A 56,455-nucleotide genomic window follows, 5' to 3' on the forward strand; every position below is an offset into this window, starting at 1 on the left:
CGTTCATGCCTCTAATATCCCCTCGTCGAAACGATTACACGGTTAGGTACTGTACTATAGCGGTTTTTAGTCAATAGCGCCCAGACGGTTGAGCGGCCAGTAACGCACGAGCGCCACGGCGATCAGGTCCGAACGGTCGACCGGACCAAAGTAGCGTGAGTCGGCTGAGTTCTCGCGGTTGTCGCCCATCACCCACACGCACCCATCAGGGACGGTGTAGGGATAGCTCACCTGAGCACCAGGCGCCTGGACCGACAGTGGCCAGCTCATGCCTGTCGTATAGTCCTCGTCGAGCGCTTGGCCGTCAACGACCACCTTGCCGTCCTGCAGGTTGACCGTCTGGCCGGCCGTAGCGATAACGCGCTTAACGAGCACATCATGCTCAGAGGTGCCATCGGGGTTGTGGAACACCACAATATCGCCCTGTTTGACAGGCTGGCCGAGCTCAAGCGTCACCTTTTGCGCCAGGATCTGGTCGCCAATCTCAATCGTGGGCTCCATGGAACCGGTGGGAACCACAAAGGGCTCGACCACAAAGGTGCGAATCAAGAAGGTGGCCACGAGCGCGATTGCGACGACCACGACCCACTCAAACGCGCCCTTTAGCATGGAATGCTGCGACGGAACCATTCTCACTCCTCGCTCTGCGAATACGAAGCGTCCAAAATCTCCTGCGCATACGCGCGTTCCTTAGGCGTAAGCCGCGCCGTCTCAATTAAGTCGGGACGCCAGCGACAGGTGCGCTCGATGGCGTTCTTGCGGCGCCAAGCGTCAACCTTGGCGTGGTCACCACTTACAAGCACGGGAGGCACGCCCTCGCCGTTAAACTCGGCGGGGCGGGTGTACTGCGCGTACTCGAGCAGGCCTCCGTCCTCGGCGGTCGAGAATGATTCGTCAACGTTGCTCATCTCGTCACCAAGCGCGCCGGGAATCAGACGCACGACGGCGTCAGCAACGACCATAGCAGGCAGCTCGCCGCCCGTGAGCACATAGTCGCCGATCGACAGGCGCTCGTCGGCATAGGCATACGCGCGCTCATCGACACCCTCGTAGCGGCTGCACACAAACAGCAGGCGCTCGCTTTGGAGCAGGCGCTCGGCTACATGCTGCGTAAAAGGCTCACCGCAGGGCGTAAAGAACACCACGGTGGGCTTGGGACCCTCAGAGCTAATGGCCTCGATTGCCTCGGCAATAGGCTCGACCTTCATGAGCATGCCCTGCCCGCCGCCGTACGGCTCGTCATCGACGGTACGGTGGCGATCGTGCGTCCAGTCGCGCAGGTTATACGCCTTAAAATCAAAAAGGCCGGCCTTGCGGGCACGGCCCAAGATCGATGTGGACATGACGGGTTCAAACATCTCGGGAAAGACCGAAAGGGTCTCGATCAGCATGTTGTCCTCCCTACTTGTCCATATCGATCAAGCCGTCCATAACGTGGACGGATATCGCTCCCCGATCGGGAAGATCGAGCACAACTTGCTCGATCACGGGAATCAGCACCTCGCCGTACCGATCACCCTCGACAACCCAAACGTCGTTGGCGGGCGTCGACATAATCTCAACGATCATTCCGAGCGACCCAAAGCGCTCGTCAACCACCTCGCGACCCATAAGGTCGGTATAGGCGGCATCGAGTGAATCGAGCTCAAAGTCATCACGGTTCGCCAGAACGAAACAACCCGTGATGCCCTCGGCGGCCGTCAAGTCGTCAATGCCCTCAAACGAAACCAGATCGCCATCGCCCGTATCGGTAACGGATGTAACCGTGCAAAAGCGGTCACGCTTGAGCGCCGGTGGCGTCAGGGCGACACGCATACCCGGCTCCAATACAGAAGGAAGCCCCCGCAGCGGCTGCGCGAGGACCTCCCCCTTCCTTCCATGCGGCTTAACCACACGGGCGATGTTTTTGTACTGGGACCTCAAGGTCCTAGCCCAGAACCTCTACCTCGACGGAAGTGTCGAGGCGAGCGGCCAGTGCACGGGCGAGCGTGCGAATGGCCTTGATGGTACGGCCGCGACGGCCAATGACCTTAGCTACGTCATCCTCGGCGACCGAAACCTCAATAGTTGAGGCATCGTCGCCATCGATAACTTCCAGGCTCACGGAATCCGGGTCGTCGACGATCTGAACAACGAGATATTCGACGAGATCGGCGATGCGATCTGAGAGCATTGCCTCACCCTCGAGCTGTGCAGCGTCAACCTCAGGCACGATTTACTCCTCGGCGCCCTCAGCGGCCTCAGCGGCCTCAGCGGCAGCCTTAGCGGCCTCGGCCTCTTTGGCGAGCTGCTTCTTGGACTTCTTGACGACGGTCTCGGTCTTCTCGCCCTCGTTGGCGGCCTTGACCAGGGCGGCGACAGCGTCGGTGAGCTGAGCGCCCTTGGACTGCCAGTCAGCAATCTTCTCGAGATCGAGGTTGATGGTCTTGGGGGCGGTCATCGGATTGTAGCGGCCAACCTCCTCGATGATACGACCGTCACGCGGGGCGCGGGAATCGGCGACGACGACACGGTAGTACGGACGCTTCTTAGCGCCGTGACGAGCAAGGCGAATCTTGACTGCCAAAGGAAACTCCTCCAACCAAGCAGCTTTAGGCTGCAACTACAAACAAACAGTTGAACATAATACGCCATCGACGCGGGCAGGTGAAGTCCGTGAGACCAACTTCTTCGGTGTAGTCGAAGGCAAATCCATATCTTAGACAAGAATTCGCGATTTGCAAGCACATCCACGCACCCCACATGAGCTGCGCGGTATACTCATGCCATGAAAAGATGCGAACATACATACGGTTATGAGGATACTGCGGGCGTCACGCCGCCGCCCTGGACGGGTCCGGCGGTGGGTCTGATGGATCTCGATGCGTTTTTTGCGAGTGTGGAGATGCTCGATCATCCCGAGTGGCGCGGCAAGCCGCTTATCGTGGGCGGAGACGCCGAATCTCGCGGCGTCGTCTCCACCTGCTCATACGAGGCACGTCGCTTTGGCGTGCACTCCGCCATGCCCTCGGCCGAGGCACGCCGCCTATGTCCGCAGGCCATTTGGACACACGGGCATTTCGATCGCTACCACGAGGTCAGCGCACAGGTCATGAATATTCTTGCCGACGAGACACCGCGCGTAGAGCGCGTGTCCATCGACGAGGCCTTTATCGACATCACGCCGGGCCGCTTTGCGCCCGAGGACCCACTGCTCGTCGTACGACGCATCAGCGATCGCGTGGCGGCACTGGGGGTGACCTGCTCCATCGGCGTCGGTTGCAACAAAACGGTAGCCAAGATTGCAAGCGAGCGAGACAAGCCGTTTGGGCTTACGGTCGTACGCCCGGGAACTGAGCAGCGTTTTCTGGCACCGTTACCTGTTTCTGCCATGAGCGGTATCGGGCGCTCGGCCGAGGAGCGGCTGCGCCGCATGCGGATTTACACGCTGGGCGAGCTGTCTCGCGCACCGGAATCCACACTGTCTGCGATTTTTGGCGTTAACGGCGAGCGCATGCGCCAGCGTGCGTTGGGGCTCGAGGTTTCCGAAGTCACGAGCCTCGATGAAGAGCGTGAGGTCAAGTCGGTAAGCAATGAGCGCACCTTTGCGAAAGATTTGACCGAGCGCGGGGACATCGAAGCGGCGATTGCACTATTGGGCGAATCCGTCGGACGTCGCCTGCGCCGCCAGGGGCTTACCGGCACCACGGTGACGCTCAAACTTAAGTACTCGTACGGCAGCGGTCGCTCGGCACAGCGACGACTCCCCCATCCCACCGACGACGAGAACATCTTTGTGGCGGTAGCGATCGAGTTGCTCGACAACATCTGGCAGGAAGGAATGCATGTACGCCTTGCCGGCATAGGCATGAGTGACTTCAATCATCAAGGCGGCATACAGACCGACCTGTTTTGCGAAGTCGACGACCGCGGAGCCCAATCCAGCGACCGCCGTGACCTCTCCGTCGCCATCGACGCGGTCCGAGACAAATTCGGCGACACCGCCCTATCCTTCGGCCGCCAATCACGCTTCTCCTCCCACTAAGTAGTCAATTTGGGACGGGGCTTTTTTAGCTACCCTTCAGCTGGCAGCGAATCACCCGGGGCCGGAATGAAACTCAACCGATTTGTAGGGTTAGCTAAAATAGCCCCGTCCCAAATTAGCTGCCCAACCCATACCTGACGCGGTCACAACACAGACCTCGTCCAAAATGAGCTATTTTTTGACTTTGACCTTTTGTATGGTGCAGCGTCCAATGCCCGTAAGGCGGACGATCTGTTTAATCGAAAAGCCCTCGCTCTTCAAAGTACGAATGCAGGCATCGCGCGCCCCCTTTGGCAAAGCCTTAAGGTGATGAGGCTCGTACGGCTTAAGAAGAGCCTGCGCAAACTCCAGCGCATCTGTGTCGCTCACATGAGCGCCGTCACGGAAGCAATAGCGATTGGGCTCACCCGAGGTGCTGAAGGCAAAAAATCTCTGAGAGTCACCAAGCAACCCGAGAACACAATCCGTTTTGCAGATACCCGGATATCCCATATACTCGCGAAAGCTGCTCCATCGATACAGCGAAGCGGTCCCAATCCTCGCCTTCGCGGGGTTGTCGTGAATGTATCTCACGCAGTTGAGCAGCTGATCATCATCGAGGATCGGCACACTCTTAAATCGATCCTGGAAAACAGGCCCCTTCCTGCCTGTCTTTGAGTTGAAATACATGGCATACGCCGTCGTAATCGAATGCATGCAATCGCTCAGATGAACATGCTCGTCGTCAAGCAGAAGATGAATATGGTTATCCATAAGGCACCACGCGATGACATCCACTTTAAACTTCTGGCATTTCGAAGCAATCAGCCGAATCAGATAGAGCCGATCTTCGTCATCCTCAAATATGAGTTGGTCGGCACATCCCTTTTGGACGACATGGTAAAAACCATATACAGAGATTTCTCGCGCAGTCCGAGTCATACGCATCCCCTCCTCTACAGATAACAATTACGTTACCCGAGCCAGAGTAGAAAAAAAACGTACTGGGAGCTATAAATCGCGATGTTCGGCGAACGGTAGGTAGTAGCTAAAAAAGCCCCGTCCCAAATTAGCTACTTTTGGGCAAAAAGAAAGCCGGGCGGCCGCGGAAAAACGCGACTGCCCGGCGAAACACTTGAGGGTAGCTAAAAAAGCCCCGTCCCAAATGAGCTACTAGAGGAGGTCCAGGGAGAGCTGGGGAGCATCGCCCCAGAGCTTTTCGAGGCGGTAGAACTCACGCGCCTCGGGAGTGAAGACGTGGACGACAACCGAACCGTAGTCCATGAGCATCCAGGTCTTCTGCTCGCGGCCCTCAATGGAAAACGGGTGCTCGCCGCAAGCCTCGGCGACCTTCTCCTCAATCTCGTCGACGATGGAATCAACCTGGCGGTTGTTGGTGCCGGTAGCAAGGACAAAGTAGTCACACACATCGGAAAGCTCAGTCAGGTCGAGCACCTGAACGTCCTCGCCTTTCTTGTCGTAGGCGGCCTGCGCGGCAGCGCGGGCGACATCCTCGGCGGCGACACCGCTGGCGGAGAGCGTCGCGGCAGTGCGGTCGGACGTGGCCACGAAACTCTTGTGCTCCGCACCTTCAAGAATCTGCTCGTCGGTCATGGTCTCATCGGCCATGGAATACCTCTTTCTAGACGCACCCGAGCTAGCGCAGCTGGGCGTAATGGTTGTAAATCGTAATAGCCGTGGGATAAAGATAGCGCCCGGACTGGATCACATAGACCAGACCCTGCGCAAAACAGGAGAAGAACAACTCGTCGAGCGAGGACTTCCCCACCATCTTGCGCAGCGCATGGGCATAATCGCCGTGGCGGTTGGGTTCGACGGCATCGGCCACAAAGACCACCATATCGAGTGGCGTCATGTCGCAAGCGCCCACGGTGTGACGGTCGACAGCCTGAAAGACCGCCGGCGACAGCTCGGGAAAAAGCTGCGGAAGCTCATAGGCGGCAACCGGGCCATGCAAAAGCGGCGTCGCGGCAGACGGAGAGCCTGCAATCTTAATGCCATAATGCAGAGCGCGCGTGACCAGCTCGTCGTCGGAGAGCACTTTGTCCCAGTCATGGATCAGGCCGGCGGCAGCGGCATCAAAGCGGTCGACACCGTATACCTCGGCTAGGTGCAGTGCAGTCTCGGCAACCCCGAGCGAATGCACGTAGCGCTTACGCTTGTCCTTCATGCGCACATCGAGCAACTCGTGGATACGCGTCAAGAGCGCGCGCTCGTCGCCCTCAAACTGATCTTCTACCGACAACGTTTCCCCCCGTCAATCAAAATCGTCTTGCCCAAGATCGGCATACAGGCCGCGTTTACGGATATAGCCGAGCACGGACTCGCTCGTAAGATAGCGCACGCTCATGCCGCGGGCAACCCGCTTGCGGATGTTTGTCGAGCTAATCGCCAGCGCCGGAATCTGAATATAGCGCACATCGAATGGCAGCCCCGATTCCTTAATCCTCGCCCGGGCCGTATCGATGTCAAAGCCGGGGCGTGTCGCAGCGATAAAGGTTGCCAGTTCGGCAATCTCATGAGCATTGTGCCAGGTCACAATATCGATAATCGCATCGGCACCCGTAATAAAGTAAAGCTTCACCTGTGGCGGGTAAAACTCGCGAAGGGCACGCAGCGTATCGGCTGTATAGGTGACACCGGCACGATCGATCTCGAAGCGGCTTGCCAAAAAGGCCGGGTTCGCGGCAGTCGCGAGGACCGTCATGGCATAACGGTCCTCAGCAGGCGTCACCGGTTTGTCGAGCTTAAAGGCAGGAGAGCCGGCCGGCATAAAAAGCACGGCGTCCAAGTCGAGCGACTCGCGAGCCTGCTCGGCGGTAACCAAGTGCCCGTAATGAATCGGGTCAAAGGTGCCGCCCATAATGCCAAGCCGAAACTCGTGCCCATCCTTGATGGGCAGCTCTGGCAATCCGATTCCACCGCGCAGCGACATGGCTTACTCGCCCTCCGGGGTCTCAATAACGTCGACTTCGGTAGCGCCTTCGGAGCCCTCGGCGACATGAGCCACGTCCGCACCCTCGGCCGCTACGTCAATAACCTCAACGCCTGCATCCTCGAGGTCGTCCTCGTATTCCGAGAAGTCCTCGGCGCCCTCAAAGTCAAAGGCGCGCTGGCAAATGCGAACCTCGTCGCCCGCACGGCAGCCGGCCTTCTCGAGCGCGTCGTCAACGCCCATGCGCGCAAACTTATGCTGCAGGTAGATGACAGCTTCCTCGTTTTCCCAGTCGGTCTGGATAACCATGCGCTCGATCGCGCGACCAACCACGCGGAAAGCACCGGGCTCTTCCTCAACAATGCGGAAGCGCTTCTCGCGCTGCAGGCGGCGACGCTCCCACTCCTCATCGCGCAAATCGACCGGCTCATCGGAAACCGCAAGCTCCGCGCGAAGCTTAGCCACCTGCTCGCCCACGGCAAGCATCAGCGTGTTGAGGCCGGCACCCGTAACGGCGGAAACGGCAAAAAACATGTGGCCGTCGTCGAGCGCCGCACGCTTAAGGTCGGCAATCTTGTCGGCCGTACCCGGCGCATCGCACTTGTTGGCGACGACGATCTGCGGACGCTCCGAGAGCTCGGCACCATACTGCTCGAGCTCACGGTTAATGATGCGATAGTCCTCGACCGGATCGCGATCCTCAAAACCGCCCGTCATATCGACAACGTGCATGATCAAAGCAGTGCGCTCAATATGGCGCAGGAACTGGTGACCCAGGCCCTTGCCTTCACTCGCACCCTCGATGAGACCGGGGACGTCGGCAACGACGTAAGAATATTCACCGGCACGCACCATGCCCAGATTGGGCACGAGCGTGGTAAACGGGTAGTCGGCGATCTTAGGACGGGCGGCGCTCATACGCGCGATGAGCGAGGACTTGCCCACCGAGGGAAAGCCCACGAGCGCGGCATCGGCCATAAGTTTCATCTCGAGCTCGATCCAGTGCTCCTCGGCAGGCTCACCCAGCTGGGCAAACGCGGGCGCGCGGCGCACCGACGTCACAAAGTGGGTATTGCCCAGACCGCCGGCCCCACCGGGCGCCACGACAACGCGCTCGCCATCGTGCACCAGGTCGGCAATCTCGAACATCGGGGTCTGCGTCTCGGGATCGAGCTCGCGGACTACGGTGCCCATGGGAACTTTCAAAATCAGGTCCTCGCCGCTCTTGCCATTGCGACGGGCGCCCTGGCCGTGCGTGCCGCGCTCGGCACGGAAGTGATGCTTAAAGCGGTAATCGATCAGCGAAGACAGCTGAGCATCGGCCTGGATGACGACATTGCCGCCACGACCGCCGTCGCCGCCATCGGGGCCGCCCTTGGGAACAAATGCCTCGCGCCTAAACGACATGCATCCGGCTCCGCCGTCGCCGCCGCAAACGTTAATGCGGCTGATATCGGTGAACTGTGACAACAGAATCGCCTCCTACAAAAAAGAGGGAGACCCTTGAATCCTAAAACTCAAGTGCCTCCCACATATGTGCTCTATGAAGGGTGAATTACGCGTTCGCGAGCGGGCGTACGCTGACCCTGTGCTTGATACCCTTGTGGAACTCAACGGTACCGTCGACCAGCGCGAACAGCGTGTCGTCCTTGCCACGGCCAACGTTCGCACCCGGGTGGATGTGCGTGCCATGCTGACGGACGAGAATCGTGCCCGTGGTTACCGTCTGGCCGGCGAAGCGCTTCGTGCCAAGGCGCTGACCGCGGGAGTCACGGCCATTACGGGAGGAACCGAGTCCTTTTTTGTGTGCCATTGTGTATACCTACTCTTTCGTTACGAGTGTAATCTACTCGGCGACGGGAGCCTCGGCAACAGCCTCAGCCTCTGCCTTGACAGCCTTCTTGGCGCGGGAGGTAGCCTGAACCTTCACGATCTTCAGCTTGGTGAGCTGCTGACGGTGACCCTTCAGACGACGATAGCGCTTACGCTTGTGGAACTTGAAGACCAGCTGCTTCTCGCCCTTGAACTGCTCAACGATCTGAGCGGTAACCTTGGCCTTGGCCAGCTTGTCGGGATCGGTGACGATCTTCTTACCATCGTTGAGGAAGATGACCGGCAGGGTGACCTTGTCGCCCTCATTGCCCTCGATCTTCTCGACGGTGATGACATCGTCGGTGGCGACCTTGTACTGCTTGCCGCCCGTGTTAACGATTGCGTACATGTTTACTTGCCCTTCATGCATCAGTTAGTGCAACAGCCGAATATAGTAGCAGGCGATAATACCCCCGTCAACGAGTATGTGGAGCAAATCCACAAGTTCGCACAGGTATGGGGCTGACGAGTCGGCCCTCGTCGTCTTCGCATGCTTGATTCTGACGCTCGACATCGTAGGAGCAGATGGTCACGAGGTCTTGCATACCGGTGGAAACAATAGGTGCATCGACGCCCGGGGTCAAGCCCTGCAACAAAACATCAGCAGCAGAAAGCAAAATTTCCGGACGCATGGAGCCCTCGTTGTCGGCATGGGTGTCGAGTATGAGCACCAGATGGTCCGGGCGCTCCCCCGCCTTAAGCTCGTAGCCCACGAGCGTATGGTCCAAGTCCAGGCGCTTGCTCTTTTTGCCGCGCGTATAATCGATGCCGTGGGCCGCGCGCAACGTGTCAATCGCGGCGCGCACCTCATCGGCGCTCACGGGTGACTCAGGGTCCAGGTGCAGGTCGATGCGGTACGACAGGCGCGTGAGCTGGGCCGTGAGCGCCGGCGTGCGCACGTCAATGTAGGCGGCCTCGATGGGCGCCAAATCGGCCGGAGATGCCGCGGCCAGGCGCCCAAAGGCCTCGTCGAGCGCGACGAACTCGGTCATAAACAGGTCATACCACTCGCAGGTCGACGACGTGCCCACGGGCAACGCCGACGAAAAGCCCACACGCATATGTGGCGAGAAACCCTGCGTGACAGCATAAGGCAGCCCCGCGCGACGCACGATACGCTCAATGGTATGGATTAGTTCCAGGTGGCCCAGGTACTTGAGACGATCGCGCTTGCCGTAGCGAACGCGAAGCCTAAAGAGCGTGGGGTTGTCGGTCAAGCGTTCACTCATGCGCGATCACCCACCAATACGTTCTTGGCGTGGAGCGTGGGGCAGATTCCGCAGCCGGTGCACGACGTGCGGGTGCAGTCGGGCGTCGTGACACCCTCCAGCGAGCGACGGTACTCGCGCTCGAGGAAGCCACGCGAGCAGCCGGGGCTCACGTGCTCCCAGGGCAGGTGCCAGTCCAGCTCGTAGGGCAGGTGCACGAGCTCGTTGAGGTCGATGCCGTTTTTGGCCGCGGCCTCCTTCCAGTTATCGAGCGAGAAATGCTCCACCCAGGCGTCAAAACGCGAACCGGCACGCCAGGCATCGATGATGACAGGCGTCATGTCGCGACCGGCGCGGGACAGCGCGGCCTCGACGAGCGAGGTCTCGGCATCGTGGTAGTGCACGCGGACCGCACGGTTGCGAACACTCGTAATGAGGAGCTTCTGACGGCGTTTAACGTCGTCGTAATCGAGCTGCGGGCACCATTGGAAAGGCGTGGCGGCCTTGGGAATAAACACCGACACCGAGATGGACACCGAGATGGAGCCGCGGCGCGCCTTGGGTACCACGGAGCGGCCGAGCTCCAGCACGTGATCGGCCAGGTTGGCGATGGCCACGATATCCTCGTCGCGCTCGCCGGGAAGACCCATCATAAAGTAGAGCTTCATGCGGTTCCAGCCGGCCTCGAAGGCCGCCTTGGCCGCGCGGTCCACGTCCTCCTCGGTCACGTTCTTGTTGATGATGTCGCGCATACGCTGGCTACCGGCCTCGGGGGCAAACGTCAGGCCACCCTTCTTTTCTCCGGCGACCGACTCGGCCATATCCACGCCAAACGAATCCAGGCGCTGCGAGGGAATGGACACGCGAATGCCCCTATCCTCCAAGCGGCGGTTGAGCCTGCCAAGCACGTCGCGGATGCAGGAGTGGTCGGTGGTCGAAAGCGAGGTAAGCGACACCTCGTCATAGCCGGTCTTTTCCAGGCCCTGGATCACCGAGGACACGATCTGGTCGGCCGAGCGCTCGCGCACCGGGCGATACGTCATGCCGGCCTGGCAAAAACGGCAGCCGCGAGCGCAGCCGCGCAGGATCTCGATAGACAGGCGATCGTGAACGAGCTGTGCGTAGGGCACGCACGACTGCGACAACGGATTGGTAGCGCCAAAGTCCTCAACGACGCGCTTGTAGACCACCGGCGGCACGTCCTTACCCTCGCGCGGCACGGTGTAGCCGTGCGGTGAGCAGGGTTCGTCATAGCGCACCTCGTACAGCGACGGCACGTAGGTACCGGAGACGGTCGCGAGCCGCTCGACAATCTGGGCGCGCGGGACGCCCTCGTCACGCAGGCGGCGATGCAACTGGCAGATCTCGAGCAGCGACTCCTCACCCTCGCCAATCAGGATGGCATCGAAGAAGGCCGCATACGGCTCGGGGTTATAAACCGAAGGTCCGCCGGCGACGATGATGGGATCGTCCTCGGTGCGGTCAGCAGCCAGCAGCGGAATGCCGGCGAGATCGAGCGCCTCGAGAAAGTTTGTCACGGCCATCTCGTGCGGCACGTGCATACCGACGATATCAAACGAGGCCACGGGCGCTGCGCCCTCGAGCGACAGCAGCGGGATACCGGCCTCGCGCATGGCATCGCCCATATCGGGCCACGGCACATAACCGCGCTCGCAGGAGATGCCCTCGGCCTGGTTAAGGATGTTGTACAGGATGGCGATACCCTGGTTGGGCAGGCCGACCTCGTACACGTCCGGGTAAATCATGCAGCAACGATAGTCGGCATCGGCCTTGGAGAGCGTACCCCACTCGTGGTCGATATAGCGACTCGGCTTTTCGACCTTCGCGAGCAGCGGCTCGATCAAATGAAAACAGTCTTGGTATGGAACGCGCAAAAGAAACCCCTAAGCAGCGAGATCGGATGCATCCTCAAAAGGATTCATGGGACGGGTAGCGCCGGCAACCGTGGTCACCAGGTCGCGGACACGCGAGAACGTGGCGGCAACCACCTCGTTGGCACGGCTGTAGTCGATATCGCGCTCGTAGAGAGACACGAGCGCACGACCCATGCCATAGGTGCCGACGGCGGCGGAGAGCGCCTTGACGGCAAAGCCGATATGCGGCGTCTGCTTTACCAGGGCGCGAGTGACGGCGCGCATTACCAAGCCGCCGGCAAGCACGCCCGCGACCTCGTAGCCACGCTCGGGCTTAATGCCGCGCCCAAAGATAGCCGCAAGCTCAAAGAGCATGCCAACCTGCGCCAGCGCCATAACGGGATAATCGGCCCCCGGCAAAAACACCAGGGCGCCCGTCGCCATATTGGTAAGCGCGCACGAGGTGATGATGCGGTTGGCGGCGGCGATGCGCATAAAGGCAAAGTTCGCCGCAAAGGCCGTCTCCTTTTCCGTACGGTCCAGGATCCAGCGGGCGAGTGTCTCGAGCAGATACGTCTTATCGGTGGCCGCTACCACGCCGAGCATGGGCGTGGACTCCTGGATAAAAGGTACCTCGACAGCGGACTCGGCCAGCACGCACACGGGCGCACCGGCAATGACGAGCTCCTGTACAGCACTCTCAAGGCGCTCAGATCCGCACGAAAGCACCAGCACCACGTCGGTATCGGTCTTGGGGACGATACGCTCCTCACCCAGGCGCTCAACGCGGACAATACCCGACGTCGTCTGCGGCACAAAGGCATCGCGCACCGTCTCGACCAAAAAACGCGAGGCAGTCGAATCCAGGTAGACCGAAACGCGCACCGGCGTATCGGAATCCCTCTTGGTGGTCGCGCCCATTTTAAAAGCGCGGGTCAGCTTTTCCACGGGAATCTTCATGGCAAACCCCTCCAGCGGTTACGCGGCGCCCGAACGATGCCGCCATATGGATTGTACGATACCCACCGTCAACAACTGGATCATCATCGACGACGAACCAAAGCTAATGAACGGCAGCGGAATACCGGTAATCGGCATCATGCCAATGCACATGCCGATGTTCTCGAACGTCTGAAATGCCCACATGCCGACAATACCCACGCATGACAAGCGTAGAAACAGAGACTCGCACTTAAAGGCGACGCGGATCGTCGAGAAGATGAGCAGCACGTACAAGCACAGCAACAAAAAGGAACCGCAAAAGCCGAACGTCTCTGACAAAAAGGCGAAGACGAAGTCGGTATGGAACTCGGGCAGAAAGCCGCCGGCCGACTGCGTCGCATGCCCCAGGCCCTTACCAAAGAAACCGCCCGAGCCGACCGCGATCAACGACTGCTGCAGGTTGTACGCATCGTCCGAATCGGCGTTGTCGGGGTCGATAAAGACCGTCAGACGATTCATCTGGTACTGCTTAATGAGCACATCGTGGCCGAGCAGCGAATCGAAGACCGAATCGAGCGCCAGGACGAGCGCCACCAAACCCACGAGCAGAGCCAAAGTCGACAGCACCCATTCGCGGCGCGCACCGCTCATGCAGATGACGATGGCGCCCGACACCAGCACGACCAGACCCGAGCCCAGGTCGCCCATGGCGACGACGGCCAAAAACGGAACGGACAGCATGCCGCAGAGCTTAATGTAGTCGCGAGCGGTATCGATGCGCCCGTTGTACTGCGAGCCAAGCGTGGCCATAAAGAAGATGGTGATGAGCTTGGCAAGCTCAACGGGCTGGAATGTTAAACCGATACCGGGAATCTTGATCCAACCCGTCATTCCCAAGCCGCCCGTGTAGGACAGGCCCGGAATCTTAGGCGAGAAGATCACGATGAGATCGATGACGAGCAGGGCCGTCGAAAAGTTGGAAATGCCGCGCAGGTCGGTGCGCCAGACGAGCACCGCCAGCACCGCGCCAATACCGATACCCAGCAGGTGACGCGAGAACGAGGCGTCGGCTTTAAACTGCGAGGCGGACCAGATAATAATGGCGCCATAGGTGACGAGCGCCACAGTCGCCAACAGCACGCCGACGTGCACCTTTTGGCGAAACGTTCCGCGCGATGCGGAAATCTGCTTGTTGACGCGGTCCAGGCTGCTGCGAGAGCCGGTTTTGGTTGAGCGGAACAGGTCCGCCGGCGAAAAGTCCATCGCAACCTCCTATCGAACCGAGGAATCGCCCGTGGCCGTCGACGTGTCGGGCTCGTCATAAATCGCACCGAGGACATCGCGCACAACGTGCAGCGCGGTATCGGAGCCGCCACCGCCCTGTTCCAAGACAGTGGCGATCACGTACTTGGGGTCATCGGCCGGCGCGTAGGCGCAAAACCACGCGTAATCGTCCTCGCCGCTCTTCTCGCCCGTGCCGGACTTGCCGTAGACCGTAGGGGTCAGGGAGTTAAAGTGCGCGGCGGTCGAAGTCGACGCCGAGTAAATCACATCGTGCATGCCGTTGCGGACCAGCGCAAGATCGGCATCGTTGTTAATTTGGGCCTCAAGGCGCTTCTTTTTGCCCTTGCCGTTGTACTTGTAGGCATCGCCGTCGCCATCACGCGAGACAGCAGACAAGAACACATGCGGCACATACTGTTTGCCGCCGTTGGCAATACCCATGTAGGCGCAGGCCATCTGCAGCGGTGTCACCAGAATGTCGCCCTGGCCGATGGCGATGTTGGTCATATCGCCGGCATTCCACTTGCGGTCCTCGGCCGAGGCGTCGGTAAAGTACGACTCTTTCCACTCGGCATCGGGAATGCGGCCCGCACCCTCACTCGGCAGGTCGATGCCGCAGGTCTTGCCCAGGCCCCAACGGCGAAAGACCTCTTGCAGGCCTTCGGGATGCTGGTCGTTGTAGAAAAAGGCCTTGCCCATATCGTAGAACACGGGGTCGCAGGAGTTGGCGATACCGGACTGCAGCGTCATCGTGCCGTGGCCGGAGTGCAGCCAGCAGTACTTTCCCCAAGATTTGCCCAAGCCGGTCCAATATCCCGTGCAGTTGGTCGTTTGACTCGAAGTGTACGTGCCAAATTCGAGGCCAGCCAACGCCGAGAGGGGTTTGATGGTCGAGGCAGACATGTACTGGCCGCTAATGGCGCGGTTGAGCAGCGGATGCGAGCCCTCGTCATCGTTAAGCTCGGTCCACACGTCATTGGAAACGCCGCCGATAAAGACAGAAGGATCAAACTTGGGTTCGCTTGCCATGCCCAAGATCTCGCCGTTGTTGGGGTCAAGGCACACCACGGCTCCGTTGCCGGCATTGCTATGGCCCGTAGTCTTGGCAAGCTCAATGGCATTCGCCAGAGCCGTCTCGCAGGCCTGTTGAATCTTAAGATCGAGCGTAAGCTTAATGTCAGAACCGGCCTTGGCGGGAACGGCGCCGGCTTGACCGGTAACGTTACCCGAGGCGTCAACTTTCACGGTCTGCTCACCGCGAATGCCCTGCAGCAGATTTTCGTAGTAAATCTCTACGCCCGCCTGACCCACAATATCGCCCGATTGATACGAGATCTGGCCAGCCGCGCTTTCGTTGCCGTCCGACGACTTCTTGTTCTGCGCCTCGAGCTGCTCGGAGGTAATGGTGCCGGTATAGCCCAAAATATGGCAGGCGGTCTCGCCATACGGGTACTGGCGCTCGGTGCGCTCGGCGATCTTCACGCCGGGAAACTCACCGGCGTGCTCCTGAATGTAGGCGACGGTAGAGCGGCGCACGTCAGTCGCGATCGTATGCAGGCTCTGCGCGCCCTCGGAATTGTCCTGGATGTTGCGCAGCACCGCGACATACGGCATGCCGAGCACGTTGGCAAGATGACGCACCAGTACCTTGTCGTCGGCAAGATCGCGATAGGCGACGACGGCGAGCGAGGGGCGGTTTTGCACCAGTGCGACGCCGTTGCGGTCCAAGATGCGGCCACGGACGGCCGGCGTGGTAACGGTACGGGTCTGATTGCTCTTGGCCTGCTTGTCGTAGTAGTCCGACGAGACCATCTGCATGCCCCACAGCTTAACGGCAAGCGCGGCAAACATGGCACCCACGCCCGTGGTGAGGATGGAAAAACGGCCCTTGAAGGCCGTGGCGGCCGTATTGCCCTCGCCCTCGGTGGCGCGCGGGGCCGTTCCGTGCTGTGTGTCGTAGGTAAAGCGGGAGTCGCCGCGGCGCATGATGACCAGCGCGACCACAATGGCCACGACCAGCGCGATACCGGCGACAACAACCGTCAACTGGGAAGACATCTTGAGGCCTCCCCTATTTGAGCTTACGGGTCTTGGGCTTAAAGCGCATGCCCGTCTGACGCCCACCGCGCGCGGAGAACCCATAGCCAGACTGCGGAGCGGCACCGGACATCAAAAACGGAATGGCAATCAAGCCCGTCAGGATCGAGGACGGCAGAGCGTGCCCAAAGATGGCCACCACAAAGCTCGTCTCCAGACCCATAAACAGCAAGATGATGCTGTAGACCACGTTGATGGCAAGCGCAAAGGCGCCCACGGTAACGCCGCGCGCGCTCGGCGAGCCGCCCGTCTGACCAGCCGCGCTGTGCACCAAAGCAAAACTGCCCACGGTCAGCAGCAGCGACATAACGCCCACCGGCACGGCGGCGGAAAGGTCGTAAAACAGACCGCTGCAAAAGCCGCACACGACGGCACGCGTAGGGTCGCCCGAAAACACGCTCAGGCACACCAAAATAATCATAAAGTTGACGCGGCCGCCCGCGATGGAGATTTGCGGTGCCAGTCCCGCCTGCAGCAGCACGCAGACGATAGCGGCGATTGCAAAGGCACGGGAGCCAGTCCCCTGCTCGTGTAGATCCATGGACATGCCTCCCTATTCGCTCGATCCAGAATCGGACGCTTCGGCCGTGTCGGAATCATCATCCGATTTCTCGTCCTTAGACTGAGTCGCAGCATCGCGCGACGTGCCCTGCGGGGCACTATTGGCCGAGCTCACATCATCGTCCGAAGCCGACTGCTCGTCGGTGAGCGAGGTAATGACGAGCACTTCCTCGTTATTTTCGGCCGTGGTCTGCGCACGCACCACAATGGTGTAGTACACGTCGTTAGCCGACTTCTCGACCGAAGACACGGTGCCAAGCGGCAGCCCCTTGGGGAACACGCCACCGATGCCCGAGGTCACGATGATATCGCCCACCTTAACATCGGAGTCGACGCTCACGTACTCAAGACGCAGCGTGCCATCGGGCTGGCCCTGTAGCATGCCTTGTGCGCGCGTGTCCTGCACCATGGCGGACACACCAGAGTTCTCGTCGCCAATCAGGCGCACGGTCGATGTCTTGGCCGAAACCTCGATAATCTGGCCGATGACGCCGGCCGAGCTCGTCACGGGCATGTTGATGGTAAGCCCGTCGGCAGAACCCTTATCGATGGTGACGGTCGACGTCCAGGCGTCACCCGAGGCTCCGACAATACGAGCCGCAGTGGACTTGAGGTTATAGGTCGACTGCAGGCCCACCAGACCCTCAAGGCGCTCAGCGGTCTTTTGGGCCTCGGAAAGCTCCGCGACCTTGGAAGTGAGAACCTCGTTTTGCTTTTTAAGGTCGTCGAGCGACTCCTGCGAAGCGGTGAGGTTGGAGAACACGTTGCCGATGGCATTGAATGGCGCCGCCACCGCCGAGCCAACGAAACGCACCGGAGAGGTGATTGTCGTAACGCCCGAACGCACGGCATGTATCGGCCCGGCCTCGCCCTCTCGAATGTAAAACGTGAGCAGCAACACAGAAATCAGGCTGAAAACAATCAACGGGCGCATACCCGTTGATTGTCGTTTGGTATTCAGATTTGAAGAGAAACCCGAAGATCGTGCCAAATGGAATCCACCTTTTGGAAATTAAGCGTTGGTCTGGACGAAACCGCCGTCAAACGCGTTGGCCTCGAGCACGCGGGCGCAGCCGTTGACGACGTTGTCGAGCGCCGTGGGGCTCACGTTGACCGAAACGCCTGTCTCATCGCGCAAGCGGACGTCGAGGCCGCGCAGCAGCGCTCCGCCGCCGGTCAGCAGAATGCCGTAGTACATAAGGTCCGAGGCAAGATCGGGCGGCGTGGCGTCGAGTGCGTCCTTGACGGCCTTGGCCATCTCGTCGAGCGGCTTATTGAGCGCACGACGAATCTCCTCGCTCTCGATGCGCACGGTCTTGGGCAGGCCCGTGATCACGTCGCGGCCATTGACCTCGACGTCGAGCTCGTCCTTGAGCGGCACGGCAGAGCCGACCTTAATCTTAATGTCCTCGGCCGTGCGCTCGCCGATGGCCAAATTGTAGGCATCGCGAACATGCGTGAGGATAGCCTGATCGAACTCGTCGCCGGCAATGCGGATGGACTGCGACACGACGATACCGCCCATGGCGATAACGGCAACCTCGGTGGTGCCGCCACCGATATCGATGACCATGGAGCCAGTCGGCTCCTCGACAGGCAAGTCAGCACCGATAGCCGCGGCCATGGGCTCCTCGATCAGATAGGCCTGGCGAGCGCCAGCCTGGATCGTAGCCTCGAACACGGCGCGCTTCTCGACCGACGTGACACCAGAGGGAACGCATACGACGACGCGCGGACGAGGGGTCCACGGATAGCGCTTCTCGGAAGCCTTATCGATAAAGTAGCGAAGCATGGCCTCGGTGACATCGAAGTCGGCGATGACGCCATCCTTAAGAGGACGCACGGCCACAATGTTGCCGGGCGTACGGCCAAGCATACGCTTGGCCTCGATACCGACTGCAAGAATGCGCTCGTCGTTTTTGTCGATGGCGACGACGGAAGGCTCGCGAATGACGATGCCCTTGCCGCGCACGGAGACAAGCGTATTGGCGGTGCCGAGGTCGATGGCTAGATCGCCCGCATAGCTACCGAAGAACATGTCCATCAAAGAAAACAACGCAACTCCTGATGTGTTGGATGATTGCTGGAAAACTACTAGCCCATCATACTAGCGCAAGCCCGGCACCTCACTTGCGGTGAAGCACCGGGCAGCGCCAAATCTCATAAGGTCACTACTGGTTGTCAGCGGCCGAGAAATCGATGTCGAGCGAAGATACCGCCCAGCCGATATGGTTATCGGAGCGCACGAATTTGACGGTATATTCCTGCTCGCCGCCCTTGGACAGGGAAGCCTTCACCTTCGCGGTGGTCTCGGTCATGGACTGATCCATGCCCTCGATGGAGACGGTGGCGCCCTGCGGGATCGAGGAGATAATCATCGCCTTGGCGTCCTCGGACAGGCTGGAGGCCAGGCAGGACTCGGCCTTGGCGGTATCACCGTCGCCGGCAGCCTGGAACAGATCGGTGATGACGGACTCCTGCGAGGGGATACCCATGCCGCGCGTGTAGGCAAAGCCCAAACCGCCCGCGGCAAGAACAATCAGCAGAAGCACAACCAAGAAGACTTTGAGGCCCGTATGGCGATGGCGACGACGGACCTTGGCCTGCTTGCGGTCCTGACGATCCTGCTGGACCATCTCGGACTCGGACAGCGTAAAGAAGCCCGTGTCGGACGGATCGGGCATAAACTGGCCAGTGGCACCCGTGGGATCGAGCGAATCGACAGCAGTCGTATCCATGGCGGGCGCCGGGGCCGTGGCCATGGCGGTCTGGGCCGAAAGCGCGGCAAGTGAATCGTGCACGCGGGCAAGCTCATCGGCCTGCTCGGGCGTGAGCTGATAGATGCCGTCGGCGGTGGCGGCATTAAAGGCATCGAGCGCCTCGGAAGGACGACCCGCGGCAGAAAGTGCCTCGCCCATACCCGCGTTAAGCGCACGCGTGTCATCGCGCGGACCGGCAAAGTCGATAGCGGTGCGGTAGGTCTCCACGGCGTCCGCCGGTCGGCCAAGTTTGATGAAGCAGCGGCCGAGTTCGCCAAGGGCGGCCGCGGGGGCTGGATTGGCGCCATCGATGGCGGCCTGGCGGAAGGCAGTGCCTGCATTGGCGAAATCGCCCGACTGGAACAGCGCGTTGCCAAGACCCAGATAGGCCTTAAACGGCGTGGCATAGGAAGCATCCTGCGTTGCGGCGGAGAACGCCTGGGCTGCGGTCACATAGTCACCCACGGCAGCGAGCGCCTTGCCGCGGTTGGTGAGCAGCGCGCCGCGCTTTCCATAGGTGCCGTCGTTGAGGGCAGCCGCGTACGCCTCGGCAGCCTCGGCATACATACCCAGGTGCATCAGAGCGTTGCCACGCAGATGGTCGGCCTCGCCCATGATCTCGCTGGGGGTCTTTGCCGCACCGAGCATCTGAGCGGCTGCAGAAAAGTCGCCCGCACGATAAGCGGCTCGACCCTGTTGAATCAGCTGGCTATTCAAGGAAGTCCCCTTTTACTCGTGAACGATCTCGACATGGACGATCTCGTCGCCGGCACGCAGCTGCGAAATCACGTCGAGGCCCTCGACCGTGGTGCCAAAGACGGTGTAACCGGAATCCAGATTGTGCTGGGCGCCCAGGCAGAAGTAGAACTGGGAGCCCGCGGAATCGGGATCCATGGAACGCGCCATGGCAAGCGCACCGTCCACATGGCTGTTGCGCGGGTTGGTGGCAAACTCTCCCTTGATGCAGTAGCCGGGGCCACCGGTGCCGGGCATACCGTCGGGGCCCTCAAGGCCGGCGGCGACGTCAGCGCCGGACATATCGCGGGTATTGGGGTCGCCGCCCTGGATCACAAAGCCGGGCACATAGCGGTGAAACTTAAGGCCGTCATAAAAGCCCATGGTGGAAAGCTCGCAGAAGTTCGCCACATGGATGGGAGCGCCCTCGCCGTCAAATTTGACCTTGATCGTACCCTTCGACGTCTCGATGATCGCACACTCATCACCAGCGAGCTGGTACTCGGGCGTATAAAGCTCTTTCTTAAAACCAAACATGTGGTTCCTTCCTCGTGCGTTTAAAGCATATTTGTACGAATTGTAGCAATAAGCACGGGCTTCCATCAATTGCGCACGCAGGTTATGCCGTCGGAGGGCAACAAATTACGAACGCGGCTGCGGCTTCCAGGCGCTCACATTGGCATCGTACTGGTTAAGGGCGCTGTTGCCGCCCTGTGCGATGGGCGCCAAGATTTCACTCTGGCGGGCGCTCAGCGACTCGCCATCGGGAATGGACAGCGAGATATCCCAGCTCTGGCAGATCATGTCGACGCGCTCGTACATCCACTCGGCAAGCTGCTTGAGGTGCTCGATATCCTCCGCGTAGACGGTATCATCTTGCACCTTAAGGTTGTTGAGCTCGTCTTGGGTCTTTTTGATCTGGTCGCGCAGGGCATAAGCGCTCTGCGACAGCTCCTGACGCGTGGAGAGCGGCGTGCGCAGGTACCCGCTGTTAAACGAGTCGACAACCTCGCCGATCTGATCATCGTCGCCATACGACACGATGGTCCGATACAGACCGTCGAGCTTGGTATAGAGCTGGTCGTCGGAAAGGACGGTCTCCTCCTGGACCACCTCGGCGGTATCGTCGGACTTGGTCTCTTCCTCGGTAGCCTCGCCCTTCTGGCGCGAGGGGAACGTCGTCTTGGCGGCCTGGCCAAACTGGTCGTAAAAGCCCGGCATAACGCCCATGGGGTCCGACGTCACAAACCAATAGGCACTGCCGCACACGGCAGCGAGCAACACGATGACGATGAGCGGCTTGGGAATACGGCGCTTGTGCTTGTGGTAGGCATCCTCGTCAGGATGCACCTTGCGCTTGGGTTTTTGATTTTTGGACTGAGCGTCGTCACGAAGGGACACCGGCAGCGGGATATCGACCTTGGGAATGCCAAAATCCCTGTCGAAAGCCGGCAGCACGCAGGTCTCATTGGGATCGGCGGCATCGGAAAGTACCGCGGCGGCAGAGGCCGGCGCATGGGGCACCTCGGTATCGATCTGCTCCTGCGTCAGGCGGGGAAAACCAGCCGTGCGCCCAGCAGCCAGGTCGGATGCTGCCGCATCCTCGGATAGAATGCCCGGGGCAGGGCGCCCGCACTTGGAACAGGTACGGTCATGAGGCGACAGACGGGCACCGCAGCCTTCGCAGAACACAAACTCGGTGTGCTCGGGGCCATCGCCCGGGCCAACATAGGTATTGCAATAGGGGCAGAACGAGGAGCCGTCCTCTATGGTCTTGAGACAATGCGGGCAAATCACGGCATCCTCTTTTCGGAATCATTCGAACAATCGAGGTTAGAGCATAACATCGCTACGCCCCTAAAGGCACAGGGCACCAATTCAACATCGCAGGGTAGCTAATTTGGGACGGGGCTTTTTTAGCTGCCCTGGCCGCCAATCGGCCAAATAGATCGCGTCATCAGCCGGGTAGCTAAAAAAGCCCCGTCCCAAATTAGCTACCCTGCGAGGTGCGGTTACTTCTTCTTTTTGCTCGGCATCGAGACCTTAATGCCCTGGGCGGACTTGGTCACACGCGAGCGCTTGGCGCCCGCGCCCTTCTTTTTCTTGGGCTGGGTCTTTTCCACGCCCTCGAGCGCTCGGGCCTCGGCCTCACGGGTCGTACGCTCCTCGCGGCGCTGCGCCATGTCGGCGGCGACGCGCTTGGCAAAACGCTCGGCCGTCGAGCCCGTCGAGCTCACCTTGCCGCCACCGCGGCCCAAGCGAACGCGCACGCCGCGGCCAAAGCCAGTGGCGGCATGGCGGCGACGCGGCTTCAGAGAATCCATCATCGTGGCGAGTTTAAAGAACACGCTGCAAGTAAAGACCACAATCACCAGAAGGATAATTGCCTCGCCCATCGACAAGTTGGCGATGGACAGCAGCTCGGGGAATCCGATAACGCCCGCCAAGATGCCGACGACGACAAATACAAAGAGCACCACACGCAAGGGTGTGAGCGGCTGCGAGATACGCCAGATCAGGCTCACGCTTGCCGCACACGACGTGAGAAGGCACATCGTCGACAGCGTGAGCTGGCTAAAGCCAAACACGCGCGCCACAAAGATATCGAGCGCCGCGGCCAAAATGACTGCAACCGACGCCGGCAGCGCGCGCTTGAGCACGTTGGTCAAGAATGACCCCTTCACGCGGGCATTGTTGGGCTCAAGGCCCAGCACAAAGCCCGGCGCGCCGATGCAGAAGAAGTTGATGAGCGTCATCTGGATAGGCTCAAAGGGATACGGCGGCAGCGCGATGCACAGTGCCGCCAGGCCCATCGAGAACAGCGTCTTGGTCAGGAACAGCGCGGCCGAACGCTGCAGGTTGTTGATGGAGCGACGGCCCTCGGCCACCACGGCGGGCATCGAGGCAAAGTCGTTATCGACCAGCACGATCTCGGCCACGTTGCGTGCGGCGTCGGAACCGGCGGCCATGGCCACGGAGCAGTCCGCCTCCTTGAGTGCCAGCACATCGTTGACGCCGTCACCCGTCATGGCAACGGTATGGCCGCGACGTTTGAGCGCCTGCACGAGCTCGCGCTTCTGCTGCGGGGTCACGCGGCCAAAGACGTGATAGCGGTCCACCGCCGCATCAATCTTGGACGGCGTATCGAGCGTCGTGGCGTCCACATAAGCGTCCGCCCCCGGCACGCCCACCACGCGCGCGATCGACGACACCGTGCGCGGGTCGTCGCCACTGATCACGTTAAGGGTCACACCCTGCTCGTTAAAGTAGCCGATGGTCTCGGCGGCCGAAGTGCGAATCTCATCGCGAATGGTCACAAAGCCCACGGGCTCGGCCTCGCCCACCATATCGCCATCGGGCGTAAAGCCGTCCACACGGGCCACCACGAGCACGCGGCAGGTGTCGGCAAGCTCGGCCACACGATTTTCGACCTGCGCAAAGATACGCTCCGAAAGCACAAATTGCGCCGCGCCCATCACATAGGAGCCCTGCGCAAACGAGGCGCCGCTCCACTTTTTGGAGGACGAAAACGGAATGACCGACAGCGGCTCGGACACCTCGACCGGGCGGTCGGCGTAGTAGTTGAGCAGCGCCTGGCAGGTCTCATTGGCATCGGCCGAGGTCGCGCGCGCGACATTGGCAAGCGCAAAATCGAGCACGGTAGTATCGACGGGGACAGGTGCCTCGTCCGGGCCCAAGCCCACGCCCTCAACGGGCAATGGATAAGTGCCCTCGACCTCCATGCGACCCGACGTGATAGTGCCCGTCTTGTCCAGGCACAGCACGTCGACGCGCGCGAGCGTCTCGATGCAATAGAGCTGTTGCGCGAGTACCTTGCGGCGCGCCAGGCGCACCGTGGCAATCGCGAGCACCGACGAGGTCAGCAGCACCAGGCCCTGCGGAATCATGCCCAAAAGAGCGCCCACCGTGGACAGCAGCGCCGACGAAGGCACGCGACCGGCCAGCAGCTCGGAAAAGCACCACGAAAGCGCGCTATCGCCCGGGGTACCGGCGGCGTCCCACAACCCACTTACACTCGAGGCGAACAGAGCCAGACCGAGCGGAATCATGATGACGCTTGCAAAACGCACGATGGCGTTGAGCGCGTTCATGATCTCGGAATTGACCTTTTTGACGTACTTGGCCTCGTTGTTGATCTTGGCCACATAGTTATCCGCACCAACATGGACCACGCGGGCACGCAACAGGCCCGAGTCGATAAAGCTGCCGCTCATGAGCTCGGAGCCAGGCTGCTTTTTGATGAGGTCGCTCTCGCCCGTCAGCAGACTTTCGTTAACGAGCGCCTCGCCCGATACCACCACGGCGTCGGCAGGTATCTGGTCCCCGCGCCCCAGACGAATGATGTCGTCGAGCACGATCTGGTCCAAGTCGAGCTCCACCTCGGCACCATCGCGCACCGCGATGGCCTTCTTAGAGGTCAGCAGTGTGAGCTTATCGACCATCTTCTTGGAGCGCATGGACTGGATAACGCCAATGGCGGTATTGAGGAACACCACGAACAGGAACGTCAGGTTCTTAAACGATCCGGTCATAATGACCAAAATCGCTAAAATCACGTTGATCAGATTGAACAGCGTGCAGAGATTTTCGATGATAAGCTCACGAACCGATTTGGTCTTGAGCTCCATGTTGCGGTTGATCTTGCCGGCGGCAATGCGCTCCTCGACCTCGGCGGTCGAAAGTCCGCGCTCGATATCTGTAGCTGCCATACCACGTCCCATCACGTCGCATCGGTATAAGAAAACCGCCCGGACCATACGAGGTTCGGACGGCCTTACGTTCGATGGTGCCCCATGTTGGATTCGAACCAACGGCCTTCTGCTCCGGAGGCAGACGCTCTAATCCCCTGAGCTAATAGGGCCAACGGTTGGCATTATACCCAAGTGCGCCACGAGCTAACAACATAATAGAAAAAGCTCTGCAATTACGTGGGAGACGAAGCGCAACGGCTCACTTTAGGACGCAAAAGTGAAATAATTAGTATAAACTCTCATGCACCATATGATACGGCTCGCACTGCGGGCCGTTTTTGCAAGGGTTATCCATCGAGGTGAGAGGCACACCATGATTGCAATTTTAAAGCGGAGCGCAAGCGATGAGGCCATCGGCCACATCGTCAGCTGGATTGAGAAGAAGGGTCTCAAAACCGACGTGTCGCGCGGCGAGAACGAGACCATCATCGGCCTGGTGGGCGATACGACCAAGATCGACCCGTTCCTGCTCGAGTCCATGGACGTCGTCGAGCGTGTGCAGCGCGTCTCCGAGCCGTTCAAGCGTGCCAACCGCAAGTTTCACCCCGAGGACTCTGTCATCGACTGCGGCCACGGCATCAAGATCGGCGGCGACCAGTTCCAGGTCATCGCCGGACCCTGCTCCGTCGAGGGCGAAAACCTCATTCGCATCGCCCGTCGCGTAAAGGCCGCCGGCGCCACCATGCTGCGTGGCGGTGCCTACAAGCCCCGCACCTCCCCTTACGCCTACCAGGGCATGGGCCCCGCCGGGCTGGACCTGCTATGCGAGGCATCGGCCGAGCTCGACATGCCGATCGTCACCGAAATCATGGACCCGCGCGACGTGCAGGTCTTCTTGGATAAGAAGATTGACGTCATGCAGATCGGCGCCCGCAACGCGCAGAACTTCCCCCTGCTCAAGGAGGTCGGCAAGACCCAGACCCCGATTCTGCTCAAGCGCGGCATGTCCGGCACGATCGACGAGCTGCTCATGGCTGCCGAGTACATCATGAGCGAGGGCAACGACAACGTTATCCTGTGCGAGCGCGGCATTCGCACCTTCGAGACCCGTACCCGTAACACCTTCGACCTCAACGCCGTGCCGGTGCTGCACCACCTGTCGCACCTGCCCGTCGTGGCCGACCCCAGCCACGCCACCGGCTACACCCGCTACGTTGAACCCATGGCGCTCGCCGCGACCGCCTGCGGCGCCAACGGTCTGGAGATCGAGGTCCACGACGAGCCCAGCCGCGCATGGTCCGACGGCGCCCAGGCCCTCACCCCCGACCAGTTCGACGACACCATGCGCCGCATCCGCGCCATCCGCGAGGTTGTCTGCCAAGAGACCATGGAGTAGCCCATGGGTACGGTGAGAAACGCACGCGTTAACCAGGGCGGCCCCAAATGCGCCGGCGTTGTGGGCCTGGGGCTGATCGGCGGCAGCTTTGCCCGCGGCTATGCGCAGGCGGGCGTCCGTGTGCTGGCCTGGGACCCCGACGATGACGTCATGACGGCCGCCAGCATGGGCACCGTCGCCGGCGAGCTCAACGACGAGACGCTCGGCGAGTGCGACATCATCGTGCTGGCCTGTTACCCCGAGGCCTGCATCGAGTGGCTCGAGACGCACGCCCAAGCGCTCGCCGACGCCACCGATACCGAGGCCATCATGGGACCCGTGGTGATTGACACCGTGGGCGTGAAGGGCATCGTGTGCGAGCGTGCCTTCGAACTCGCCCGCGAGTACGGGTTTTACTTTGTGGGCGCGCACCCCATGGCGGGCACCCAGTACTCGGGCTACGCTCACTCCCGTGCCGACCTGTTCCAGGGCGCGCCACTCGTGCTCGTGCCGCCTGCAGTGGACGATGCGCTCAAGCTGGAGCTTTTAGGCCAGGTGCGCGAAATGGTGCGCCCCTTAGGGTTTGGCAAGTTCAGCGTGACCACCGCCGCCGAGCACGACCGCGTGATCGCCTTTACGAGCCAGCTCGCGCACGTCGTCTCAAACGCCTACGTCAAAAGCCCGACCGCCCAGGTCCACCACGGCTTTTCAGCCGGAAGCTACCGCGACCTTACCCGCGTGGCGCACCTCAACCCCCAGATGTGGTCCGAGCTCATGATTGACGACGCCGACGCGCTCGCCTTCGAGATCGATCATCTGATCGAGTCGCTTGGCGCCTACAGCCGTGCGCTCAAGGACCGCGACCAGCGTTATCTTGAGAATCTCCTTGCCGAGGGCGACCGCATCAAGCGCGCGCTCGACGACGAGGCCACCCACTAGACCACCTATCACGCCAGGTCGAAAGGACCAAAGCTTATGGCGATTACCATCGATATCGACACCGCACGCCCCTACCAGGTGCACGTCGGCACGTTTTTGCTGGAGCAGGCGGGCCCGCTCGTGCGCGCCACCGCCGGCGGATCGCGCGCCGTCATTGTGACAGACACCAATGTGGGTCCGCTCTACCAGATGCCCGTTAAGCAGAGCCTGGAGGCTGCGGGCTATACGGTGAGTGTCTGCACCTTCGAGGCCGGCGAGGCCCACAAGCGCGCCGAGACCTACATCAACATCTTGGAGTTTGTGGCCGAGCACGAGCTTTCGCGCTCCGACGTGATCGTGGCGCTCGGCGGCGGCGTCGTGGGCGACGTGGCCGGCTTTGTGGCCGCTACCTACATGCGCGGCTGCAAGTTTGTGCAGATCCCCACGAGCCTGCTCGCTATGGTTGATTCATCGGTGGGCGGCAAGACGGCCATCGACCTAGCTGCCGGCAAAAACCTGGCCGGCGCCTTTTGGCAGCCGAGTGTTGTTATTGCCGACGTGGGGTGTCTCGCCACCCTCACGCCCGAGCAGTTCGCCGACGGTTGCGGAGAGGTCGTCAAACACGCCGTGATCGCCGACCCCGAGCTTTTCACCGAGTTGGAGAAGACCCCGCTCACGCTGGAGCTCCTCAACCGCGACGTGGCCCGCGTGGCGCTCATCATCGCCCGCAATATCGACATTAAACGCGCCGTGGTTGTCGCCGATGAGCGCGAGACCAACCAGCGCAAGCTCCTCAACTTTGGGCACAGTGCCGGACACGCTGTCGAGGCCTGCGAGCACTTTGAGCTGGGACATGGCAACTGCGTGTCGATCGGCATGGGCATCATCACGCGCGCCGCAGCCCTGCACGGCATTTGCGACGCCGAGCTGCCTGGCCGCATCGAGGAGCTCTGCGCACGCCACGGCCTTAAGACCCGCTGCGAGCTTTCGGCCGACGCCGTCTTTGCCGAGGCGCTGCACGACAAAAAACGCGCCGGTGACACCATCGACCTGGTAATTCCGCACGACATTGGCCGCTGCAGCATCGACCGCACGCCGCTTTCCGCCTTTCATGATTTAATTGCCGAGGGCCTCGGCCAGAAGGGAGACGCCTCCGCATGCTAGCCCGCATCACTCCGTCCCCACTCAAGGGCACCGTCCCCGCCATCGCATCCAAGTCGATGGCGCACCGCCTGATCATCTGCGCCGCCCTTGCCAACGGAGAGACGCATGTGACCTGCAACACCACCTGCGCCGATATCGAGGCCACGGTGCGCTGCCTCACGGCGCTCGGCGCCCGCATCGAGACCGTCGAGGATGGCTTCCAAGTCCATCCCACTATGAAGAGTATTGAGTTCGGCCTGCTCAAGGCACTTGCCGGCGGCACGCTCGACTGCGGCGAGAGCGGCTCCACGCTCCGCTTTATGCTGCCCGTCGCCTGCGCGCTGGGAGCAGAGGCCACGTTTGTGGGCCAGGGCCGTCTGGGCGCACGTCCCCTCTCCCCGCTCTCCGACGAGATCATCGCCGCCGGCTGCGACCTGCAGGGCCTGGGCGGCTTTCCGCTCAAGACAAGTGGCCGCATGCGCCCGGGTACTTTTATCCTGCCGGGCAATGTGAGCTCGCAGTATATTTCCGGTCTACTGTTGGCAGCCCCGCTGCTGGCCCAGCCCTCCTGTGTGCAGGTGACCGGCCTTATCGAGAGCCGCCCCTATATCAACCTGACCATCCAGGCCATGAAGGCCTTCGGCGTCGAGGTCAACGTCGAGCGCATCCCCGCCAAAAACGGCAAGCCCGAGGTCACAAACTTCCGCGTAAGCAGCGGCTCGTACCGCACGCCCGGCAACGTGGCTGTCGAGGGCGACTGGTCCAACGCCGCCTTTTGGCTGTGTGCCGGCGCCATCGGCTCCGACCCCATCACCGTCGAGGGTGTGTCGCTGAGCTCCGCCCAGGGTGATCGCAACGTGCTTGCCGCGCTTTCGCGCTTTGGCGCCCGCATCGTGCGCTCCACCAACGCCGCCACCGTGCAGTCCGACAAGCTCGCCGGCTTTGAGATGAGCGCCCACGACATTCCCGACCTGGTGCCCGTTATCTCTGCCGTGGCGTCGTTGGCACAAGGCCGCACGTTCATCCGCGATTGTGCCCGCCTACGCATCAAAGAATCCGACCGTCTTGCCACTACCACCCGCGAGCTCACCGCGCTGGGCGCACAGGTGCGCATTGCCGGCGACGATCTCATCATCAAGGGTGTCGATGCTTTTACCGGCGGCGAGGTCGATTCGCACAACGACCATCGTATCGCCATGATGGCCGCTATCGCTGCGAGCCGTGCTACCGGCGAAGTTGTGATCCACGGTGCCGAGGCCGTCAACAAGTCCTATCCCGATTTCTTCGACCACTACCGCCTGCTGGGCGGCAAGGTCACGCTCGAGGAGGAGTAGCATGTCCTCGACCTTTGGCAACGTTTTGCACTTAAGCATCTTCGGCCAGTCGCACTCCCCCGCCATCGGCTGCTCGCTCGACGGCATTCCGGCAGGTATCGCCGTTGACCAGGAGGCGTTGCAGGCCTTTTTGGACCGTCGCGCCCCCGGTCGCGACGAGACCGCGACCAAGCGCCGCGAGGCCGACGCCGCGCACATCGTTGCCGGCGTGGTCGATGGGCACACCACCGGCGCGCCCATAGCCGCGATTATCGAGAACACCAACACGCGCTCCAAGGACTATTCCGAGCTGCGCCGCAAGCCCCGCCCGGGGCATGCGGACTTTCCGGCGCGTGTGAAGTACCACAACATGCACGATGTCGCCGGCGGCGGGCATTTTTCCGGCCGCCTGACGGCACCCTTGTGCATCGCCGGCGGCATCGCGCTGCAGGCGCTCGAGGCCCGCGGCATCAAGGTGATGGCGCACGTCGCGCAGATCGGCGGTATTTCCGACCTGCCCATGGACGACATGGTCTATCGCGAGGCCGACCGCAAGGCAATCCTTACGAACGACCTACCGTGCATCGACGCGGCAGCCGCCGGCCGTATGCGCGAGGAGATTCTCGCCGCACGCGACGAGCTTGATAGCATCGGTGGCATCGTGGAGTGCGGCATCTACGGCCTTCCCGCGGGCATCGGCGACCCCATGTTCGACGGCATCGAGAACCGCATCGCGCAGATCGCCTTTGGCATTCCCGCCGTAAAGGGCGTGGAGTTTGGTATGGGCTTTGCCGTGGCCGCCATGCGCGGCAGCGAGAACAACGATCCGTATCGCGTTGATGCCGAGACCGGCGAGATTGCGGTCGAGTCCAACAACGCCGGCGGCATCCTGGGCGGCATTTCCACCGGCGCGCCCGTCATGTGGCGGATGGCCGTAAAGCCGACGCCCTCCATCGGTCGCGAGCAGCAGACCGTGGACATGGATGCCATGGAAAATGCCGAACTCTCGGTCCACGGCCGCCACGACCCCTGCATCGTCCCGCGCGCCGTCCCCGTAGCCGAGGCAGCCGCGGCGCTCGCCATCTGGGACGCCCTCCTAGAAGACGCCGCCCAGCTTTAGCCCACCCACCCCGAGGGTAGTTAATTTGGGACGGGGCTTTTTTAGCTACCCCCATATGCCAGTGAGTATTTGCCCCGGCACCCATCGATTCGCCACCAGTCAAAGGGTAGCTAAAAAAGCCCCGTCCCAAATTAACTACCCCAGGCAACGATTCACGAAAGGGGTCTCCATGGACCTTGCCGATATTCGCCAGGCCATCGATGGCATCGACACCAAGCTCCTCAACAGCTTTGTCGAGCGCATGGACATTGCCACCGAGGTCGCCAAATCAAAGATCGAGATGGGCAAGGCCGTCTTCGACCCCGCCCGCGAGCGCTCCAAGCTCAACAACCTCGCCAGCCGAGCACCCGAGCGCTACGAGGCCCAGACCATTACCCTGTTCCGCCTCCTCATGAGCATGAGCAAGGCCGAGCAGCAGCGCTACATCAACGAACTCAAGGGCATCACCGTGTCGCAAAAGGCCCATGCCACGGCAGCAGCATTTGACACACCTTTCCCTCAGACGGCCACCGTCGCCTGCCAGGGCGTGGAAGGCGCCTACAGCCAGATCGCCGCGTGCAAGCTCTTCGACGTGCCCGATATTGCGTTCTTTGAGACCTTTGAGGGCGTCATGCGCGCCATACGCGACGGCTTCTGCGAGTTTGGCGTGCTGCCCATCGAAAACTCAACCGCGGGCTCGGTCAACGCCGTCTACGATCTTCTCGCCCAGTTCGACTTCTATATCGTGCGTTCGCTGCGCCTCAAGATCGATCACAACCTGCTCGTCAAGCCCGGCACCAAGCTCGCCGACGTGCACAAGGTCTACAGCCATGGCCAAGCCATCGCCCAGTGCGCTAGCTTTATTGAGGCCCACAGCCTGCACGCCACCAAGTACCCCAACACTGCTATGTCGGCCGAGATGGTCGCCAACTCCGAGCGCACCGATGTCGCCGCCATCGCCTCGCGCAGCTGCGCCGCGCTCTACGGTCTGGAGGTGCTGGAGCCCAACATCCAGGACTCGGACAATAACTACACGCGCTTTGTCGTCATCAGCCGCGAGCCGCGCGTCTATCCCGGTGCCAACCGCACCTCGCTCATGATCACCACGGCCAATGAGCCGGGTGCCCTCTACCGCGTACTCGAGCGCTTCTACGCGCTCAACATCAACCTCATCAAGCTCGAAAGCCGCCCCATCCCCGGGCACGACTTTGAGTTTATGTTCTACTTTGACCTGGACTGCCCCTTTGGCAGCAAGGCCCTCGACGACTTGCTCGATTCCATCGACGACGTGTGCGAGAGTTTCACCTACTTTGGCAGCTACACGGAGGTGCTTTAGATGACCGATACCGCCGCAACCCGTCCCTACGGCGTGCTGGGCCGCGTGCTGGGCCACAGCTACACCCCGACCATCTACAAAGAGCTCGCGGGGCTCGAGTACGTGCGCTTTGAGCGCGAGCCCGAGGACCTCGCGGCCTTTATGACGGGCGACGAGTGGGAAGGCACCAACGTGACCATCCCCTACAAGCGCGCCGTCATGGAATACCTGGACGAACTGAGCCCCCTGGCCAAGCGCATGGGCAACGTCAACACCATCACGCGCCTACCCGACGGCCGCCTGCGCGGCGACAACACAGACTACTTTGGTTTTCAGTGCCTGGTCGAGGAGCTGGGCGTTGAGGTTGCCGGAAAGAAGGTCCTCGTGCTCGGCGCCACCGGTGGTGCCGGCACCACGGCCAGTATGGTGCTCGGCGACCTGGGCGCGGTCGTTGTGCCTGTCGGCCGCACGAGCGAGGTCAACTACGATAACATCGCACAGCAGTCCGACGCGGCGCTGCTCGTCAACTGCACGCCCGCCGGCATGTTCCCTCACTGCCCCGACGCGCCCTGCACGCTCGAAGGGCTCGATGCGCTCGAGGGTGTCATCGACATTGTCTACAATCCCGCCCGCACGGGACTCATGCTCGAGGCCGAGCGCCGCGGCATCCCCTGCATCGGCGGCCTGCTGATGCTCGTGGCCCAAGCGGCACAGGCTGTTGAGCGCTACACCGGTCAGATTACACCGCGCGAGCGCATCCTGGACGTAACGGAGCACTTGTCTCGCCGCGAGCAGAACATCGCGCTCATCGGCATGCCGGGTTCGGGCAAGACCCGCGTAGGCGAGCAGATCGCTCAGCTCACGGGTCGCGAGCACATCGACTTGGACCGCGCGCTCGAGGAGCGCCTCGGCATGCCCTGCGCCGACTTTATCGTCGAACGTGGCGAGGCGGCATTCCGCGAGCAGGAGACGGCGGCGCTGTCCGACATCTCCAAGCGCAGCGGCCTGGTGCTCTCCACCGGCGGCGGCGTGGTCACGCGCGACGAGAACTACCCGCTGCTGCACCAAAACAGCCAGATCGTGATGCTCAACCGCAAGCTCGAGGAGCTCGCCCACAAGGGCCGCCCCATCACCGCCCGCGACGGCATCGATAAGCTCGCCGAGCAGCGCATGCCGCGCTACCGCGCCTGGGCCGACTACATCATCGACTCACGCGACTGCGCCGCCAACACCGCCCGCGCCCTCCTCGACACCCTCTAAAACCTGCCAAAAAGGGACAGGTTTATTTTGGCAGGTTTTATCTGGGCAAACGCCGCAGACAGCAAGCCCCGCCACCAACCAGACCGCAAAGGAAGCAACCATGAAAGCACTCGTCATCAACGGCCCCAACCTCAACATGCTCGGCATTCGCGAGCCGGGCATCTACGGCAGCGACAACTACGACCGCCTGGTCCAGATCTGCCAGGAGGCAGGCGCCGCACAAGGTTTTGACGAGGTCGAGGTCTTCCAGTCCAACCACGAGGGCAGCATCGTCGACAAGATCCAGGAGGCCTACGGCGAGGTCGACGGCATCGTCATCAACCCAGCTGCCTACACGCATACGAGCGTAGCGATCCTCGATGCCCTCAAGGCCGTCGCCATCCCCGCCGTTGAGGTCCACATCAGCGCCGTCGAGACGCGCGAGGACTTCCGCCAGGTGAGCTACGCCCGCCTGGCCTGCTTCGCCACCATCACCGGCGAGGGCCTGCAGGGGTATGCCCACGCGCTGGAGCTGCTGAGGAAGCGTCTCGAAAAGTAACCTCGCGAGCAAATCCATCAACACGACTACGCGCTAATAATGCCAGCGCCGGCAGCAGCGACCTCGCTGCTGCCGGCATTTTATTACTGGCATATAATCGTTGCAGTCACACTACGTCTGGAGACCCACATGCTGAGCATTCACCTGGGGGATTACCCCGGTTCCATCTACGATACCGAAACCTATTTTAGGAATTCATACTTGGACTCATGGTTCGAAGACCCCATGGCCGCACAGATTATTAAACGCGTGGACGGATCAGAGCTCATCGGTCCCCACAACATCGTAAGCAAGCAGCTGGGCTCAATCACTCCACTCGAACTGTCCGGCGGCGTTAAGACGCTGCTGCTGGTGCGCAATCTCCCAAATATGGTGTTTAACGCATCCACCTGCGGAGACAACTGTGCCCGCTGGCTACTCAAGATCGGCAAAGAACAGGATGTGCTGGTGACCCTTTACCACATCATGAAATTCCCCTGGAAGAACTTTGAAATCCGCATTGAAAACGATGGCCGCATCGTCAGGAACATGCAGGAGTTTGTCGGTGCCACGAATGACTTTTTGGATGTTGATGAGTAATGAGGGGAACGCACACCGTTGTCGTAGAGCGTGCAAAGGTCAAATACACGCTCACGTTTAAACGAAATATTTCCTTCATACGCGGCAACAGCGGCACGGGCAAAACGACGCTCATCTCGATGATTCGCGACTACAACGACCGAGGACCGGAAAGCGGCGTTGCACTCAGCTGCGACGTACCTTGCGAAACGCTTTCTGGCAGACGCTGGGAGCGCGAGCTGTCGATCATCGAAGATTCAATCGTCTTTCTAGATGAGGGTAACGAGTTTATCTACTCAAAGGACTTCGCCAAAGCCGTCAACGGCTCGTCCAACTATTTTGTTCTGATATCTCGTCGCGACGCCAACGAGCTCCCCTACAGCGTCGACGAGATCCTAAAACTGGTCAACACCACAAGCAAGACGATCAATGGCCGGAAGAGCGACAGGCGCTTCTACTCGGTGACCAAGCCGCTATATGACCACACGGCAAGTATGCTGTATCAGGACCTTAACGTAGGTTTCGACAATCCCGATGCCGTAATTGTCGAGGATAGCAAGTCTGGTTATCAATTCTACAGCGCCCTTTGCAACCGACTGGGAATCCCCTGCTACACCGCTACCGGCGTAGCAAACCTAAAACGAACGATTCACGAATGCCCAGAGCAAAACGTTCTTGCCATTGGAGACGGCGCAGCGTTTGGCCCCTACATCGAAAAGGTGCTGGGACAGCGCGTTTACAAGAACGTTCGCTTGTTCCTCCCGGAATCATTTGAGTGGACACTTCTGCGATCTGGCCTCATCCCCAGCAACGACATTCCAAAGGTCCTTGAGGACCCCTCGAGCTATATCGAAAGCCGCAAGTACCTAAGTTGGGAGCGATTCTTCACCGACGTATTGATCAAGTACTCGGCAGACACTCGCTACGCCTACAGAAAAGCAAAGCTCAATGAGCAGTACCTGAGGCCGCAGGCAATGGATGCAGTCGGAAGCGTCTTGCCCGAGTGTCTAAGGGCAGAATAGCGGGCTCTTAAGATCATTTGGAAACCAGGCTACGCACACGCGTTGGAGCTGCTGGGGAAACGTCTGCTACACTAACCCCAGGGACGAACACATCAGGTACGTTTGTCCCCAAACAAAAGCAACTGTCCAATTGACATACAAAGGAGCATATCCATGTCCCAGTACGATTACCTTGTCGTCGGTGCCGGCCTTTCGGGTGCCGTCTTTGCCAATGCCGCGAAGCGCGCCGGCAAGTCGGTCCTGGTCATCGACCGCCGCGACCACATCGCCGGCAACATCTACACCGAGGACGTCGAGGGCATCCAGGTCCACCGCTACGGCGCGCATATCTTCCACACCTCCATGAAGGACGTCTGGGACTACGTCAACCGCTTCGCCGAGTTCAACAACTACGTCAACTCGCCGGTCGCCAACTTCCACGGCAACATGTACAACATGCCCTTTAACATGAACACCTTCGCCAAGATGTGGCCGGGCGTCGTCACGCCGGCCGATGCCAAGGCCAAGATCGCCGAGCAGGTGGCTGCCGAGAACATCGGCGAGCCGCAGAACCTTGAGGAGCAGGCGCTGTCGCTCGTCGGCCGCGACATCTTCGAGACGCTCGTGAAGGGCTACACCGAGAAGCAGTGGGGCCGTGATTGCCGCGACCTGCCCGCGAGCATCATCAAGCGCCTCCCCTGCCGCTTTACCTACGACAACAACTACTTCAACGACCGCTACCAGGGCATCCCCATGGGCGGCTACACCAAGATGGTCGCCAACATGCTCGAGGGCGTCGAGGTGCGTTGCGGCGTGGAGTACAAGGAGCTGATCGCCGCCGAGCCCGATATCGCCGCTAAGACGATCTACTGCGGCCCCATCGACGCGTTCTACGACTTTAAGCTGGGCACGCTCGAGTACCGCAGCCTGCGCTTTGAGACCGAGACGCTCGACGAGCAGGACCACCAGGGCGTGGCCGTGGTCAACTACACCGAGCGCGAGATTCCCTACACGCGCATCATCGAGCACAAGCACTTCGAGTTCGGCACGCAGGACAAGACCGTCATCACGCGCGAGTACCCGGCCGACTGGAAACCCGGTGACGAGCCCTACTACCCCATCAACGACGCCAAGAACGAGGCCCTCTACAAGCAGTACGAGGAGCTGGCAGCGCAGGAGGGCGACGTGATCTTTGCCGGTCGTCTGGGCGGCTACAAGTACTACGACATGGACAAGGCCATCGCCGCCGCCTTCGAGCTCGTCCGCAACGAGCTGGGCGTGGAGCCGACTGAGGCGTAGGAGCGCAGCAGCCAAAGGCTGATAGCCATTCTGGGATGTAGAAAGTCCGGTGCAGCATCGCTGCATCGGACTTATTGTTGAGGGAGCACTGCACGCGCACGCGTCTCAAAAAGCAAAGACCCGGCATTATTACCGGGTCTCTAAAACTCATATGGTGCTCCATGGCGGATTCGAACCGTCGACCTTGGGATTAGAAGTCCCCTGCTCTATCCAACTGAGCTAATGGAGCATAAAGCCGCGCGTCCAAGCGGGTACAAGTGCACGCGACTAATAAATTATAACCTACTTGAACTGGTCGTGGTACGCCTTGCAGACCTCGTCCACGGGGCCATCCATGCGTAGATCGCCTTTCTCGATCCATACGGCACGCTGACAAATACGCTCAACCTGCTCCATGGAGTGAGAAACGAATAAGACCGTGACGTCGCCGCTCTCAATAAAGTGCTGAATACGACGCTCACACTTCTGCTGGAAAAAGACGTCGCCAACAGAAAGCGTCTCATCGACGATGAGGATATCGGGCTCGGTAATCGTAGCGATAGCAAAGGCAATGCGTGCGACCATACCCGAAGAGAAGTTCTTCAAGGGCATGTCAACGAAGTCTTTAAGCTCAGCGAACTCGATGATCTCGTCAAAACTAGCGTCGATAAACTCCTTGGTATAGCCAAGCAGCGCACCGTTCAGATAGATATTCTCACGCGCGGTAAGTTCCGGGTCAAAGCCGGCACCAAGCTCAATCAGCGGTGCAATATTGCCGTGAACCTTAACCTCGCCTTCGCTGGGCTCCAAAACGCCAGCGATAATCTTGAGCATCGTAGACTTGCCGGAACCGTTAGTACCAACAAGGCCAACGACCTCGCCGCGATGCACATCAAACGAAATGTGCTTAAGCGCACGGAACTCCTCAAAGAACAGCTCGTGCTTGGCGAGCTTAATAAAGTACTCCTTGAGGTTTGTAAGCGACTCGGACGCCATGTTAAAGATCATGGTGACGTCTTTGACCTCAACAGCAAGGGGCTGCTTGCTGTAATCAATAGCAGATTCAGTCATGAACAGCACTCCTTAGATGTAGAGAATAAACTTGTGCTCGGTCTTATGAAACACGGTGTAGCCAATAGCAAGAGCAATAACAGCCCAAACAACACACAGCCCAAAGGTAAGCGCAGAGGGCATGGTGTTAAACAGGAAAATATCGCGCATAAACTGAAGGTAGTTGTACATGGGATTGACAACCACGAGCACCTGAATCCAATGTGCCATCTGGCTAATGAAGTCGGTCGTCCAGAAAATCGGCGTCAGATACATCCAGGCCGTGATAACAACGGTCCACAGGTGCATAACATCGCGGAAAAAAACCGCCAGCGCAGACAGCATCATGCCCAAGCCCATGCAGAAACACATAAGCAGGAGCAAGCAAACCGGCAGCAGAATTAAATGCCAGGTGGGAAGCACGTGGAACCAAAGCATAACCAAGGCGACAGCAACCAAAGAGAAGGCGAAGTTAACGAGCGAGAACAGCACCTTCTGCACCGGAAAGACCCAACGGTGCACCTTGACCTTCTTAAGCAGCGAGGAAGCCCAAATGATGGACATAAGCGCTTGGTTCGTCGATTCGGACATGACAGAGAACGTCACGTTACCGACAATCAAGTAAAGCGGATACATTTCGGGCGTAATAGAACCATTGCGACCTTGCGCGAAGATTGTCGAGAACACAATCGACATAACAACCATCATCAACAGCGGATTGAGGACGGACCATGCCACGCCCAAAACGCTGCGACGATATTTGATTTTAAAATCTTTGGTGACAAGCTGCTTAAGAATGAACTTGTCCTTTTCAAAATCATTTTTAGCGTGAGAGGCCGGTTTAGCCACCGCTTTCTGACTCTCTACGTTGTCAGCCACGGACCATCTCCTTGTCTCGTAAAACATAACAGTGGAAAGTATAGCCCTCCCACGATGACGATAACCCACCGCAACAAATCTGGAGAACTAACCCATATCTAATCAAAGCGACGGGCGATAGGTATACTTTCGACCAGATGAGTCATTAAAGGAGGTCCTACATGGACTATTCGAATACCGCCGTCATAATCCCCTGTTACAACGAAGCGCTGACGATTGGCAAAGTTGTCGACGATTTTCATCGAGAGCTGCCCGGCGCAGTTGTCTATGTTTACGACAACAACTCGTCCGACGACACTTCGCAAATAGCCAATCAGCACGGGGCCACGGTGCGCCACGAGCCCAGGCAGGGCAAAGGCAACGTGTGCCGCCAAATGTTCCGCGATATCGATGCCGAATGCTACTTGATGGTCGACGGCGACGATACCTACCCTGCTGAGGCCGCCAAGCCACTCTGTGAGCCCATCCTTAACGGCGAAGCGGATATGACCGTTGGCGATCGCCTGTCAAACGGCACCTATGCCGAAGAGAATAAACGAGCCTTTCACGGATTTGGCAACAACCTTGTTCGCGCTATGATTAAGTGGATTTACGGCTACAGCTTTGACGACGTGATGACCGGCTACCGAGCCATGAGCAAGCCTTTCGTCAAGACCTTCCCCGTCTTGAGTGAGGGCTTCCAGATCGAAACCGAGCTCTCCATCCACGCCGTCGATCACCGCTGGCGCATTAAAGACGTGCCGGTGGAGTATCGCGATCGCCCTGCTGGCTCCGAATCCAAACTCAACACGGTCAGCGACGGCATCAAGGTCATCGCAATGATCGGGACGCTCTTTAAAGACTATCGTCCGCTCAAGTTCTTTAGTCTTATTGCACTCGTTTTCGCCATCATCGGTCTTGCCCTGGGATTACCAATTGTTGCGGAGTACTTCCAAACCGGCTTAGTCCCCCGCTTCCCCACAGCCATGCTCGCAGCCTCATTCATGTTTCTGTGCGGCCTGAGCTTGGCAACGGGACTCATTCTCGACTCGGTTGCGAAGGTCGAAAGAAAGCAATGGGAGCTACAAGCCTATAAAACCTATTCAAAATAAGAAGAGGTCCGGACTTAATCCGGACCTCTTCTTATTAAAGTCCCAAGTACTTTTCCCAGAACTCTCGCGAAGTCATATACGGCATGGCATCTTTCCATGCCCCTCTGACGCTCTTGCCTTCTTTACGATAGCGCGTCATCAGTTCGTGTTCTCGACGGCGAATACTCTTGAACCGTGCTCGATCCATCGTGCGGACCGACCCCTTCTCACGAGTCGGATCAAGAAAGATAAGCGTCTTGCAACGCATCGAGTTGCCCTCAAGCGTACAGCTACCGTTCTTAACCACATAGCCAGGTTTGCCACGCAACAGGACATCGGGGAGATAATGCTTGTCGTAAGGAATGGATCTCCAGATCTTCATAAACCTCGATGGATGGAATTCCAGATTAGCATTAGCGAGTACTTGCTCCGTAACCCCTGCATTACGAAGAAGCTCTGGGTCCATTTCGGAAACAGGAGTCAGTTTTTCGTTTAACTTACCCTTGCCGGCCATCGTTGCGGCACCATCAAGCTTCTGGAGATACTCAGGGCCGCGCAGATAGTCCTCAAAGCCATCAAGAATAAACTCGGCAGCCTGATAGTCCATATCGCGCAAGTTCTGACGTACCCCTCGCTGAATACGAAGGACAAACATCTTCTCGTCAGCACAATCATCGAGAGCAATCATGGCAAAGAAGTTGCGAAAGTACTGGTAGCAATCAACCGAAGCGCGGAAACGCCCCTCAAAACTTGCATGCCACACGCAAATGCAATTCATGGTCATATAGACAGGCTTATTGCGCATGCCAAACTCAACGTCGTCACAGCGGATAAAGAAAGGCATGGGAAGGCCGTTCTTTTCAATAGCTTTCACAGGGATGCAGCTATACCACCAAGCTCCGTAAGCCTGGTCAACCTCGACGTTTGTGCGCTCGTTTTCGAGGATGGCAGTCAACTTACCGACATTCAAATCTTCCTTCACGCGACGATAGGCACCAGAAGGGGTCACAAATGAGACATCTTCGAACTGGCGGCTTGGATCTTCCATCGAAAGCATGGCACCATTAATGAAGGCATCCTTGTATTTACCCTTTGCAAGAGAGAGCAGGTTGAACGTGCGAATCAAACTCTCGGGCATGATGGAGACATCATCATCCATCAAAATGATATGGGTGAACTGACCGGGAGTTTCGGTAGCCGCCATCATTCCACGCGCGAATCCTCCCGAACCGCCCGTATTGGGATTCGGGAGCACAGTGACCAATTCATCGGAAAGCGATACAGAATCAAGCGTCTGCCCATTGTCGACAACGAACATATGGAAGTGGTCGCGGATTGGACCGTCCTCTTTGAAAATGCCCTCCTTAACAAGTTCGATGTTGGGAAGAATGTACTGCTCATTCTTAAATGTGGTAGTAGAAAGAGCAAGATTAATCGAGTTAATTGAGCCCTCAGAAACATCGGTCAGATAAGAAGCGCTCAAAAGGTCAACGGAATAGTTCGCATCGCTCTCAACCCTAAAACCGATTAAATCGTAGCCGATCGTATCGATATCAATGTCAAGCACGCGAGGATCAACCTGATCACCCTCAAAAGAGGTCGATTTTAAATCGATAGGATCCAGTTCACCAGATCTCACTCCATGAACGACAACCCGGCCGCAGCCAAATAAAGCCATATGCAAGACAACGCCGTCTACAGACGCATACCGATGCCACTTGTTGGCAGATAGGCCATTTACATAGGTCAGAAAGTCGACGCTTCCGTTGATATGGAGTGAATGAATGTCATCGTTATACGAGACATCACCAGAAAGCACGCGATAGTAAAGCTCGGGATGCATGGCCGCGTGTCTATCGACCCGCAAGATTATGTTAGCAAGTTTAAAGTTCATACGTTCTTCCTGTTTCTAAGATGACCCTATGGGCAGCATACGAACCCTGGGGCTTCAGGACCACGGTCGGGCTAAAGCAGTCTAACGCGCATAGCAGCATTTTGATTTAGGCTACAGGCTCGCTACGAGCCAATCCCTAAAGCAACTAAACCGACGTCGCCCAACCCATCTTGCGCATCTGCTGCACAGTCGACCGCATACCATCTGCAATAGTATAACGAGCCCTCCAGCCAAGACTTTGAGCCTTTGAACCGTTCATAAGAGCTAATGTAGCCACCGAGTAACCAGCCGCCTCTTGAGCATCGGGCAAATCAAAGACAACGCTCACGCCTCCGACGCCGGCAACAAGTCCGGCAAGATCCTTTAATGAAATATCGGACCCTGTATCGGCAAGATTGTATGCCTCGCCATCTATACCAAGCAACATCACGTGCAGTAAACCGGACACAGCATCCGCAACATGTAAATACGAAAACCTTTGCGTCCCATCGCTTTTGAGGACAACGTCTTCACCGTCAAGCGATCGTCGAATAAACTGCGATAGAGCCTTAGAGTCATCGTTCAAAAGCGTCGGTCCGTAAATGCGCGCAATACGTGCAATTACCGCCTCGACATCCCTCTGAGAGCGGTAGGCCTGGCACATTGCCTCGCCCAGGCGCTTAGATTCGTTGTAGCACGCTCGCAATGTATTGCAGTCAATGTTTCCACAATATCGTTCGTCAAAGCGCTCAACATCACCACGGTTCTGACCGTAAATCTCCACAGACGAAGCAAAGAGTAATCTTGCGCCATTGTCGGCGGAGAATTCGAGCAGATTCTGCAGCCCATCGACGTTCGCTCGAATTGTGCCAATTGGATCGGTTGAATACTGCCGTGGATGCGTGGAGCTTGCCAAGTGTAAGACGTAATCTGCAGAAATGGCGGGGCGATAGCCAGGCGCCACAATAGAGGCCTCTTCAAATGAAAAGAAAGACGCACCAAAGTATGGGAGCCTCAAGCGAGCCTTCTCAGCGCTTCTGCCCAATGCGACAACGCTGCAACCCAATCCGTCCGTCTTATTCTTTCGCATCAAAACATCGATGAAAAACGCACCAATCATTCCGGTCGCACCGGAGACAACAACCGTCTTCTCCTTAAGGTCATTCCAAGGAAGATCGAGATTGCACACGGCATCAAGATCGGCAACGTATTCAGTGCAGGCCAATCTATTCATCACGAGCTTCTTTCTCCGCAGCCCATGCGCGAAAGAATTCAAGATTCTCGGGCGTAGTGAGCTTAATATTTCTGTCAGAACCAGCGGCGAAGTTAAGCTTAACGCCCAGCTGGACCATCATCGTGTTCGTGTAGTTAGACCCGTCAATTCCCACGCCTTTCTCGAACGCCTCATGATACTTGGAGTCAAGGAGATCGAAACGGTATGCCTGCGGGGTTGAAACACGACGGAGCGTTTCACGCGGAATATACTGTGTGGTGGTGGTTGGGTCCTCCTCATCAATGATAAAAATCTGCTCGTTATAAGGCATACTTGTCACGGCATTCCCGTGACTCTGCGCCACACGAATGACGTCAGTAATAACCTCGGGATCGAGCATCGGCCGCACACCGTCGTGCACGATGCAAATATCATCCTCAGAGAGTTTACCCTCGAGATTGTACACGCCGTTACGAATAGACTCTTGACCCGAAGTTCCGCCTTTAACGATCCACTTTAACTTATCAATCTTGTATTGTTTCGCATACGCGACAAGAACCTGTTCCCAGCCATCCAGGCAAACTACCTCAATCGAATCCACAAGCGGATGGTTCTGAAAGGCCTCGAGAGTATAAACAATGACAGGCTTCTCCCCCACATTAATAAACTGCTTAGGAATCTTCTGCCCCATACGCGAGCCAACTCCACCAGCGATAACGATTGCGCAAATCGCCATGATTTACTCTACTTTCTCTCGAGTAGGCGCCTACCTCAAAAAGGGTCGTTCCAGGACATACAGGATCGAACCGAGGGGTTTTTTATGTAATCAATATAAGGATGCACATTTATTAATAAAGAAGCCGGCGAAGCGCGCTATCGGTAGCGCTATCAGCAACATCGGTATGCTTAAAATGGGAAGCAATATCATTTGGAAGGCTAAAAGGGTCGCCATAATGCTTCGTTAGCAATTCTATGTACTTACAGGGCGCCTTGATTTGCATTCCCTCAAACTCGAGGTCGATAAGAGGGAATATTTCGTCTAGCGGCGAAACCCAATGGAAATTGTCAACACCAACGGTGTTGTCGATCGACCAGACAACTGCCTTTGCATCGCGCCTATCACACACAAGACCAACTGTCTTTTCCTCATTTATCGCATTCGAAAATAAAGAATCGACAATGTCCATATTGGGATCAGTGGCAGGAACGCACGACTTATCGATCCAAGACGAAAGACAAGAGTCATTGCGCATGCGTTCGACCATTGCCTCACGAATTTGAAGTTGTTGGTCGTAGATCTCAACATTGTCGGTTGACGCCCAGTCAAAAATAAAAATGTCCAAGAATACGGGGATAGATTCGTCCGCGTATTGGAATCTCACCTGACGGCACTGGACAAATCCATCAAAAGCAACTGAGACACGGAATCGGTCGTGAGATTGGACCAGGCCTATCAAACGCTCAATATCCTCACGCAGCATTCCAAGATCGATGTCATCATCCCAGGGAATAAAACCACTATGGCGCGCCGCTCCAAGCAGGGTCCCACAGGTAGCGAAATACGGGATGTCATTATCCCTGCACAGGGAGTCAAAGTCGGCCAGCAACTTAGCCGATCCAAGCTGAAGCAGCCTCAAGCTGCCCGTGGCAGCAGGGAGCGATGTAAAGAAGCGCTTTTTGGCATCAATCAGTGCCTCCCCCTCCTTGCGATATTCTTCCCATGCAAAGAGCATGGCCTTTTCATCATGAGATTTAAGATCGTCCCTCAGTGCTTTGACTTCATTTAGAAGCTGAACGCTTACATCCCAATGCAGCTCATCGTGAATACTGCGTGCCTCAGAAGCCCATAGCATGTTTGTCTTAATATCTTCAACGTCCTTCGAAAGCAATGCGAAGCGCGATAAAGAAACAGGCAGGAGTTTCTTAACAAAATTCTTCATGTCTAAAACAACCTCATTACCAATTAGCAATCGGAAGTAGAGTTAATTAAGCGCGTCCAGTCAATTTATAAATAAGACGTTGAGCAGAGACATACGCCTTGGACTCAGCAATTCTGCGAGCAAGTCTCTCGACAGCAACCGCTCGCTTCTTTCGATCGCCGTATAAAGGCAGCAGATAATAATAAGGCTCATCATATGCAGAGCACTCCTTTAACAGCCTATGGTTGATGGAGGCCTGAATAGTAACGAGCTGTTCGTAAACTCCAGGATCCTTAATCTGTTTTAAGATGGCGTCTGAGTAGTCGCGGTTAAATCGATTGACAATTGTCACGTATAGCTCGCGCATTTTCAGCCTATCGGCAACAGCAAGATTGTGCCCCATGCCCCAAAGCATGTCTCTGACTCTAGCAACGGTCCATTCAGTTTCTTTGTAGCCGACCCTATAGTGATACACGTCAACCGGAACGACCTTACAGCAGCCTGCCTTCTCCACTGCACGCAAGAAAAAGACGGGGTCTTCATACCAATTCAGTTGAGGGAAACGAACCTTACCGTCGACAAACAGGGACGAGTCGTACATAAAACGAATCCAACCGTAGTCAGTCCAAATCTGCTCGAGAGGCACTTCGCGCTCGTAAGAAACATGATAGAAAGACTCATCAAATGAAAACTCAGACTTAATCTTTCCGGACGGCTTTATCAATGAAAGAGAGCCACCACAGATGAGAGCTCCCGACTTATCCATCGCATCGATCAAATCGGAAAACACATGGTCAGTGGCAAATATATCATCGGGATCAATGAAAATAAGGTGCTTGCCGCTAGCCAGCTCAATACCTCTATTTCGGGCAGAACCAGCGCCACAATTAAACTGACTCCAGACACGAACACGCGAGTCACGAGATGCGACCTCTTCCAGCAGGTCCAAAGAGCCATCAGTTGAGCCGTCGTTAATAAGCAATACTTCAAAATCTTTAAAAGACTGCTGGATCACAGAATCCAGGCACTCTTCGAGATACTTACTAACATTGTAAACGGGGACGACTACGGACAAGAAAGGCGAATCATCCGAGCAGGCATGAGGAGTAAACAGCGCATCAACACTTGCCATGGAATAATATTGTTCGCGCAAACGGCAAGCCTGGTCCCAATCGAGAGCCGAATACCCCTTGCGGACCGAAGACCACACGGAGAGGAGCTGTCCGTAAAGTAGTCGTACCTTTTCATAGGGCTCAGACATGTCAAACAAACAGCTTGCCATTTCTTTTGCATCATCTATGGCAATGCCAAAAGCCCCATCCTCGAGAGAACAAGAGGAACAAAGCAAAGACGCCCAATTATCCGGGAGCCGCTTAATTTGATTTAGATCCAGTTTCGAAATTGCACGAAGTGCAGCCGTCACAAGCGTAGAAGAATCCTCGACCCGCAGCTCAACGTCTCGAAGGGCATAGTTCTTACCATCAGTCGAATAAACATCTTCGCCATCAGCGGTAGCAGCAAGATCGTCAAAATTGGCGTCTCTCGCAGCAAGGGCAACAATAGAAATGTTCTCAGCACGGCACGCGTCCGCATCACAATGGCCCAAAAGGCGATGCTGAAGAACGTCAGCGTCGCTGCGAAGTCTGCCCATTCCTTCAAATTCATTTTTAAGCTCAAATACAAGGGAGTCAGAATCAGGCGAAACAACAAATACCTCGTCATCATTTGATAATACATCCAGCAAAGCCCGCACGGATGATTTTGCATCCGCAATAGAAAGAGCATTGCAACAGACTAAGACCGAGCGCCTGGGTTCACTAGGACCATACTGTTCGAGGAAATATGTCTCCGGCTCGTCGAGCATTTTATTCAAGCGAGCTAAAGTGCGCGATTCGAATCGATCTGAATCAATCAATCCCGCTTGCCTTATCTTGCTAAACTCCTCAACGTATCTCGGATAAAAACGCTGCTGCAGTTCGGGCGCAAGTCGATTTAGATTCCACAGATAGCCTTCGTATTGCTGGCGAGGAATCCAATGCTTTAAAGTTTGGAACTTATCGAGGTCTCGTTTGGCATAATCCCAAACCTCAGCGTACTCATCACACACGCAAAAGAGTTTATTCTGATTCTTTACAGAAGAGTTGGCGTTATCGATGCGGTAATGGAGATAACCATCTTTAAGCAGCTTGACTCTGTCTGCTGCATAAAATGCCTTGAAATAGAAAGCCGTATCCTGGAACGAAGCCCCTGGCGTAGGCAGGAAACGCACTTCATCCTTATCAATCATCGATTTTTTATAAATGCTTGTCCAAATTGCAGGCTGGCACATAAAGACGCGCGGATTATCGATCGGATGAAAAACCTTGTCGTACGACCCGCAGGCAGCAAGATTTTCGACCAGATAATCGCACGACGAGTCCTCTCCCGTACGATGGGCATAGTAATTTGAACGGACGACGTCGAGATCATTTTTAGTCGCTTCTTTATAAAGCGTTTCGAACATATTGAGGGAGGCAAAGTCATCGGACTCAACGATCCCGATATACTCGCCACGAGCAAGGTCAATGCCTTTGTTCATCGAATCGCCGTACCCACTATTGGGCTTATCAATTACAACGATACGCTCATCCCGTCGCTCGTATTCGCGAATAATCGGAAGAGAATTATCCGTTGATCCATCGTTAATGCAAATAATCTCGATATCCCTAAGGGACTGATTAACGAGACTATCGAGACACTCTCGAAGATAGCGCTCAACGTTGCAGATAGGAACCAGAATGGAAACTTTAGGGTTAATCATATTAATCCCGTCATAACTAAGAGCGAACACATTAAACGCTAACGAACAATACGATAAAGACGCATCGATTCATCGGCCAACACAATTTCAAAATTGGGGTCAGAATCATCAATTGATTCAATTCCAGCCCAATCAGCCTGATTATATCCTCCGCCAAAATAGTAACCACCGGAATCAAGACTGAAACTATTATCCAAAAGAAGAATGTAATGAATACCGCAAGCTTTAATTGATTCCAACTGAGACGTGTTATCAGACGAAAGGTAACCAGCGCAGAAACGACCGATGTCGTCATGCCCATGCTTATACCAACCGCGATTAACAACATTAAGATCAGAAACGGCATACGCATAGGCGCTACCATCGTATGGATAGTTCAGAACCTCCGCATTTCCGGTAATCGCATGAGCCTTATTAATGAAATCGATTTCCTTCAAATCCAATCCATTAGCTTTAGGCTGAAGAGAATTATGCGAAATCATCATGAAGCGAACTTGCCCAAAACCAGTATTCAAATAGCCATTTTTAGGGATTTCAAAATTAGGGATAAAAATAAGAACAATTGCAATTGAAGTAAGGATTAATCCGGCACGTTTGTCAAAATTAACAGTTATCGAACTTATCTCTTTACCAAATATCCCTAATGCAGTTTTAAGCCATGAGTACACAAATGAGCATCCCAGACCAGCTAAAAACACTCCGCTGAATACCAGGTTAGAAGCAACCCTAAAACTATCGCTATACCAAAATCCAGCAAATAAATGCTGCAGAGAACCTGATACAGATGTATCAACGATATAAATTAATGAAAAGAGAAGATGCGAAACAGTCAGCCACCGATAAGACGGAATGACCAAAGAAATGCCGAATCCCAACAAGACAAAAGATGCAAGTATCCACTGTGGAGCGGAAGTCTTGGTTAACGACAGCATCAAAACATCTACAACCGCCTGAAGATGCGATTGATATGGAGGCCAGTCAAAAGATACAACCCCTGCCAAAAAAGAGCTTTTATACATCAGGAACCAAAATACAAAAACAAAGCAAGTGAAAAGAAATTGAAAGATGAAAGTTTTAGGCAGACCGTACCCTTTTTCTTTAAGAATGCCGCCAATGCGCCAAATAGCATAAGGCGCAAGAAAAACTACGCCCGTAAAAATGCTACTGGAATGGGCAAATACAAGGACAAAAACACTAGCCAGAAAAGCCAAGCACCTCAAAATAAACGAATGCACGCAGTCCGCATCTAATACGCCAACGAAAACAAACATAACTGAAGGCAAAAGTGAAAAGCCGATTATGTTGGGATATAACGGTCCAAAAATACATAGACCCCAAGGAAAGGCGGTAAAAGCGGGGACAAGACACGCTGTCCACAGTTTAACTGAAGGCATTTCGACAACACGATCGATTAATAAACCGAAACCGGCAGGGAAAATGAAGCAAATGATCACAAGATTTGCAGCGTTTGCCGCAACGCAAACATTCTGTTGCCCAAAAGATGCCCCTAATGCCGCAAATGTTCGCCAAAGATTTGGATATCCCAGGATTGAGTTTTCTGCAAAATAGCCTATATCCAAAAACTGTCTAACTGTTGAGAGATGGGCGATGTTGTCATTTTCCTGATAGAAAGATGAAGCAGAATCCAAGGGCAGCACATAGAAGCAAAGAGCAACTAGCGAAGTAACAAAACATGCCAACAGGCAGATTTTGAATCGCTCCGTAAGCAAGTTGTCCGACACAAGAATCCGTTTATGACGAGCAATAGCAAAAACGATTAAACCGACAGCGAGAACAGGTAAAACAAGACCAGCCCAGTTCACTTTTACGCAAGCAAGTCTAAGCACAAAAGCAAGAACATATATAGAGCCGAGGGAAATCAAGGGCGAAATGCAAAAACTAATATCTTTCTTGAGACCCATGGAACGCGCAAGCAAATAGCCCGGCGCAACAACCATAACTAGTAAAAAAAGAATATCGAGTAAAAGCAAAACCCACATACGATAGTTATCCTAGCGAACTTAAATGAATGACTGATATCACAAATCTTAAAGCATAAGTTTAACCATAATGAGGTATTCTCAAACAATGTTTTGGAATAATGACTATTTGAACAGTTGGGAATAACAGTAAACAAATGAAAGAACTTGCGATTCTACTGATGGCACATCGCGATGTAGATCTGATTAATAGATTGATATCTCATCTGCAACATCCGGAAATAGATATTTACATTCACATCGATAAGAAGTCTCAATTTCTAGTAGACTTGATTGTGCCATTCCAAAACACTACCATCCTTTCGGAAAACGAAAGTTACGATGTCCATTGGGGGCAAAACCAGGACAATCGAGCAGCCATCGCGCTTATTAATTGCTCCATTGGTAAATACAACCATTATGCCTTGATTTCAGGACAACACTACCTGTTGAAAAGCGCAGAATCTATAGTTGATGAACTTAAGAAGACGCCCGAAGTGGATTTCATTTCTATAATGCCGCGGGACAGCCCCATTTATAATTCTTTTATTGGGAGATCGGTTCTATACTGGCCCGAATGCTTAATTGGACGCAATCCCTTACAAAAAGGAATTAGTTATACCTATCGAAGCGTCAGTAAAGCACTTGGTTATCCCCTTAGGAGAAACAGAGGGCACCATTCAACGGATTCTTTTATGTTTGGAAGCCAATGGTGGATTTTATCTGCAAACACGATCGATTACATTTACAACAAAATACATAATGATCCCAAAATTCTTGATTACTATGACAATAGTTTTTGTCCTGACGAATGCATTTTTCAAACCCTTGTCAACGAATACTCAGAGTCACATGTAGTTAATGACAATCTCACCTACATTGATTGGTCTGAGGGGAAGGCATCGCCAAAACTGTTAACTAAAGATGATTATAGTTTGCTTGAGTGCTCAAATTGCCTATTTGCTCGCAAGTTCGACTCAATTGCAAGCAAAGAATTGCTTGATAGGATAGACCAAAATTTATTACAGGCATAATTCAAATATGTGCAGACTGACCAGAATTAGAATAATGGCCAGTCTGCAATTAACTTAAGCATTTAATTGCCACAACACGGACCATATTAAATAGATTTTTGCAATATGCCCTCGAGATAAATGGAATACGAGCCAATTGAAAGAGACCCTGCATTATCTTTCCAGCCCTGAGCAACTGTAGTCCATTGTTGAACCAGTTGTTTGCCTTAAGGTAATTTATACTCACGTGCTGATTAGAGCGAAAGGAAATTCGCGCAGCAATTTCTTTAACATCTAAACTATGACCACGCTTGTATGCAGAACTCAAAATTCGCGAAACAAGATATTGGTCGTAAAGGTTTTTTCGGGAGATACTTTCAGCGGTCATCCGATAGTAAATAAGAGGTTCGGGCACATTGCCCACTGAGAAACCGGCTTGCAGAGCCCTTAACAATAAATCATAATCCTCTGCAAGCGGGACACTTCGATAACCCAACTCAAATACCGTTCGTTTACCAAACCAGGACGGATGGGGCACACAGTTTCTAATCGCAAGTGCACGTTTAACCGATGCCGCCGATGAAGGTATGGCATCGACTAGGTAGAGCACTTCTCCGTTTTCGTTGATTGCATTTAGATACGATCCAACCAAATCGAGGTTATTCTCTCTCAGATAGTCGAATTGACGCTCAATACGATTTTTTACAGAAATGTCGTCTGAGTCCATTCGACATATATACTCACCGTGTGATAATTTGAAAGCCTTTGTCAACGCTTTCGATAATCCAAGATTTCGTTCATTTTTAATTAAACGTATCCTGTTATCATAATCAGCCCTTGATTCCGCAATTCTATATAGAACATCGTAATTGGGATCATCGAAGACGATGATGACCTCAATTCGAGAATACGACTGCAGCAATATTGAATCTAATGATTCGGAGAACTCATCGGCAGTCTCTCTGTAACATGGCATCAAAACTGAAACTAACGGCAAACTAGTCAAACAGATACCTCCTCAAAGCATAGGAGCAAACGAAATTGAACTATATAATTACAACTTAGTAATCTTTCCATGTGGTGCTGCCTTATGTTGACCTCACTCATGCACTCAAATCGCGCCGCACGCAATCCAATCCACAATCAACATGTTATTGAAACGCCAAACATGTCAGCACCGTCTCTGAAGGACGACTCGCGGGGCGGTGCGCAAGCAATACCCATCGGCTCTTCTCGAACTCTAAGCTCTTGAGATATGTAAATTATCTTATGGATGAAGCAAGCTCTTCCTCCCAGTCGGGCATATGGAAGCCGATGAACTCGAGCTTGGACAGGTCAAGCGCGGAATGGACCGGGCGCGGGGCGACGGGGCCCTCGGCGCCGGCGTAGTAGTCGTCGGTCGAAACCGGCACGACCCTGTCGCCGTTGCCGTTGGCGGCCTCGAAGACGGCGCGGGCGATGTCGGCCCAGGACTTGACGGCGCCGGAGCCGGTGCAGTTATAGGTGCCGTAGGGGGCGTGCGAGCCCAGCACATGGAAGATGGCCTCGGCCATGTCGCGCGTGAAGGTCAGGCGTCCCAGCTGGTCGTCGACCACGGTGACCTGCTCGAGCCCGTCCTCGGGGTCGGCGACGCGGTCGGACAGCCCCCTCATGGTCTTGACGAAATTGTGCCCCTCGCCGATGACCCAGCTGGAGCGCATGATGTAGTGGCGAGGGCACCCGGCCACGGCGATGTCGCCGGCGGCCTTGGTCTGGCCGTAGACGGAAAGCGGGCTGAGGGGCTCCTCCTCGGTATGCACCTCCTCGGTGCCGTCGAAAACGTAGTCGGAGGACACATGGACCAGGGTGATCCCGTGCCCGGCGCAGATGCGGGCGAGCAGCGCCGGGCCGGTCGCGTTCGCCTTCCAGGCGGTCACGCGGCCCTCGGGAGTCTCGGCCCTGTCGACCGCCGTGTAGGCGCCGCAGTTGATCACGGTGCCGTAGAGCGACCAGTCGTATTGTGAATAGGCGTCCGGGTCGGACATATCGAAGGTGTCGATGTCGCAGAAGTCGAAGTCCCTGGCGATGCCGCGCTCCTCGGCCAGCGCGCGGACCGCACGGCCCAGCTGGCCGTTGCAGCCGGTGACGAGGGTGCGCTTCGGAGCCATGGGGACGACGTCGGCGAGCATCGGGTGGTTGAGGTCGGCCTCGGATACGGTGGCCTCATCGAGCGGGATCGGCCACTCGATGGCGAGCTCGGGGTCGGCGAGGTTCACGAACGTGTAGGTCCTCTTGAGCTCCAGCGACCAGTGGGCGTCCACCAGGTAGGTGTAGGCGGTGCCGTCCTCCAGGGCCTGGAAGGAGTTGCCCACGCCGCGCGGGACGTAGATGGCCTTGCTTGGGTCCAGTACGGTCGTGTAGACCTTCCCGTAGGTGGCGCTGCCCTCGCGCAGGTCCACCCAGGCGCCGAAGACCGAGCCGCGGGCGACGGAGATGAACTTGTCCCAGGGCTCGGCGTGGATGCCGCGGGTGACGCCCCTCTTCTCGTTGTAGGAGATGTTGTTCTGGACGACGCGGAGGTCGGGGATGCCCAGTGCGGTCATCTTGGCGCGCTGCCAGTTCTCCTTGAACCAGCCGCGCGAGTCGCCGTGTACGGCGAGGTCGACGACCATCAGGCCCCCGATGCCGGTCTCCGTGACGGAGAGGTCCTTCTCGAATTCTAATTCAGCCATGCCACTCTCCCCTCCTACTGCCCCTGTGCCCTGTAGCGGGCCTCGGTGGCCTCCTTGGCCGGGCGCCACCAGGCCTCGTTGGCGACGTACCAGTCGATGGTCTGCTTCAGGCCCTCGGCGAAGTCGGTGTGCGCCGGTCTCCAGCCCAGCTCGCGCTGGAGCTTCGTGGAGTCGATGGCGTAGCGGCGGTCGTGGCCGGGGCGGTCGGCGACCCAGTCGAAGTCCCCGGGGTCGCGGCCCATGGCCTCGAGGATCATGCGGAGGACGGTGATGTTGTTCTTCTCGCCGTCGGCGCCGATGAGGTAGGTCTCCCCCGTGCGGCCCTTGGTCAGGATATCCCAGACGGCCGAGGAGTGGTCCTCGGTGTGGATCCAGTCGCGGACGTTCTCGCCGCGGCCGTAGAGCTTGGGGCGGACGCCGTCGATGATGTTGGTGATCTGCCTGGGGATGAACTTCTCCACGTGCTGGTAGGGACCGTAGTTGTTGGAGCAGTTGGAGATCGTGGTGCGAAGGCCGTAGGTGCGGGTCCAGGCGCGCACGAGCATGTCGGAGGACGCCTTGGTGCTCGAGTACGGGGAGCTCGGCCTGTACGGCGTCTCCTCGGTGAACTTCGCCGGGTCGTCGAGCGCCAGGTCGCCGTAGACCTCGTCGGTGGAGACGTGGTGATAGCGGACGCTATATTTCCTCACGGCCTCCAGCAGGCGGAAGGTGCCCTCCACGTTGGTGCGCAGGAAGGGCTCGGGGTCGGCGATGGAGTTGTCGTTGTGGCTCTCGGCGGCGTAGTGCACGATCGCGTCGTGGCCCGGCACCAGCCTGTCCAGCAGATCCGCGTCGCAGATGTCGCCCACGACGAGCTCCACGCGGTCCGAGGGCAGGCCTGCGATGTTCTCGGGGTTGCCGGCGTAGGTCAGCTTGTCCAGGACGGTCACGTGGACGCCCGGGTGGTTGTCCACCACGTAGTGCACGAAGTTGCTGCCGATGAAGCCGCAGCCGCCCGTGACGATGATGTTTTTAGGCTCGCAGAGCTCTTCGGACATGTTTCTATCTCCCATTTAATCGGATTAGTACTCGCGCGGGCTGTTGACGATCTCGCCGGCGGCGACCTTCTTCAGGTGCTGCCCGTAGACCGACTTGCCGTAGGCCTCGGCGGCCTGCTTGAGCCCCTCGGTCGTGATCCAGCCGTTCTCCCAGGCGATCTCCTCGGGGACGGACACGGGCAGGTCCTGGGAGTGCTCGACGGCGCGGACGAACTCGGCGGCCTCGTGCAGGCTCTCCATGGTGCCGGTGTCCAGCCACGCGTATCCGCGGCCCAGGGTGACGACGGAGAGCGTCCCCTCCCCCAGGTACATCTGGTTGAGCGTGGTGATCTCCAGCTCGCCGCGGGCGGAGGGCTCCACCCTGTGGGCCTTGGCGGCCACGTCGCCCGGGTAGAAGTACAGGCCGGTGACGGCGTAGGAGCTCTTGGGCTCGGCGGGCTTCTCCTCGATGGAGACGGCCCTCCCCTGCGCATCGAACTCCACGACGCCGAAGCGCTCGGGGTCGTCGACGTGGTAGCCGAAGACCGTGGCGCGGCCCGACTCGGCGTTCTGGACGGCGCGCGTCAGGTGTCGCGACAGGCCGTTGCCGTAGAAGATGTTGTCACCGAGCACCAGGGCGCACGGCTCGCCGGCGATGAAGTCCTCGCCGATCGTGAAGGCCTGCGCCAGGCCGTCGGGGCTCGGCTGCTCGGCGTAGGAGAGGTTCACGCCGTAGCGCGAGCCGTCCCCGAGCAGGCGCTCGAAGTTGGGCAGGTCCGTCGGCGTGGAGATGACCAGGATGTCCCGGATGCCCGCCAGCATGAGGGTGGACAGCGGGTAGTAGATCATGGGCTTGTCGTAGACCGGCAGCAGCTGCTTGGAGGTCACGAGCGTGAGCGGGTACAGGCGCGTGCCGGATCCGCCGGCGAGGATGATGCCTTTCATTGTTTATCTTCTTTCTTCATGAGTCTTGTCATTGTGATACCGCTCGTATTTCTCAATCGCTAATTGCTGAGTTAACTCGCGAAGCTTTGTATCAAGCTGTGATAAACGAACGCTCAATTTGAAACAAACTATTAATAGGATAAAGATGAAGAACAAGAAAACAAAATTCGAAGGCGACATTGTGCCGACAAGATTCGAAAGCAGGAAAAACACTTGAGGGAAAATGCTGCCCAGCAACAGTAAAGCTGAAAAGCAAAACCAGAATAACGAATCCTCAAGGCGCATCTTGGAATCGCGAATCTTGGCGGTCATGTAACCAAAGGTGAGCAAAGAAGCAGCGAATAGTGCAATGCGAAGAGGAAGTGTCATGCTGCATCGCCCTCCAGGCGCTTACGAAAGAATTGAATGAACAGAATCGACAAAGTCATGCGAAGCATATACCTAGCAGAAGATTTCCAATTAAAGTAGCTCTCCCCAGCCTCGCGCTCACTCATCCGAACCGGAACTTCCACTACAACGGCGTCAGTTGCGCGAATTAAATAAGAAACTGTATCTGGCTCGGGCCCCATATTCAAACCGAGAGCTAAATATCTAATCATTCGCTTGTTGAAAGCACGCATGCCAGAAGTTGGGTCATGAATGGTATGCCCAGTCGTCAACTTGATAGCAGCTTGAATAATGCTGCTTCCAAGCATACGAAGAGAAGGCCCCTTTGAGTGATTAACGAATCGAGAGCCGATTGCGATATCGCACAGCTCAAGGGCCTTTTGTAGATCAGGAATATATTCTGGCAAATGCTGACCATCTGCATCAAATTGAATAGCACAGTCGTAGTTATGTCGATATGCGTACTTAATGCCAGCCTGAAAAGCCCCTGCGAGACCGAGATTACAAGTTAAATCTAGGTAAGGATATCCATTTTCACGACAGATACGAACGGTACCATCTGTAGATCCGTCATTAACAATAAGAAAATCGGCATCAGGAACAGTAGATATAAGCCGTTCCACTGTTAACTCGATAGATTCTTCCTCGTTGAAAGCTGGAATGATAATTAGCGTATTCAAAACAATCTCTCACAACATTCGATGAAACAATCTAATAAGAAAAAAATTATTCTTAATTGTACGCAAACATCTAACTACCAACACCCAAGTATGCCCAAACAACAAACATAAACAAAAAC

Annotated in this window: 53 protein-coding genes and 2 tRNA genes (1 of these 55 cut by a window edge); 14 read left to right on the plus strand and 41 right to left on the minus strand. The window is 57.0% G+C overall.

Features of this window, described 5'->3' with window-relative positions; genetic code table 11:
• The 6 genes in view from ACQRAP_RS02295 to rpsP are tightly spaced (at most 59 nt apart) and all read right to left on the minus strand, a layout consistent with a single transcriptional unit that may run on beyond the window.
• On the minus strand, positions 1 to 7 hold the 5' portion of the coding sequence (locus tag ACQRAP_RS02295; RefSeq protein WP_006236091.1) for a glycine--tRNA ligase subunit alpha. It extends 905 nt beyond the left edge of the window; 7 of the gene's 912 nt are visible here — the first part of the coding sequence; its start codon is at positions 5 to 7; the stop codon falls past the left edge of the window.
• Between the two features lie 59 nt (positions 8 to 66).
• Positions 67 to 630 carry a signal peptidase I gene (gene lepB, locus ACQRAP_RS02300; protein WP_427794790.1) on the minus strand — a complete coding sequence of 188 codons (564 nt, stop codon included), beginning with the start codon at positions 628 to 630 and terminating at the stop codon, positions 67 to 69.
• A gap of 2 nt (positions 631 to 632) precedes the next feature.
• The gene (trmD, locus tag ACQRAP_RS02305; protein WP_427747915.1) at positions 633 to 1,391 is read right to left on the minus strand and encodes a tRNA (guanosine(37)-N1)-methyltransferase TrmD; all 759 of its coding nucleotides are present in this window, start codon (positions 1,389 to 1,391) and stop codon (positions 633 to 635) included.
• A gap of 10 nt (positions 1,392 to 1,401) precedes the next feature.
• Positions 1,402 to 1,893 carry a ribosome maturation factor RimM gene (rimM, locus tag ACQRAP_RS02310; protein WP_427794827.1) on the minus strand — a complete coding sequence of 164 codons (492 nt, stop codon included), beginning with the start codon at positions 1,891 to 1,893 and terminating at the stop codon, positions 1,402 to 1,404.
• A 34-nt stretch (positions 1,894 to 1,927) separates the two neighbouring features.
• Positions 1,928 to 2,173, minus strand: a complete 246-nt coding sequence (locus ACQRAP_RS02315) for a KH domain-containing protein (RefSeq protein WP_154516529.1) — start codon at positions 2,171 to 2,173, stop codon at positions 1,928 to 1,930.
• 42 nt (positions 2,174 to 2,215) lie between these two features.
• Positions 2,216 to 2,566 (minus strand): 30S ribosomal protein S16, encoded by a 351-nt coding sequence (rpsP, locus tag ACQRAP_RS02320; RefSeq protein WP_427717582.1) that lies wholly within the window; start codon positions 2,564 to 2,566, stop codon positions 2,216 to 2,218.
• Between the two features lie 201 nt (positions 2,567 to 2,767).
• Between rpsP and dinB the strand changes: the two genes are divergently transcribed.
• A complete protein-coding gene (gene dinB, locus ACQRAP_RS02325; protein ID WP_427794791.1) occupies positions 2,768 to 4,024 on the plus strand; it encodes a DNA polymerase IV in 1,257 nt (418 codons plus the stop codon).
• Positions 4,025 to 4,195: 171 nt separating this feature from the next.
• On the opposite strand, the gene ACQRAP_RS02330 is transcribed toward dinB, so the two are convergent.
• From ACQRAP_RS02330 to ACQRAP_RS02425, 20 genes are all read right to left on the minus strand, one after another.
• Positions 4,196 to 4,945 (minus strand): transposase, encoded by a 750-nt coding sequence (locus ACQRAP_RS02330; protein WP_427794792.1) that lies wholly within the window; start codon positions 4,943 to 4,945, stop codon positions 4,196 to 4,198.
• Between the two features lie 231 nt (positions 4,946 to 5,176).
• Positions 5,177 to 5,632, minus strand: coding sequence for a ribosome silencing factor (gene rsfS / locus ACQRAP_RS02335; RefSeq protein ID WP_427726898.1), 456 nt, complete (start codon positions 5,630 to 5,632; stop codon positions 5,177 to 5,179).
• Between the two features lie 28 nt (positions 5,633 to 5,660).
• On the minus strand, positions 5,661 to 6,194 hold the full coding sequence (gene yqeK, locus ACQRAP_RS02340; RefSeq protein WP_427726990.1) for a bis(5'-nucleosyl)-tetraphosphatase (symmetrical) YqeK: 534 nt from the start codon (positions 6,192 to 6,194) through the stop codon (positions 5,661 to 5,663).
• Positions 6,195 to 6,281: 87 nt separating this feature from the next.
• Positions 6,282 to 6,959: a nicotinate-nucleotide adenylyltransferase gene (gene nadD / locus ACQRAP_RS02345; protein WP_427794396.1), complete on the minus strand. Its 678-nt coding sequence runs from the start codon at positions 6,957 to 6,959 to the stop codon at positions 6,282 to 6,284.
• A gap of 3 nt (positions 6,960 to 6,962) precedes the next feature.
• The gene (gene obgE, locus ACQRAP_RS02350) at positions 6,963 to 8,429 is read right to left on the minus strand and encodes a GTPase ObgE (protein WP_427726902.1); all 1,467 of its coding nucleotides are present in this window, start codon (positions 8,427 to 8,429) and stop codon (positions 6,963 to 6,965) included.
• An 85-nt stretch (positions 8,430 to 8,514) separates the two neighbouring features.
• A complete protein-coding gene (gene rpmA, locus ACQRAP_RS02355) occupies positions 8,515 to 8,772 on the minus strand; it encodes a 50S ribosomal protein L27 (RefSeq protein ID WP_154516202.1) in 258 nt (85 codons plus the stop codon).
• Positions 8,773 to 8,805: 33 nt separating this feature from the next.
• Positions 8,806 to 9,180: a 50S ribosomal protein L21 gene (gene rplU, locus ACQRAP_RS02360; protein WP_035138585.1), complete on the minus strand. Its 375-nt coding sequence runs from the start codon at positions 9,178 to 9,180 to the stop codon at positions 8,806 to 8,808.
• 67 nt (positions 9,181 to 9,247) lie between these two features.
• Positions 9,248 to 10,060, minus strand: a complete 813-nt coding sequence (locus tag ACQRAP_RS02365) for a TIGR03936 family radical SAM-associated protein (protein ID WP_427794793.1) — start codon at positions 10,058 to 10,060, stop codon at positions 9,248 to 9,250.
• On the minus strand, positions 10,057 to 11,934 hold the full coding sequence (locus ACQRAP_RS02370; RefSeq protein ID WP_427794794.1) for a TIGR03960 family B12-binding radical SAM protein: 1,878 nt from the start codon (positions 11,932 to 11,934) through the stop codon (positions 10,057 to 10,059). Before ACQRAP_RS02370 ends, ACQRAP_RS02365 begins: the two co-directional genes overlap by 4 nt.
• 9 nt (positions 11,935 to 11,943) lie before the next feature.
• Positions 11,944 to 12,873, minus strand: coding sequence for a YcjF family protein (locus tag ACQRAP_RS02375; RefSeq protein ID WP_427718704.1), 930 nt, complete (start codon positions 12,871 to 12,873; stop codon positions 11,944 to 11,946).
• Between the two features lie 18 nt (positions 12,874 to 12,891).
• The gene (locus ACQRAP_RS02380; protein ID WP_154516190.1) at positions 12,892 to 14,118 is read right to left on the minus strand and encodes an FtsW/RodA/SpoVE family cell cycle protein; all 1,227 of its coding nucleotides are present in this window, start codon (positions 14,116 to 14,118) and stop codon (positions 12,892 to 12,894) included.
• 9 nt (positions 14,119 to 14,127) lie between these two features.
• Positions 14,128 to 16,197: a penicillin-binding protein 2 gene (gene mrdA / locus ACQRAP_RS02385; protein WP_154516187.1), complete on the minus strand. Its 2,070-nt coding sequence runs from the start codon at positions 16,195 to 16,197 to the stop codon at positions 14,128 to 14,130.
• 13 nt (positions 16,198 to 16,210) lie between these two features.
• Positions 16,211 to 16,777 carry a hypothetical protein gene (locus ACQRAP_RS02390; RefSeq protein ID WP_427726912.1) on the minus strand — a complete coding sequence of 189 codons (567 nt, stop codon included), beginning with the start codon at positions 16,775 to 16,777 and terminating at the stop codon, positions 16,211 to 16,213.
• A 12-nt stretch (positions 16,778 to 16,789) separates the two neighbouring features.
• Positions 16,790 to 17,731 carry a rod shape-determining protein MreC gene (mreC, locus tag ACQRAP_RS02395; protein ID WP_427794828.1) on the minus strand — a complete coding sequence of 314 codons (942 nt, stop codon included), beginning with the start codon at positions 17,729 to 17,731 and terminating at the stop codon, positions 16,790 to 16,792.
• Between the two features lie 78 nt (positions 17,732 to 17,809).
• Positions 17,810 to 18,841: a rod shape-determining protein gene (locus ACQRAP_RS02400; protein WP_006236061.1), complete on the minus strand. Its 1,032-nt coding sequence runs from the start codon at positions 18,839 to 18,841 to the stop codon at positions 17,810 to 17,812.
• A gap of 127 nt (positions 18,842 to 18,968) precedes the next feature.
• Positions 18,969 to 20,273 carry a tetratricopeptide repeat protein gene (locus ACQRAP_RS02405; protein WP_427794795.1) on the minus strand — a complete coding sequence of 435 codons (1,305 nt, stop codon included), beginning with the start codon at positions 20,271 to 20,273 and terminating at the stop codon, positions 18,969 to 18,971.
• Between the two features lie 12 nt (positions 20,274 to 20,285).
• On the minus strand, positions 20,286 to 20,828 hold the full coding sequence (locus tag ACQRAP_RS02410; protein ID WP_154516178.1) for a peptidylprolyl isomerase: 543 nt from the start codon (positions 20,826 to 20,828) through the stop codon (positions 20,286 to 20,288).
• Positions 20,829 to 20,933: 105 nt separating this feature from the next.
• Entirely contained in the window at positions 20,934 to 22,088 is a 1,155-nt protein-coding gene (locus ACQRAP_RS02415; RefSeq protein ID WP_427794796.1) for a double zinc ribbon domain-containing protein, read from the minus strand.
• A gap of 215 nt (positions 22,089 to 22,303) precedes the next feature.
• Entirely contained in the window at positions 22,304 to 25,021 is a 2,718-nt protein-coding gene (locus ACQRAP_RS02420) for an HAD-IC family P-type ATPase (RefSeq protein ID WP_427794797.1), read from the minus strand.
• 75 nt (positions 25,022 to 25,096) lie between these two features.
• Positions 25,097 to 25,173: transfer RNA gene (locus ACQRAP_RS02425), tRNA-Arg, on the minus strand.
• Positions 25,174 to 25,376: 203 nt separating this feature from the next.
• Here ACQRAP_RS02425 and aroF point away from each other — a divergent pair.
• The 11 genes from aroF to glf all read left to right on the plus strand — a co-directional run bounded on the left by aroF (position 25,377) and on the right by glf (position 36,822).
• Positions 25,377 to 26,399, plus strand: coding sequence for a 3-deoxy-7-phosphoheptulonate synthase (gene aroF / locus ACQRAP_RS02430; RefSeq protein ID WP_427794798.1), 1,023 nt, complete (start codon positions 25,377 to 25,379; stop codon positions 26,397 to 26,399).
• A 3-nt stretch (positions 26,400 to 26,402) separates the two neighbouring features.
• Entirely contained in the window at positions 26,403 to 27,317 is a 915-nt protein-coding gene (locus tag ACQRAP_RS02435; protein WP_427794799.1) for a prephenate dehydrogenase, read from the plus strand.
• A 36-nt stretch (positions 27,318 to 27,353) separates the two neighbouring features.
• A complete protein-coding gene (gene aroB, locus ACQRAP_RS02440; protein ID WP_427794800.1) occupies positions 27,354 to 28,460 on the plus strand; it encodes a 3-dehydroquinate synthase in 1,107 nt (368 codons plus the stop codon).
• Positions 28,454 to 29,773 carry a 3-phosphoshikimate 1-carboxyvinyltransferase gene (gene aroA, locus ACQRAP_RS02445; RefSeq protein ID WP_427794801.1) on the plus strand — a complete coding sequence of 440 codons (1,320 nt, stop codon included), beginning with the start codon at positions 28,454 to 28,456 and terminating at the stop codon, positions 29,771 to 29,773. The genes aroB and aroA overlap by 7 nt, the downstream gene beginning before the upstream one ends.
• A 1-nt stretch (position 29,774) precedes the next feature.
• Entirely contained in the window at positions 29,775 to 30,872 is a 1,098-nt protein-coding gene (aroC, locus tag ACQRAP_RS02450; protein ID WP_427794802.1) for a chorismate synthase, read from the plus strand.
• Between the two features lie 169 nt (positions 30,873 to 31,041).
• The gene (pheA, locus tag ACQRAP_RS02455; protein ID WP_427794803.1) at positions 31,042 to 32,187 is read left to right on the plus strand and encodes a prephenate dehydratase; all 1,146 of its coding nucleotides are present in this window, start codon (positions 31,042 to 31,044) and stop codon (positions 32,185 to 32,187) included.
• Positions 32,188 to 33,426, plus strand: coding sequence for a shikimate kinase (locus tag ACQRAP_RS02460; RefSeq protein WP_427794804.1), 1,239 nt, complete (start codon positions 32,188 to 32,190; stop codon positions 33,424 to 33,426).
• A gap of 100 nt (positions 33,427 to 33,526) precedes the next feature.
• Positions 33,527 to 33,964 (plus strand): type II 3-dehydroquinate dehydratase, encoded by a 438-nt coding sequence (gene aroQ / locus ACQRAP_RS02465; protein WP_427794805.1) that lies wholly within the window; start codon positions 33,527 to 33,529, stop codon positions 33,962 to 33,964.
• A 129-nt stretch (positions 33,965 to 34,093) separates the two neighbouring features.
• The gene (locus ACQRAP_RS02470; protein WP_427748113.1) at positions 34,094 to 34,543 is read left to right on the plus strand and encodes a DUF4869 domain-containing protein; all 450 of its coding nucleotides are present in this window, start codon (positions 34,094 to 34,096) and stop codon (positions 34,541 to 34,543) included.
• The gene (locus ACQRAP_RS02475) at positions 34,543 to 35,544 is read left to right on the plus strand and encodes a hypothetical protein (RefSeq protein WP_427794806.1); all 1,002 of its coding nucleotides are present in this window, start codon (positions 34,543 to 34,545) and stop codon (positions 35,542 to 35,544) included. The genes ACQRAP_RS02470 and ACQRAP_RS02475 overlap by 1 nt, the downstream gene beginning before the upstream one ends.
• 153 nt (positions 35,545 to 35,697) lie before the next feature.
• A complete protein-coding gene (gene glf, locus ACQRAP_RS02480; protein ID WP_427794807.1) occupies positions 35,698 to 36,822 on the plus strand; it encodes a UDP-galactopyranose mutase in 1,125 nt (374 codons plus the stop codon).
• A 152-nt stretch (positions 36,823 to 36,974) separates the two neighbouring features.
• Here glf and ACQRAP_RS02485 read toward each other — a convergent pair.
• The 3 genes from ACQRAP_RS02485 to ACQRAP_RS02495 form a co-directional block, all read right to left on the minus strand.
• Positions 36,975 to 37,051: transfer RNA gene (locus tag ACQRAP_RS02485), tRNA-Arg, on the minus strand.
• A 53-nt stretch (positions 37,052 to 37,104) separates the two neighbouring features.
• A complete protein-coding gene (locus ACQRAP_RS02490; RefSeq protein WP_117776189.1) occupies positions 37,105 to 37,872 on the minus strand; it encodes an ABC transporter ATP-binding protein in 768 nt (255 codons plus the stop codon).
• Positions 37,873 to 37,884: 12 nt separating this feature from the next.
• On the minus strand, positions 37,885 to 38,730 hold the full coding sequence (locus tag ACQRAP_RS02495; RefSeq protein WP_427794808.1) for an ABC transporter permease: 846 nt from the start codon (positions 38,728 to 38,730) through the stop codon (positions 37,885 to 37,887).
• 161 nt (positions 38,731 to 38,891) lie between these two features.
• Between ACQRAP_RS02495 and ACQRAP_RS02500 the strand changes: the two genes are divergently transcribed.
• Positions 38,892 to 39,821, plus strand: coding sequence for a glycosyltransferase family 2 protein (locus ACQRAP_RS02500; protein ID WP_427794809.1), 930 nt, complete (start codon positions 38,892 to 38,894; stop codon positions 39,819 to 39,821).
• Positions 39,822 to 39,855: 34 nt separating this feature from the next.
• Here the strand turns inward: ACQRAP_RS02500 and ACQRAP_RS02505 are convergent, their stop codons facing one another.
• From ACQRAP_RS02505 to ACQRAP_RS02530, 6 genes are all read right to left on the minus strand, one after another.
• Positions 39,856 to 41,694 (minus strand): glycosyltransferase, encoded by a 1,839-nt coding sequence (locus ACQRAP_RS02505; RefSeq protein WP_427794810.1) that lies wholly within the window; start codon positions 41,692 to 41,694, stop codon positions 39,856 to 39,858.
• Between the two features lie 145 nt (positions 41,695 to 41,839).
• The gene (locus tag ACQRAP_RS02510; protein WP_427794811.1) at positions 41,840 to 42,907 is read right to left on the minus strand and encodes an NAD-dependent epimerase/dehydratase family protein; all 1,068 of its coding nucleotides are present in this window, start codon (positions 42,905 to 42,907) and stop codon (positions 41,840 to 41,842) included.
• Complete coding sequence (locus ACQRAP_RS02515; RefSeq protein WP_427794812.1) at positions 42,900 to 43,622, minus strand: IspD/TarI family cytidylyltransferase; 723 nt, start codon at positions 43,620 to 43,622, stop codon at positions 42,900 to 42,902. Before ACQRAP_RS02515 ends, ACQRAP_RS02510 begins: the two co-directional genes overlap by 8 nt.
• A gap of 112 nt (positions 43,623 to 43,734) precedes the next feature.
• Positions 43,735 to 44,826 carry a LicD family protein gene (locus tag ACQRAP_RS02520; RefSeq protein ID WP_427794813.1) on the minus strand — a complete coding sequence of 364 codons (1,092 nt, stop codon included), beginning with the start codon at positions 44,824 to 44,826 and terminating at the stop codon, positions 43,735 to 43,737.
• A gap of 46 nt (positions 44,827 to 44,872) precedes the next feature.
• Positions 44,873 to 47,605: a glycosyltransferase family 2 protein gene (locus ACQRAP_RS02525; protein ID WP_427794814.1), complete on the minus strand. Its 2,733-nt coding sequence runs from the start codon at positions 47,603 to 47,605 to the stop codon at positions 44,873 to 44,875.
• A 38-nt stretch (positions 47,606 to 47,643) separates the two neighbouring features.
• Positions 47,644 to 49,605, minus strand: coding sequence for a DUF6541 family protein (locus tag ACQRAP_RS02530; protein WP_427794815.1), 1,962 nt, complete (start codon positions 49,603 to 49,605; stop codon positions 47,644 to 47,646).
• A gap of 137 nt (positions 49,606 to 49,742) precedes the next feature.
• Between ACQRAP_RS02530 and ACQRAP_RS02535 the strand changes: the two genes are divergently transcribed.
• Positions 49,743 to 50,618 (plus strand): beta-1,6-N-acetylglucosaminyltransferase, encoded by an 876-nt coding sequence (locus ACQRAP_RS02535; RefSeq protein ID WP_427794817.1) that lies wholly within the window; start codon positions 49,743 to 49,745, stop codon positions 50,616 to 50,618.
• 49 nt (positions 50,619 to 50,667) lie between these two features.
• Here the strand turns inward: ACQRAP_RS02535 and ACQRAP_RS02540 are convergent, their stop codons facing one another.
• The 6 genes from ACQRAP_RS02540 to ACQRAP_RS02565 all read right to left on the minus strand — a co-directional run bounded on the left by ACQRAP_RS02540 (position 50,668) and on the right by ACQRAP_RS02565 (position 56,336).
• The gene (locus ACQRAP_RS02540; RefSeq protein ID WP_427794818.1) at positions 50,668 to 51,603 is read right to left on the minus strand and encodes a glycosyltransferase; all 936 of its coding nucleotides are present in this window, start codon (positions 51,601 to 51,603) and stop codon (positions 50,668 to 50,670) included.
• A gap of 256 nt (positions 51,604 to 51,859) precedes the next feature.
• Positions 51,860 to 53,308 (minus strand): sugar nucleotide-binding protein, encoded by a 1,449-nt coding sequence (locus tag ACQRAP_RS02545; RefSeq protein WP_427794820.1) that lies wholly within the window; start codon positions 53,306 to 53,308, stop codon positions 51,860 to 51,862.
• Positions 53,309 to 53,322: 14 nt separating this feature from the next.
• Complete coding sequence (gene rfbB, locus ACQRAP_RS02550; RefSeq protein WP_427794821.1) at positions 53,323 to 54,345, minus strand: dTDP-glucose 4,6-dehydratase; 1,023 nt, start codon at positions 54,343 to 54,345, stop codon at positions 53,323 to 53,325.
• A 24-nt stretch (positions 54,346 to 54,369) separates the two neighbouring features.
• Positions 54,370 to 55,269, minus strand: coding sequence for a glucose-1-phosphate thymidylyltransferase RfbA (gene rfbA, locus ACQRAP_RS02555; protein ID WP_427794822.1), 900 nt, complete (start codon positions 55,267 to 55,269; stop codon positions 54,370 to 54,372).
• Between the two features lie 3 nt (positions 55,270 to 55,272).
• Entirely contained in the window at positions 55,273 to 55,638 is a 366-nt protein-coding gene (locus tag ACQRAP_RS02560; protein WP_427794823.1) for a DUF2304 domain-containing protein, read from the minus strand.
• On the minus strand, positions 55,635 to 56,336 hold the full coding sequence (locus ACQRAP_RS02565; RefSeq protein WP_427794824.1) for a glycosyltransferase family 2 protein: 702 nt from the start codon (positions 56,334 to 56,336) through the stop codon (positions 55,635 to 55,637). Before ACQRAP_RS02565 ends, ACQRAP_RS02560 begins: the two co-directional genes overlap by 4 nt.
• Positions 56,337 to 56,455 lie beyond the last annotated feature (119 nt).

The organism is Collinsella sp. SGI.180 (assembly GCF_050313455.1).
GTDB lineage: Bacteria > Actinomycetota > Coriobacteriia > Coriobacteriales > Coriobacteriaceae > Collinsella.

Bases quoted from the DNA above. Each gene is read 5' to 3' on its own strand.
- ACQRAP_RS02510 (WP_427794811.1), bottom strand. From the start codon at position 42,907: ATGAATAGATTGGCCTGCACTGAATACGTTGCCGATCTTGATGCCGTG.
- ACQRAP_RS02500 (WP_427794809.1), top strand. From the start codon at position 38,892: ATGGACTATTCGAATACCGCCGTCATAATCCCCTGTTACAACGAAGCG.
- dinB (WP_427794791.1), top strand. From the start codon at position 2,768: ATGAAAAGATGCGAACATACATACGGTTATGAGGATACTGCGGGCGTC.
- aroB (WP_427794800.1), top strand. From the start codon at position 27,354: ATGGCGATTACCATCGATATCGACACCGCACGCCCCTACCAGGTGCAC.
- aroQ (WP_427794805.1), top strand. From the start codon at position 33,527: ATGAAAGCACTCGTCATCAACGGCCCCAACCTCAACATGCTCGGCATT.
- rfbB (WP_427794821.1), bottom strand. From the start codon at position 54,345: ATGTCCGAAGAGCTCTGCGAGCCTAAAAACATCATCGTCACGGGCGGC.
- ACQRAP_RS02375 (WP_427718704.1), bottom strand. From the start codon at position 12,873: ATGAAGATTCCCGTGGAAAAGCTGACCCGCGCTTTTAAAATGGGCGCG.
- ACQRAP_RS02545 (WP_427794820.1), bottom strand. From the start codon at position 53,308: ATGGCTGAATTAGAATTCGAGAAGGACCTCTCCGTCACGGAGACCGGC.
- ACQRAP_RS02475 (WP_427794806.1), top strand. From the start codon at position 34,543: ATGAGGGGAACGCACACCGTTGTCGTAGAGCGTGCAAAGGTCAAATAC.
- mreC (WP_427794828.1), bottom strand. From the start codon at position 17,731: ATGCGCCCGTTGATTGTTTTCAGCCTGATTTCTGTGTTGCTGCTCACG.
- ACQRAP_RS02505 (WP_427794810.1), bottom strand. From the start codon at position 41,694: ATGAACTTTAAACTTGCTAACATAATCTTGCGGGTCGATAGACACGCG.
- ACQRAP_RS02515 (WP_427794812.1), bottom strand. From the start codon at position 43,622: ATGGCGATTTGCGCAATCGTTATCGCTGGTGGAGTTGGCTCGCGTATG.
- ACQRAP_RS02560 (WP_427794823.1), bottom strand. From the start codon at position 55,638: ATGACACTTCCTCTTCGCATTGCACTATTCGCTGCTTCTTTGCTCACC.
- ACQRAP_RS02535 (WP_427794817.1), top strand. From the start codon at position 49,743: ATGAAAGAACTTGCGATTCTACTGATGGCACATCGCGATGTAGATCTG.
- yqeK (WP_427726990.1), bottom strand. From the start codon at position 6,194: ATGAAGGACAAGCGTAAGCGCTACGTGCATTCGCTCGGGGTTGCCGAG.
- ACQRAP_RS02420 (WP_427794797.1), bottom strand. From the start codon at position 25,021: ATGGCAGCTACAGATATCGAGCGCGGACTTTCGACCGCCGAGGTCGAG.
- ACQRAP_RS02460 (WP_427794804.1), top strand. From the start codon at position 32,188: ATGACCGATACCGCCGCAACCCGTCCCTACGGCGTGCTGGGCCGCGTG.
- glf (WP_427794807.1), top strand. From the start codon at position 35,698: ATGTCCCAGTACGATTACCTTGTCGTCGGTGCCGGCCTTTCGGGTGCC.
- trmD (WP_427747915.1), bottom strand. From the start codon at position 1,391: ATGCTGATCGAGACCCTTTCGGTCTTTCCCGAGATGTTTGAACCCGTC.
- nadD (WP_427794396.1), bottom strand. From the start codon at position 6,959: ATGTCGCTGCGCGGTGGAATCGGATTGCCAGAGCTGCCCATCAAGGAT.
- aroA (WP_427794801.1), top strand. From the start codon at position 28,454: ATGCTAGCCCGCATCACTCCGTCCCCACTCAAGGGCACCGTCCCCGCC.
- ACQRAP_RS02520 (WP_427794813.1), bottom strand. From the start codon at position 44,826: ATGAAGAATTTTGTTAAGAAACTCCTGCCTGTTTCTTTATCGCGCTTC.
- lepB (WP_427794790.1), bottom strand. From the start codon at position 630: ATGGTTCCGTCGCAGCATTCCATGCTAAAGGGCGCGTTTGAGTGGGTC.
- ACQRAP_RS02470 (WP_427748113.1), top strand. From the start codon at position 34,094: ATGCTGAGCATTCACCTGGGGGATTACCCCGGTTCCATCTACGATACC.
- ACQRAP_RS02365 (WP_427794793.1), bottom strand. From the start codon at position 10,060: ATGAGTGAACGCTTGACCGACAACCCCACGCTCTTTAGGCTTCGCGTT.
- ACQRAP_RS02400 (WP_006236061.1), bottom strand. From the start codon at position 18,841: ATGGACATGTTCTTCGGTAGCTATGCGGGCGATCTAGCCATCGACCTC.
- ACQRAP_RS02330 (WP_427794792.1), bottom strand. From the start codon at position 4,945: ATGACTCGGACTGCGCGAGAAATCTCTGTATATGGTTTTTACCATGTC.
- ACQRAP_RS02410 (WP_154516178.1), bottom strand. From the start codon at position 20,828: ATGTTTGGTTTTAAGAAAGAGCTTTATACGCCCGAGTACCAGCTCGCT.
- ACQRAP_RS02530 (WP_427794815.1), bottom strand. From the start codon at position 49,605: ATGTGGGTTTTGCTTTTACTCGATATTCTTTTTTTACTAGTTATGGTT.
- aroC (WP_427794802.1), top strand. From the start codon at position 29,775: ATGTCCTCGACCTTTGGCAACGTTTTGCACTTAAGCATCTTCGGCCAG.
- ACQRAP_RS02315 (WP_154516529.1), bottom strand. From the start codon at position 2,173: ATGCTCTCAGATCGCATCGCCGATCTCGTCGAATATCTCGTTGTTCAG.
- ACQRAP_RS02435 (WP_427794799.1), top strand. From the start codon at position 26,403: ATGGGTACGGTGAGAAACGCACGCGTTAACCAGGGCGGCCCCAAATGC.
- ACQRAP_RS02380 (WP_154516190.1), bottom strand. From the start codon at position 14,118: ATGGACTTTTCGCCGGCGGACCTGTTCCGCTCAACCAAAACCGGCTCT.
- rfbA (WP_427794822.1), bottom strand. From the start codon at position 55,269: ATGAAAGGCATCATCCTCGCCGGCGGATCCGGCACGCGCCTGTACCCG.
- pheA (WP_427794803.1), top strand. From the start codon at position 31,042: ATGGACCTTGCCGATATTCGCCAGGCCATCGATGGCATCGACACCAAG.
- rpmA (WP_154516202.1), bottom strand. From the start codon at position 8,772: ATGGCACACAAAAAAGGACTCGGTTCCTCCCGTAATGGCCGTGACTCC.
- aroF (WP_427794798.1), top strand. From the start codon at position 25,377: ATGATTGCAATTTTAAAGCGGAGCGCAAGCGATGAGGCCATCGGCCAC.
- ACQRAP_RS02390 (WP_427726912.1), bottom strand. From the start codon at position 16,777: ATGGATCTACACGAGCAGGGGACTGGCTCCCGTGCCTTTGCAATCGCC.
- rsfS (WP_427726898.1), bottom strand. From the start codon at position 5,632: ATGGCCGATGAGACCATGACCGACGAGCAGATTCTTGAAGGTGCGGAG.
- ACQRAP_RS02525 (WP_427794814.1), bottom strand. From the start codon at position 47,605: ATGATTAACCCTAAAGTTTCCATTCTGGTTCCTATCTGCAACGTTGAG.
- ACQRAP_RS02490 (WP_117776189.1), bottom strand. From the start codon at position 37,872: ATGACTGAATCTGCTATTGATTACAGCAAGCAGCCCCTTGCTGTTGAG.
- mrdA (WP_154516187.1), bottom strand. From the start codon at position 16,197: ATGTCTTCCCAGTTGACGGTTGTTGTCGCCGGTATCGCGCTGGTCGTG.
- rplU (WP_035138585.1), bottom strand. From the start codon at position 9,180: ATGTACGCAATCGTTAACACGGGCGGCAAGCAGTACAAGGTCGCCACC.